Origin of the sequence: Arcobacter sp. CECT 8983 (genome assembly GCF_004118855.1) — a bacterium.
In the GTDB taxonomy this organism is placed as follows: Bacteria; Campylobacterota; Campylobacteria; order Campylobacterales; family Arcobacteraceae; genus Halarcobacter.
Genome location: NZ_PDKF01000005.1, coordinates 115,344 through 173,014 on the forward strand (window position 1 = coordinate 115,344; position 57,671 = coordinate 173,014).

Here is a 57,671-nt window from a genome sequence, read left to right on the forward strand (position 1 = left end):
AACTCTAAAAAACTCACTAGAGCACATTAAAAGTGTAATTGAAAAATATGAATTTGAGACAATAAAAAAATTAACTTGTAGTTTTGGAGCAACAATCTATAAAAAAGATGAAAATATAAAAAATACAATCAAAAGAGCTGATATAAATCTATACACGGCAAAGAAAACCGGGCGAAATAAAATAGTTATATCATAAGGGTTTAAGTAATATATACATACAATATTCCATAAATTATTTTAAGGACTTTTATGGAACCGAACTATGATAAAATCATTGTATTAATCATTGTATTTACAGCTTCGTTTATAACTTGGAAAATAATCAAGGATTTCTATAAACAACGTTTTCACATGATTTTTGCACACCTAATTGCTATCGTAACTTCTTCATTTATGTTACTATCTACAATGTTTTTATTTATGCCTAAAAACTACCAAAGAGGTGCGGGTCCAGAAGTTGAGTTAAGTTTCAACTCTATTGCAATTGTATTTGTAATGGTGTTTGTGATTTATATGCTATTTAGCTATCTTCCAAATAGAAAAAGATAAGGTTTCCCTTACTTTTTCTTATTTAAAAACTTTAATGTAGCATCTATGATATCGTCATCATCTTTGCTTGAACTTTTTATTGTTTCTTTTATATCATCTAGTTTTGTAAATGTTATATTCATCTCATAAGATGAGATAGTTTTAATTCCTTGCCCTAAAGCGAGTATTTTTATAATGATTAATTCTAAGAACTGTTTTGTTGGAATATCTGGCTTACCAAATCTATCTTCCATCTCTTCTTCTATTTCATAAACTTCTTGTTTACTGTGACATTTAGAAAGTCTTCTATATAGTTCAAGTCTTACTCTATCTTCAACTATATAATCACTTGAGATAAATGCAGAAATTGCTAATTTGATATCAACAGTTTTAGCTTCTTCTTTTGTTTCTCCACTTAAACTAGCAAGTGCGTCTTCTAGCATTTTTAAATATAAACCATAACCGATTTGTTTGATATGTCCACTTTGAGCTTCACCAATAATATTTCCACCACCTCTGATTTCTAAATCCTGATGTGCTAATGCTGTACCACTTCCTAAGTAAGAGTTAGATTCTAAGGCAACTAATCTTTTAATGGCATCATTAGTGATTTGTTTTTTATCTTCAACAACGTAGTAACAGAAACCTTCTTTATCACTTCGTCCAACTCTACCACGCAGTTGATGTAAATCAGCAATACCAAATCTATCTGCTCCATCAATAATAATAGAGTTTGCATTTGGTAAGTGAAGTCCTGATTCTACAATTGATGTAGCAAGTAAGATATCAAACTCTTTATTATCAAATTTCTCGATTATCTCTTCTGCTTCTTTTGGTTTGATTTTAGAATGAATTACCTCTATTTTAATATTTGGAACAATCTCTTCTATATCAGCTTTTTTAGCTTCAATTGAAGCAATATTATTATGCACATAGAAAAGTTGACCTCCACGTCTCTTTTCCCTTAAAACAATCTCTTTAATAAGTTTATCACTATACTCTTTTACATAAGTTCTAACCCCTAGTCTCTCGCTTGGGGGAGTAAGAAGTGAACTCATACCTTTTAGTTTACTAAGTGCTAAGTTTAGTGTTCTAGGAATTGGAGTTGCAGACATTGAGAATATATGAACATCTTCTCTAAGCTCTTTTAATTTCTCTTTTTGTTTTACCCCAAACTTATGCTCTTCATCAATAATTACAAGGGCTAAATCATTTGTTTTTACACTAAGTAGTGAGTGAGTTCCAACTACTAAGTCTAGGCTTCCATCTTCAAGACTTTTTTTAACTTGATTTTTCTCTTTTGTTGTTGATTTTCCATCAAGTTTAGCCATTTTTATACCAAATTGTTCAAACCTTTTTTGCATTCCATGAAAATGTTGTGAGGCAAGCAGTGTTGTAGGACACACAAAAATAGCCTGGTGTCCATCTAAAACTGTGGTTAAAATTGCATTCATAGCAACCTCTGTTTTACCAAAACCAACGTCTCCTGAAAGAAGTCTATCCATAACTCTTCCAGAACTTAAGTCTTCAAAAATTTCTCTTACACTTCTAGTTTGGTCTTTTGTGTATTCAAAACCAGCACTATTTTGAAAATCTTGTAATACTTTCTTATCAGTATTTATTTTAATTCCATTTATAAGTTCTCTAGCAGCTGCAATTTTGATAATATCATTTGCAATAGCAAATAGTTTGTCTTTTACTTTCTCTTTTAGTTTTGCAAAACTTCCTTTACCTAACTTATCAACTACTGCGTAAGAACTTCCATCACTAACATATCTATCAATTAAATCAATATTTTCCACAGGAATTAGTAATTTATCATCTCCTGCATAAGTTACAACAACAAAGTCTCTTTTTGCTCCCATAACTACAACTGGATCTATGCCTTTATATTGTCCAATACCATGGGTTTCATGTACTACAAAATCCCCTACTTGAAGCTCATCAAGTACAAGTTTTACTTTCTTTTTTCTTCTTTTTTTAATCTCTTTATTTAATGAAATGATTATTTCATCACTTCCAATTAAATTAATAATATAGTTTTCAAAGACATAATTTATATTTGAGTTTGAAAGTTGTAAATCAAAAGATTTAACTTTTGCTTCTGAAGATGAAATAATAGTTACTTTTTTATCTTCATGGAAAGTTAAAAACTCTTTTATATTTGCAGGAGCTATTTCTTGATAAGTTTTTGAATTAAATATTTGAGGAAGAGTTAAAAATTTATCTTTATTTATTCTTTTATCTTCAAATACATAAACCTCTTCTAATTCATCTAAAGCTTCTAGAGTAACATATGAATTTAGTTTTTTAGGTAAATATTCACCAAGTTCACCTAAATACCAAAAACCTAAAGAGTGAATATCTTTAATAAAAGCATCACTCTGTACTGTTTCTATTTGCTCATTTATCTCTTCCATTGAAGTTTCATCAAGGGCTAAAAAAGCAGGAGTAATTTTAAAACTTTCAATCTCATCTTTTGATGATTTTTGGTCTTCAATATCAAACTCTCTAATACTTTCAACTTCATCATCAAAAAGTGATACTCTATACCCAGTTTCACTTCCTAAAGGACAAATATCTAAAATATCTCCTCTAATGGAAACTTCTGCTTCACTGGTAACTATATCTACAAAATAGTATCCCCAGTTATAAAGTTTTGTTTTTAACTCTTCTAAGTTTAAAGTATCTGCAAAGTTTATCTCAAATGAGTCAAAACACTTATCTTTAGGAAGAGGAAAAGATACTGTTCTAATTGGAGCAATTAATATTTTGTCTTGTTTTTTATATGAGTAATATTCATTTAAAACTTTTGTTATATCTTGAAGTTCAGTTGAAAAAGATAGTAAATCATCCCCATAATTTGCTCTAAAATCAGCCAAAGCAAAAGACTTAAATCCTAAGAAAGAGACAATATCACTTGCTACTTGAGCTTGTTTATCATCATTTACAATTAAAAGTTGACACTCTTTTAATCTTTTTTCATCCTTTAAATTCTTTAAATATTCATATATATTTTTCACTATTTTTCTTCTTTTACTTCTTCAAAGTCATTTGTTTGTTTATCATAATAATATGCTGGGTAAGGTGTCTCGTTAAGTAAGAAAATCAAGTTTGCATCCGTGAAACTGTTTTTTTGAAGCCCTTTTTTAAATACTTCTAAAATATATGCTTTTGTAGAAAATGTTGTCGTTGTAGATTTTGCGGTATAAACAAAATCTTCACCTTCAACAGTAGAAAAACCTTCTCTTTTTACATGTTTTTCAAATTTTTCTTTATTTTCTAGTCCTGATACATCAAGTAATACTAAAACATCTAATTCTTCCATTTTTATCCTATTTAATTTTATAGTGATTTAAAAATGTATTGTATTTAAATTAGCTTTTCTATTACCTTACCTGATATAAGATTTATATTTTTATTTTCTAAACTTTTTAAATCCTCTTCATTATTTATAGAAGTAGCAATTATTTTTATTCCTAGAGAGTTTTTAATCATATTTATAGCATCTAAACTTTCTAAAGAATGTAAGAATCTTTTATTTACTTTTATATATTCAGGTTTTTTTATTTTTAAATAGTCATATTCTTCACTTATTCCCATAAAATTAAAAATTGCAATATCAAAACCATAATCATCAAGCATATTTAAAAAGACTATACAGTTAAATTCATATTTTGTAAAAGATTCTTCTTCTAATTCAAATATTATATTTTTATTAAAACTTTTTTGATCTTCAAAAATCTTTCTTAACTTTTCAAAAGGCATATTCGCAATAAAATCACTAGGTATTTGTATTGCGACTTTTTTATCAAAAATATTTTGCCTTAAAACTTTTTCTATAACTTTTAAATATATTTCTTCTAAAAGATCTAACTCTAATACTGTTCCTATAAACTCTCCATATGAATAAACTTTATCTTTATTTTTTATTTCAAAACTAATAGTTTTGTATTCACTTTGTTTTGTATCTAAATTAACAATATCACGATATAAGATATTAAACTCTTCTTTTTCTTTTGCTAAATTTATTATTTCTCTAAAGCTTCTTTTAGGTTCATGAATTTCACTATTATTTAAATAATAAGAATCATTTCCTTGAAATACTTTTGATTGATTTAATGTATAATCAATTTTAGCTAATAATTCACTATGATTCTTTTCATCTTTATAATGACAAACTCCTAAATATAGTTCTATTTCTTCATCCAGAACATCTTCTAATAAGTTATTTAAATCTATAGATAATTGTCTTGCAATTGTTTTTACCTCTTTCTCATTTACCCTAGGTAAAATTATAATAAACTCGGCGGCATTTGTTCTTGCTATAATATTTGCATCTTGAAATGAAGTTTCATCTGTTATGATATTCGCTGCTTTTAAAAACAATTTATCTACATTGTCATATCCAATTTTTTTATTTAGTAAATCAATTTTTGTAATGATAATAGAGATAATATATCCTTTATTATTCATACTATTCTCTTCTAAATATTCACTTGTTTTTAAAATAAGATACTTACGATTATAAAGTTTTGTTAACTCATCAATATAAAGTAATTCTCTATTTCTTTTAAGTATTTCATTTGCATGATTAAACATATTTTGAATCTTTTCAATCATACTATTTATACTAATTGTTACAGATTTAAACTCTTTAGTAAAAGGTATTTTTTCTTGGTAAATAAACTTATTTTCAAGTGCCATATCACTTTGTTTTTTGATAGTAAGTAAAGGTTTTAGAATAGTTCTAAAAAGTAATGAAATTATGGCTAAAGTAAAGATAAATAAACTTACCAAAGTAATAGATAGATTTATAAATATTTTATAAAGTTGTAAATAAAGAGTTTCTCTATCTGCAAAAACTTCTAAATTTCCCAATACAGACCAACCTTGAGATACAGTTGATGAAGATGAGACTTCATTAATTTGAACGAAATCTAAAAACCAAGAAGGTATAGAGTTTTCAATTTCTTCTTCTTTTTTTATTCTTTCATATACAATACTTTCATCTAAGTTTTTAAATACTATTTTTTCATAATTTCCGTTATCAAAACTCGCATTTAATACTGTTTTGATAGTACTTTCATCCGCATTTGCATTTGTAATAGAAAGGCTAATATTTGATACACTATTTTGAACATTTTCATAAAGTGATTCTTTGGCTGAGTTTTTTATTTCATTAAAACTTATACTTAAAATCAAAATAAAAAGTAATGTGAAAACCACTAAAAGTAAAATTGAAATTTGTCTAAATAGGCTCATATTTTATTCTCCCTAAAATTTTTCATTAATCTATCCCATTTTTTGTGAGCAGATGTTCTTTTTCCATTTTTTAATATATTTGGATTGAAATTATAAATTGGTGTTAAATCAGTTCTTTTTGAAGCTTTAAAAATTCTTTTATTTACACTATCTAAAATCAAAGGTTCTGAACTAGGTGTTTTAAAATATGAAAGTACCATATGTGCTTCTTTTGATCCTTTGAGTCGAACATAAGAAAGAAACATCTTTTTAGAAGATATACCTAAATACTTCAAAACAAGATATTTTGCAATAACATAATCTTCACAATCACCTTTATCCCGTGCTAAAAACTCATAAGGAGTTGCCCAATAATCATTTACACCATAAATATCTTTATCACTTCCATAAGGTACATAATTAAAAAAATCATTGATCATCTCTAATTTTTTTTCTTCACTCTTTTTTGAAGCTCTTTTGATAATTCGTTCTAAAGCTATAAATCTATTTTTTGCAAAGCGTTTATATTTTTTTTCCACTTCTTTTATTAGATTAGAACTAGAAAAATTTGCAGAAGAACTAGAAAAAACCAGAAATAAAATTATAATAAATACTTTCATACATATATTGTATCTAAAAATAAAAGAGATAAAATAAACTTATCTCTTTTACCTTTTTATACTATTTGGTCACTTATATTCTGTTCAATTTTAACTTTAACAGAAGGATCATCTGAGTTTGTGTAAATATCATATCCGCTATCAGCTCCTGTTCCAGCTTTAGTTGTCCAAGTATTACCATCATTTTTAAATGAAACTGTATCAGAACTATCACCTTTAATAACTAACTCATTCTTACTATCTGTCATATCAATTACATCTTGTAAAGATAGATTTGCTAAAGTATTATCACCTGATACACTTAAATCAATTTCATTTAGATTTTTTGCACTTGTTATAGTATCAATTTTGTCAAAGTCTAAATTCATTCCTTCATCAAGTTTGAACGTACCTGAAACATCTGAAAGTTTTAATTCAAATGAACTAGTAACTTCATTAGAAGAAATATCAGGACTAAATGGATTTCCATTTTCATCTACTTCTTGTGTCCATGCTTTTACAGTTACATTATTCACTGATTTGTCATGGGACAACTGAATATTATTAATCTCATCATAAGTAATACCTTCTATTACCCAATTAGAACCATCCCATGTTGCTTTTGAACTTAAATCTGTACCATCTTCTAATTGGAATTGTGCAGATTCATTTAATCCACCAAGCTCTAAACTCATAGTTTCACTTCCATCTACATCTGCCATATTTGCATTCAGATTTAAATCAACCCAAGAAAATGCATCTCCAAATGTCATTGTTGGATCTATTGTCATATCATCGGCAACAGATTCAATTTTTCCAGTTACTTCGACTGTTTGTTGCTCAAAGGTAGATAAGTTTTCTTCTTTTATAATAAACTTAGCATCAAAATCAAACTCACCTGACCAATTTTCTGGAGCATTAATATATATTTCAGGTAAAGTTCCATCACTTACAGGAATTAACCATTTATTTCTATGCACATCAGTATCACCATTAATATTTGGTGTTAAATCAAAATCACTTCCACTTGTTTCACCTACATTAGTAGCCATAACTAAAGAACCATTCTCTACATACCAAACAGTAAAATTATTTGGAACCTCATCTAAAATGATATTTCCAAGACTTTCAGAACCATCATCAAAGGCACTAGAATTTACTTCTAATTTTACAGGATTAGCTAATGTTGTACCACCAATTGTTGTTGGGTCATCTTCAATACCAGTAGCTGTTACAACTGTCGCATCAAGTTGCACATCTACTATAGGAGTAACGTTAATTGTTTTACTTCCTGTTGAGTCAAGAGTCACACTACTTCCAGTTTCTTTATTTTGAACACTTACCTCAAATTTCACACTTCCATCTCTATTAGATGCAGAAGTATATTCTAAACCTGTAATTGGTGAATCAACTTCAAATGCAGGTTGTCCAGCTTTTGGTGTAATTGTATATGTACCATTTCCATTATCTACAATGTCATAATTTCCAGAAGTATCAATTAATGTTCCAGTAGTTCCATTTACTCCATTAGACTCTGTATCATTCCAAGTTTCAGTTATAGTTATAGTAATACTATTTCCTACAAGCTCTGTTTTACTTGCATCATTTGGATTTGATAATGTGATAGTAAGAGGTGTTGTACCATCTTCATCTACATTATTTGCAGAAATATCTATAGTCATTTCATCTGTAAGAGGTGTAATATCTTGTGTAGAATTTACTTGATTACCACTATTAAAACCTCCATTATCTTGTGTCGCTATATCAGCAGTAAAAGTAAAGTCACCTTTTAAAGTTCCATCTTGATCTGAATTTACATCTTTTGTAGTTGTGATTTTTACATTTGCTAATTCTGTATTCATATCAGCAGCATTTCCATTTCCAACTATAACATAGAAAGTTTTTCCACCTTCGACATATGAATAATCATACCCTGAAATTGATGTTCCCTCTGCTAAATCGGTAATTGTAATAACTGCATTTCCACTACCTTGTGAACCACCTGATTCAAGATTTACTTCTAATACATCAGCAAGACTAAATTCAGTATCTTCTTGAATAGCTGCTTGCTTAACTGCTAGTTCTAAATCAGCTGGAGTTCCTGGTCCTGAACCTGAAGCAGTATAATTTTTTTCAATCGTTACAGTTTGAGAAGCACTTTTTACTTCTGCATTGGTATCTTTAGTATAAGTTGTAATTGTAATTGGTCTAGTTGCAAAGTCTGCACCTTGATTTACTATAAACTTAATACTTTCAAGTGCACCATTCATATCTAAAGTACCATCAGCAGGAGCAGTTATTACCCAAATATTATTATGCTCACTACCACTATATCCATAGTATGTAGCACCTTCAATTGATACTCCCATAGGTACACCAGTAATTATAATTTCTTGTACTGTTTCACTGCTATCTTTATCATCACTTGAAGTTGTCACAGAAACTGTAAATTTAGAGTCTTCTTGATTTACTTTTACAGTTGAACCTGAAATCGTTACATCTCCTGAGTCTTCTGAAATACTATTTATTGCTAAACTTGGAGCATCTGTAACTGCTTGTACATTTACTGTATGAGTATGAGTGAAGTCTTTTATATCTGTTTCACTTCCATTTGTATCTTTTACAGTGTAAGTAACTTCTAAATCAAAACTTGTTTTGCCATTTAAGTCATGTTCTGTTGTATTTTTTGCATAAATACTAGCTGCTTGTGCTTTTGTTAACACATAATAACCATTATCTAATGTTGAGCTTATATTTTGAGTCATATCTGAATCTAAATATAATTCATAACCAGCAGGAACACCATCGGCTTTGATTTTAACTACAGTAATTGTTTCTGTTCCATTTCCATCATTATCAGTTAAACTTGGAGAAATATTTATTTTATTTGTTCCACCATCAACATCTTCATAAATAGTTGAAGAACTTGAAACTGATACATCATCTGCAATTGGATTTACAAAGAAGTTTACAGTTTGAGTATTATGTGTTTTACTATCTCCTTCACCTGCTTTTTCAGTTGTTACATATGTTAAATCAAAACTTGCATCTCCACTGAAGTCTTTAGGAATATTTATCTTAATACTTCCTGCTTTTATATCACTTGCTTTTACTACATATTGTCCATCTTCTACATAGTATTGACTTCCATTCTCTATTGTAAGACCAGAAGTTAAATTATCAATTCTAATTGTTAACTCTTCACTATCATCTAAACCATCAAGTGCAGTTGCATCTAAATAAATATCTTTTATATCTAACTGATTAGCTTCATCTACAGTGATACTACTTTTTAATGTTGTTCCTTCTGGTGCATCGGCAATATTTTTTACAATAACATCTATATCTTTTTCAGTCCAAGCTGTTTGATTACTTCCATCTTCTGTTTGAGCTTCAACTTTTAAAGTAAAATCACTATCATCATTATATGGTGGTACAATAACTAATGCAGTGTCATTATCAAAATCATTTATTTGAATTTCACCTTTACCACCTACTATATTAGTTAAATCTATTTTTGTTTCACCATAATAAATCTCTGCATCTTCAGGTATATCCTTAATTCTTACATTAAAGATTTCAGAACCATCTTTATCATCAGAACTTACTTTGATATTTAATGGGATTCCACCTGTTCCATTTGAATTTACTGTATCACTTGGATTACTAGAACTATTTCCATCATCTCTACCTGCGTCTTCAAACCCTACTGATTGTTCCACTTTAATGGTTGCTAAGTTTGCCACTGGTGTTACTGTTACTTCAAAGTTAACACTATCTTCTTCTACACTTCCTTTAGTATCGCTACTATCTACACCTTTATCTTGTGATTTTAATGTTATTGTTCCAGTTACTTTTCCACTCCAGTAATCAGGAAACTTCATACTAAATGCTGGGTCAGGTAATTTATTGTCATTTTTATCAAAATCTACACTATAGTTTCCATTGCCATCATTATAAACTTTCACATCAGTTTTACTTCCAATTGTAATATAGATAAAGTCTGGAAGAGTAGTTCCATTTTCTGGTGTTAAGCTAATAGTATAACTTCTTTCTTCAGAACCGTCTAAATCAAAAGTAGAATCTGTATTACCTACACTTGATGTTCCACTTGTTGCAGTTAATAATGCTTTTAAATCTAAAGAAGTATCTGATGCTACTTCACCTGTTTTTGGATTAGTATTATTTTCTACAATATCATTAAATACTACAGTTTTTGTATTTACATCTACTGTATCAACTTGAGCATTATTTGTTCCATCCCAATTTAATGTAAATTCATCAGTTACAGGATTTATTTTCACTGTCATATCAGCTGTAGTTTCATTTTCTACTTGATTTCCATAAGTAGCTGTATCTAAAGGTTCATTTGAATCATTAACTTCATAAGATGTTACACTTATTTGGATATTTATATCTGTATCATTATCTTCAGCATGTTGAATTTTTAATGCTTCATATTCTGTTTTTGTAAGATATAAAACATTTGCACCACTTGGACTTGATGTAGTAATATCTGCATGATGATAGTCATAGTCAATAGTATTTGAATCACCAGATACAGTTACGATTACTATTTTTAATTCTTGATTTGAATTATTTATAGTTGATTCTTCATTTGCCCCATTAAATACTTTTGCACCACTTACTTTATCACCATTTTTAAATGTTAAAGTAATTTCTCCATTTCTTTCTGGATTATCACCAGTTTTGCCACTAGCATTTTTATCTGTTTGATCTTTGCTAAGTTCTGGAGTATTTAAACCTAAAGGTATTTTATTTCCACCCTCTGCCTCATTTCCAGTACTTGAGTCATTATAAGTTGAAGCATCTTCATATGATGTTACATCTGATACTGGAACTTTAGGAGCATCTGCAACAGGTTTTACATCAATGTTAACTTTTCCAGCTGCTGTATCACCATCAAAATCACTCACTGCATATTCAAACCAAGGTTTAGCGTTATAATTACTATAATCTCCATCTGGTTTAAATGTTACAGTACCATCACCATTATTTGTTAAAGTTCCAATTTCCACAGAAGAATCACTTGGGTCTGTTACTCTTATTGTTTGACCATCACTTAATGTTGTATAAGTTGTACCATCACCATTTACTCTAATTTGAATTTCACCATCTTTAAAGTTTTCAGGAGAGATTACAATATCTAAAGAGTTATCTTCATTTACTTCAACATCTCTATCTACATTGATTGGTAGTGAATCATTTACTTTTACTTTAAACTTAGCCACTTCACTTGTTTGCCCTTGGTCCGTAATTTTAAATCCAAATTCAAAGGTTAAGTCATCATCATTTGTAGCTACGGCAGAATCACCTGCAATAGGATGGTCTATATTTTTATACTGTGTATAAGTATAACTATCTTTTGTAGTTGTACCACTAGCAATGCCACTGTCTTTATTTAATACTATTTCAAATACTTTATTTGATGCGTAATTCGATTCATCACCTGTATAAGCTGTAATTTTATTTCCATCTACTTTATACTTGATGACTTCACCACCTGATTTTAGTGCTGAATTATCTCCATAAATATTTGTTTCAGTAGAATTTTCATCTCCTTTATAAACAGCTATAGTCTCATCAAAAGATAAAGTATAGTTGTTATCTGGATTATTTGGTTTTTGAATACCTAAAGACTCTGTTGTTTCTATTTTTGTATTTGGATCTGTTATAACAAAATTATCTTCATCAACCATTGCATTTTCAGGAGTTCCTAAAGTAATACCATCTTTTATAGTTCCTGTTACAGATTTATTATTTCCAGAAGGATCTCCAATTGCTACATTTTCAAAAGTATCATTTGATTGCGATACATCTGTTATTGTTAAGGTATAAACTTCGTCACCTTCAGCAGTAAAATCATCAATTGTTTTATTAGTAAGTGGAAGCTTATATACCCCATTTGCATCTTTAGGTGTATTTTCATCTAAAGTTACTGTTATAGTAGTACTGTAGTTATTAGAGCCATTTACAAAATCATCACTTGTAATTGTTCCACTTTCTGTGTTATAAGTAAGTATTAAAGTTAATGTTTCTCCAGGAGGAATAATAACAGCATTTCCATTTTTATCTACTAATTGTATATGATGAACTAAATCATTTCCTTCAATAGCAGTATCGTTGTCAATTATTTTCACATAAACTGTATCATCAGAGTCATAAGCAGGAGTAGTTGTATTATCAGTATTAGCTTCATCTGTTGGTTGTTTAGTATCAGCTGGATTATCGTTAATTGTTCCTATAACACTATCTTCATCTGTAGGCATACCATTAGCAGTATTATAAGGTTTTATACTAAATTCATTATTGTTATAAACAACTTTATCAATTGTAATTTGTAATTGCTCTGAACCTTCTGCAAAATAGTCATCTAATGCATCAAGAGTTAAAACTGTTTTTGTAGTACCATTTGATACAACAATTGTATTTTTAGGTGTATAATCATCACTAGCAGTTGCTGGATTATTCCCATACCCTGCATAATCTAAATATACTGTTGCATCACTTGTCACAGTCACGGGATTACCATTTTCATCTACAATTGTAATTGTATATTGTAATTGTTCATCCTCATTGGCTACATTGTCAACACCATCATTTATAACTTCAATCTTTGCAAATAATCTCTCTTTTATTGTCGTGGTTACAGGTGTATTATCTGTATTAACACTTTCATACCCATTGTTATTATTTGAAGAGTAGGTATCATCTACTAAATTTACAGTATATTTTTCACCTCCATCTTCTGTGCTCTCTTTAAATATTTCTGTACTAAATGATTCACCTATTTTTATAGTTTGTGAAGTTTTATTATAATCTTCTGATCCATCAGTTGAAGAAGAAGTTGAAGAATTAACTCCTGTAGCACTTCCATCAGCAAACTCAACCTCAACTTGACCTACTTGAGTATCAAGTCTTGTAGAATCATTAAATGTAGATTCTCCATCTTCAAAAGCATATGCAATATAATTAGCTACACTTCCATCAACTTCATCTACACTATTTACTAATTGGTAGTTACCACTTCCATCTTTAATAACATTGCCATCTTCATCAGCGGCAAAGAGTTTTATCATAACAATCTCTTTATCATTTTCAACAGTATCATCTGTTTGGTCATTTGGTGTATTTAATTTTGAGTTATCCGTTATAGTTGTAGTAACACCTGAACCATCTATTTTTATATCTCCATAATTACCAGTAGGAGTAGTTGGTTCTTTATAATTGTCAATCTTTACTAAGAATTTTTCACCATTGTCTGCAATATAATCATCTAAGGCATCTGCTTTTACAACATTTCCTACACCACCACCTAATGTTATAGTTGTGATATTCCCATCAGTTTTATAATCATTACTTCCCTCTGGTGCATTTGAGTCTGGATCTCTTGTAGCTGTTTTATCGGTAAATATAAAATCAACTGTTCCTTCTTGAACATCTTGTTTTGTTGAATCGTTAAATACATTTGTCCCTGGTTTAAAAGCAAGTGCTATATAATAGGCGCTTTCACCTTCAGGTGCTTCATTTATAACTATATAGTTTCCATCAACATCTTTAAGTGCTTCACCATTAGAATTTGCTGCAATAACTTTTATAATAGTTTTTGGTGTTGATATAGGTGTTGATGGATCTTCTGGTGTTATTGGATCTTCTGGCGTTGTAGGATCTTCTGGTGGTGTTGGATCTTCTGGCGTTGTTGGATCTTCTGGGTTTGGCTCAGTTGTTGGTCTATCTGGGTTAGATGGAGTTGTTGGACTAAATGGATTTGATGGATTACTATTTAAATCAAAACTTAATCTATCTTCTGACTCATTTTGGAATAATTCTCTATCAATAAAACTTTGAGTTCTTGCTCTAAAGCTAGCATCTCTTAAATCACTTGCAACATTAGTAGCATCACCATCCCTTGCTTCAAATTGGGCTTCTCCTGCAGTTTCATCTTCAGCTGCTTCTTCACCTTCTGCTGTTTCTTCTTCTGTTGCATCTTCTTCAGAATTCTCAGTTTGGTTTTCACCCTCTGCATTTTCAACAATTACTTCTTTTGCTTCATCTGTAAACTGTGCATCTCTTAAATCACTAACTACATCTTCTTGCGCATTGTATGCTTCAGGATTTAGATTTAAACCTTCTCTAGTAAAGAATAACTCTTCTGTTCCAAAAACTGTTTCTATTAAAGAAGAATCAATTAGCTGTTTTTGTCCTTCACTTAATACTATTACATCATTTCCTGATAATTCTATTTCAATTTTTGAAGAAGTAGAATTTGAAGTGTCTCCATAAATAGTATCATTTTCAAAGATTGCATCCCCTACTTTTAACAATTTTGTATTACCGTTTTCATCTTTTACATGAAAAATCCCATCTGATAAACTTTTTACAATACCAGCTTTTGTTGCCATAATGTTTCCTTTTCTGAGATTATTAATTATTTTAAGATATTAATGGATTTTATTTCTTTTGTATATCACCCAAAGGGGTGATATTTTTATTTTTTTACTAATTTGTAAATAAAGATGCAAAAGATAATCTATCTTTTACATTTAGTTTTTCATATATCTTTTTAATATGCGTTTTTACTGTATTTATTGAAATATTAAGTTCTTCACTTATTTTTTTATTTGTATATCCTTCTTTTAAAAGCTTTGAAATCTCTTTTTCTTTAGTAGTTAAAACACCAAAGATAGAATCAATTTTTTCTTCTTGACTTGTTTTTTGTGAATTTATCATTTCACTCATAAGCTTTGTAGATATTTCAGGCAATAACCAAATATAGTCTTTTTGTAAAGCATCAATACTTGAATTTATGTATGAAGTAGTCATCAAAGTATTTCCATATGCTTTTATACCTTTATTTAAATAATTTTTTGCAGTTAAAACATTAGGCGTATTATCTAAAAGCATAATATTATTTTGATTTTCTATAAGTTTTCTAAATATATTTTCAGATAGGTCTCTACAGGCTGAAGTATTGATAATAATAATACTATTTATTATACTTTCTAACTCTTCTAAACGGTCAAGTATATTTGCTTTTTGTTTAATTAGTTTTAACCATCTTCCAGCTAATAGCAAATCATCAGTAAATAAATATATTTTTCTCATTTTATCTTTCCGTAAAGGTATACTGTTTTATTTTTAGTATTGGTTTTAAAATATAGTCTAAAATAGATTTTTTACCTGTAATAATATCAACATCAGCTACCATTCCAGGTATAATCTTCATCTTCTTTTCTTCTGTTCCAATAAAGTTTTTATTAGTTTTTATTCTTACTAGATAGTATGTTTTATTATCTTTTTCAGTTATTGTATCTGGTGAAATATTTATAACCTTACCATCTAAACCACCGTAAATAGAAAAATCATATGCAGAAAATTTTACTACTGCTTTTTGTCCTTGATAAATAAAAGCAATATCAGAAGGTAAAATTTTAACTTCCACTATTAAATTATAATCAGTTGGAACTATTTCTATTAAATCCTGTGCAGGTTTTATTGCCCCTCCAATTGTATTTACATGAAGTGTTTGCACAATACCATTAGATGGAGATTTAATAATAGCCCTTGAAACTTGATCCTGTGAAGCTACAGTATTTGCTTCTAAATCTTTAAGTGAAGTTGTTATTTCATTTAATTTTTCTTGTGTTTTTGCTTTATATATTTCACTGACTTCTTCTATTTTCTTTTCTATTTCTACTATTTCTGATTTTATTTTATTTACTGTATGAATAGCACTTTGAAGCTTTTGTTTCGCATCACTAAATTCTCTTTGCAGCTTTAAAAAATCAACTTCTGCACGAATTCCTCTTTTTACCATTGGTTCAGTCATTTTTACTTCTTTATCAATAGCTTGTGCTGAGAACTTAAGATGTTTTATTGTTTGTTTAGCATCATTTAGATCACTTCGTTTTTGTTTAAGTTGTTCTTTTAAGATTTGAACTTTTGAATCTAACTGCTTCATATTACTTAAAAACAACTCTTTTTCATTTGCTAAAAAGTCATTTAAATCTTTATCTTCAGTTTCTTCATATTGGAAATCTATTTGAGCTAACTCTGCTTCTAATCTTTTTATTTGTGCCTTTAGGTATAGTATTTTTATTTCACTTGAAACCAAACTTGAAGAAGATTTTTCATTACTAATTTTTAATAATATTTGGTCTTTTTTTACAAAGTCACCCTCTTTTATTAATATCTCTGAAACAATACCTCCTTCAAGATTTTGAAGAATTTGATTTTGTCCGCTAGGTACTACTTTTCCTTGCCCTCTTGCTATCTCATCAATTTGTGCAAATGCTGCCCAAATTATAAAAAATACAATTGTTACTGCAAAAGATACCAATACCCAATGGAGTTTTTTAGGTCTATTATGAATTACTGCTGAACTTAAACTTTGCATATATTCAAGGTCACGATTATTCAAATCTTTTTTTATTTTTGGAAGATTATCATTAAAAAAAGTCTCTTTAATTTCTTTAAAACTAGCCATTTGTAGTTCCTAAACTTTTTATAACATCTTGTTTATTGCCATCTAAAACTTTTTTTCCTTGATTCATAACTATAATCCTTGAAGTTAAATCAAGCATATTCATTTTTTGTGTTACTAAAATTAAGGTTTTGTTTTTGATATCTTCTTTAAGATTATTTAATACTCTATTTTCAGTTGTTTGATCCATTGCGTTTGTAGGTTCATCAAAAAGATACACATCAGCTTCTGAAATTAATGCCCTTGCAATTCCTACACTTTGTCTTTGTCCTCCTGAAAGACCAAGACCTCTTTCACCTATTTGCATATCATAACCCATTGGATGAAGTTTTACAAAATCATCAGTTGTAGAGATTTTTGAACATTGTAATAACCACTCATCATCAATAAATCTATAAGGACCTAGAATATTGCTTTTTATCGTTCCTCTAAATAAATTTATATCTTGTGGAACATATCCCATGCTTTTTCTAATATCAACAGGATCTATTTGAGAGATATCAATTCCATCTATTAAAATAGACCCACTTTCTGGTTCATATAGCTTTAAAATAAGCTTTGCAATTGTACTTTTACCAGAACCGATTTTCCCTATAAAGGCAACTTTTTCACCCTCTTTTATGTTAAAACTTACATCTTCTAAAGCATAATATTGAGAATCTGGATATTTAAAGCTTACATTCTTAAATTCAATATTTCCTTTTAAGGATGGTCTTTTAACAAACTCTTTTGCCAACGGTCTTTCTAAAGGTTTATTCACTATTTCATCAAGCATTTTATATGAAGTTTTGGCATCTTCATAATTTGAAATTAATCCAGCTATTTGTCCCATTGGAGCAATTGCCCTTCCAGATAAAATCATTGCTGCAATAAGTCCACCCATTGTTAATTCAAAGTTTTGTATTTGATAAACACCAAGTACAATAATAAGAACAGTATTTAAACCTGAAAAAAGTTGTGTAACAGTGGGAATAGAAGAAGATAATATTCTTGATTTTAAACTTTTATTTGCAATCTCTCCCGTTGATTCTTCCCAATCATATTGAATACTACTACTTAAACCATGTACTTTTATTGTTTCAATATTATGCAAAGACTCAACTAAAATTCCATTTTTCTTTGCACTTGCTTCAAAGGTACTTTCAATACTTTTTTGAAGTGGTTTTTTTATTAATAATGCATATATAACTATTAATAAAATAATTAATATAGGAACTAAAACAATTATTCCTGCAATATAAAAGATAACTACTAAAAACAATAAAGAAAAAGGAAAATCAATCAATACACTTAAAGTTGCATTTGTTAAAAAAGATCTAATACTATCAAAACTTTTTAAATTATTAGAAAAAGAACCAACAGAACTTGGATGTTCTTGTAACTTTAAGTCAATTACTTTCTCAAAAATAATAGAAGACATGATAATATCACTTTTTTTCCCTGCTATTTCTAAAAAATATGAACGCAAAAATTTCAAAAAAGCATCTATAAAAAAAACAAAGACAATTCCTATAGTAAATACAAAAAGTGTTTCTTGGGCATTATTTGGAATAACTCTATCATAAACATTCATTGTAAAAAGTGGTGTTGCTAACACAAATAAATTTATTAAAATCGATGCTAAAATACAATCAAAGTATATTTTTCTTGAAAAACCTAAAGTATTCCAAAACCAATGTTTATGATTTTTTAAATCTAAAGTTTTGTTATTATTATTTTCATACTCAAAAACTTTTTTTACCATAAAAGCAAAACCTAAATACTCTTTTTCAAGTTCTTCTACTTTTACAACCTCTTCTAAAGGTTCTTCCCCTGGAAAAATTATTTTTGCTTTTGTTTTATCTTCACCCACAAAGCTTTCTAAAATACACGAGTTGTTATTTGATAAAATAAGTATAATTGGCAGTTGTAATTGTAAGATTTCAGAAATAGACTTTTCTATTAAATTAGTTCTTAATCCTGCTCTTTGAGCAGCCCTTGAAAATAAAGATTTTGAACTATTTGTAGAAAATAGTAATTGTTCAGTCAGGTTTGAATCAATTGGCAAACCTGACATTAATGATTGTGCTGAATAAGGCTTATGAAATAACTTTGTATATAAAACTAATGACTCTAAAAGAGAATCTTTTTTATAAGAATGATGTAACAATTTCTTTTTCTACTTTTTATTTACATTAATTAATTCAGCTTCAATTCTTCTATTTAAAGCTCTTCCTTCTTTTGTACTATTATCAGCAACTGGCTCAGAGAAACCTTTCCCTTGAGCCATTATTCTTGAATTATCAACTCCATTTGAGATAAGAAATGTTTTAATGGCATTTGCTCTTTTTTCTGATAGATCTTTATTATACTTTATTGAACTATTTACACTATCTTTACTTGCATGTCCAGTGATAACTGTATTGAACTCTTTATTATCAACTAAAAATTGAGCAAAAGCTTTTACTTTAGAAACTGTTTGTTCTTTTATTTTTGATGAATCATTTTCAAATAATACTTCAAGATTAATCTTATTTGTACAACCATCTTTATCTACTGTATATCCTGCTTTTGTATTTAGACATTTATCTAATTCATTTCTTACACCATCATTATCATCATCAAGGATTACAATTTTTGGCACATATAATGCAACTGCAACAACATTGTTTAGATTATGTTTATCAGTCTCTAGATATAAATTGTCATGGTAAACTCTTGATTGTGGAACTATTAAATCTTCTTTTACATTATTATCAATTAACAGTTTTGTGATAGTTTTAGCATAAGTTAAAGCTTCATTATAACTTTTCTCATCATTTTCCATATTTTTTGTGTGTCCAATTACAGTTACAGTAATATCATCTCTATCATATGAATTAATTATCTTAGCAATTTCTTTTATATTATTATTCTTTGAATCAAAGTTATTCATATTAATGAAATCAAATCTTTTTATTAATTCAAAATTATCATACATTAGGTGTTTATCTAGTTTTGTTGATTCAACATTTTTATTTGCTGCTACATTAAACTCATAATCATAAAGACCAAATTTTTCATCTTTTTTAGGACTATTAGAAGTGTACTTAGGAACTTCATCTAGATATAAACTTTGCTCAACTTCAAATCTATTTTTTCCATCTTCAAGTGCACACCCTTTTTCATCAACAATTGCACCAAGAGTAGTAGTAGGACAAGTATCTTTTGTATTTGGTACACCGTCAAAATCTGTATCAGGTTCTACTTGAATACAACCTGTAGGTTTTATATTATCGCCTGTTAAAGAATTGTCACAAATATCAATTGCATCAACAACACCATCAGAATCAACATCTAATTTAATTGGTAGTTCATCTTCAACAATTTCAAATGGTTTATTAACTGGCTGAACAATTGCTTGATATGAATTTTCATCTAAAATAGAGTTAACTAATAATCCCATTGCATCTAATATTCTATATTGTGCAAAAAGTTTATCTGTTTGTGCATTGATAATTTGAGTTTTAGAGTTGATTAAGTCATTTTGAGCTGAAAGTAAATCAAGTAATGTTCTTCTTCCCATCTCATATTCACTTTGATAACTAGCTAGTGTTTCTTCACTATATTCATAATATTTATATAACTCTTCTAACTGTTTTGATAACATTTCGTATGCAGACCATGATAGTTCTAAACTTTCAATAGTTTGTCTTTTTAAATCTCTTTGAATTTCTACTTCTTTATTAATAGAACTTCTACTTTTTTGAATATCAGCTTCGTGTGCTCCACCTTTGTAAAGGTTCCATGATAGTTTTACATATGCTCTTGTTCTATCATCTGCGCTGTCAATTGTATAGTCACTTGGACTATCAATATCATTATAAAGTTGCTCAATTTCAAAATCCACTTTTGGATAAAATTTACTTTTTTTCTCTCTATATAAACTTTGAGCACCTTTTATATTATAGTTACTTACTAATATAGAAGGATTATTTTTAATAGCTACCATAGTTGCTCTTTCTAAGCTTTCTGGCATTGCTAAATCAAGTTTAGGTAAAGATAGTTTTGAAATATTTACACTTCTTCCTAATAATCTTTTAAATCTAAAACCTTTATCAATCATATTATTTTGCTGTACTACTAAATTAGACTCAGCAAGAGCTAAAGAAGATCTAATCTTTGTCATCTCTGATTTTGTAGTAAGCCCACTATTAAACAATGATTGTACATCTTCATATATCTTTTCATTTACTTTTACATTGTCTCTTGCATTTTGAAGTAATCTGTAACTTCTAATTGAATCTAAATAAGAACCTACCATTTGAAAAGCTATATCATTAGCATTTTCTACATAATGATGTGCTGCTGCTAAGATTCTTGACTTTTGATAGTCTATTTTATTTGATGTACTAAAACCATTAAAAATATTTTGTGTTAATTTTAATGAATGTGTATAATGATTATAAGTATGATCTGCTACATTATTTTTATACTTACTATTTTCTTCATAATCTTTAATATCACCTGCATTATTTCTTCCAAATGATGCAGTATAATCTAAAGAAGGAAGCCACTCAGCCTCTACTATATTTAAATCTTGTTGTACTTCTCTTATATTTTTTAATCTTTCTTTTACGACAGGATTTGTATTTATTGCTTCTTTTACACTATCTTCAAGTGTAAGTGCGCTTAAATTATTCCCAACTAGTAAAAGACCACTAGTTATTATACTTAGTACTGTTTTTTTCATACTACTTTCCCCAAATTAGTTTCATTTGGAGTAAGTATATAAAAAAGAAGTATCACAGAAGTAACGAAATGAAGTGATTATTTTAAAAATTAATAATTTATTTAATTTTTATTTTTATTATAATTAATACCTTTTATAGGAATATAATCTAAAAAAATATTATTATGAAGAGAATTTTGATTTATTTAATTTTTATTCTATAACCTTCTTTGAAAACATTTTCTAATGTTTCTTCTGGAAGTTTAAGCCTTAGCCTTCTAACTAAGTTTTTAAGAGAGTTTATATTACCTTCATCATCAAAATCATTCCAAACTTGATAAAGTATTTCATCATAAGAAAAAACTTTTTCAACACTACTAAATAAAAGCTCAAGCAATAGTGTCTCTTTCTTTGTAAGTTCTATTAATTCTTCTTTTCTTTTTAAAATTTTATTTCTAATATCCCAAGAATATCCATTTTTTAGTTCTATATTTTGAATTTTTACAAGTTTATAATTTGATATCTCTTCAATTGCTTTATTCAAAGACTCTTTTAATTTCAACCTTGAAATTGGTTTTTGCAAATAATTTATTAATTTTAAAGATGTAGCTTGAAGTAAGAATTTTGTTGTAACATGACCTGTTAAAACAATAAGTTTAACATCTAAATCTTTTTCTCTAATCATTTCTAATAAAGTTAAGCCATTAATTTTTGGAATATGAATATCTGCAATTATTATTTCAGGTTTCTCTTTATTGTATAATTTTAAAGCCTCTTCTCCATCTCTTGCAGTAAGAACATTTGAAAATATCTTTTTTAAATATGTAGTATAGTTATTTAAAATAATTTCTTCATCCTCAATAAATAAAATAGTATAAGGATATTTTTCATTATTTTCTTTAATCAATTTCTGCCCTTTGGTATTTTTAAACAAAAAGATACACCTTTGTCTTTATTTACTACTTTTATTTTACCATTTAATAGCTTTTCAACTATTAGTTTTGAGATATAAAGACCTAATCCTGTACCTTTAGATTTATGTTTTGTTGTAAAATAAGGATCAAAAATTTTATCAATATTTGACTTACCAATCCCTCCTGCATTATCTTCTACAAAAAGGTAAAAGTAATCTGGTGTATTATCTGAATAGATTTTAATTTCTGCAGAACCAATACTCTTTTCAATAGAGGCATCAATTGAATTATTTATAAGTATTAATAATACTTGGTTTAACTCACTAGGAAAACTAAATAAATTTATACTTTTATCTATATTAAGTTTAATATCTACATTATTTACTTTAATTCTTTTATCAAAAATACTTAAAGCTTTTATTGTATTTTGATACACATTAAACTCTTTTGCTTCTTTATTTGTATCAAAAAAGCTTCTAAAATCATTGATTGTATTTGATAAATAATTTGTTATATTTTCAATGCTAGATAACTTTTCTTCTATATATTCAGTCATAAGTTCTTTTTCTGTTAATTCAAAATCTAGCAACAATATTAATGAATTAATCTCTGCAAGTGGTTGTCTCCACTGATGGGCAATATTTTCAAGCATTTCACCCATTTGGGCTTGTTTACTTTGTTCCATAATCTTAAATTGATATTTTGAATTCTTTTCTGTTTCTTCTTTAATTCTTTTCTCTAAATTAGCATTTAAATCTTGAAGTTTATTAGATGTAAGCCTTAATTGATTTGCTTTAGTTTTTAAAGAGTTTTCATATTCTCTTTCTTTTGTAATATTAATCCCAAAATTAACAACTTCGTTATTAAGGATTTCTATATTTGACCACAGTGTTGTAAGTTTTTTACCACTTTTAGTTATAGGAGACCACTCTTTGTATATTCCATCTTTTACCTCAAATGAATTTATAACTTCTTTTTTAATCTCTTTATCTGGATAAAATAAAGATAAAGGGTCTTCTTCATTTTTTATTTCATCAAAGGTATATCCAAATACCTTTTCACACTCTTTATTCCAAAAAACTACTTTTCCATTTTCATCAAATTGATTTAAAAGAATTGGCGCGATATCAAAAAGTATTCTGAACCTTGCTTCACTATCTTTTAATTTTTTTTCTACTTTTAACCTAGACTTTATCTCTTTTTTTAACTTTAAATTCCAATAAAAAAATAGCAAAAGTATCAAGATAAAGCAAAATAAAATCCAAAAAATTAATTCATAATCAATATTCTCATGCTCTTCTAAACTAGTCCACTTATATAGAATTTTATTCTTTTCTTCTTCAGATATAGAGTTTAAGCCTTTTTGTAGAATTGTATTTAAAAGTGGTTCATCTTTTCTAGATGCCATACTTAAGTAAATAGCTTCGTTAAACTGTCCTTTTATAGCTAGATTTTTTGAAGGACTTTTATAAAGCTCATGATTTACTACTAGAAAACTATCTAAAAATCCAAAGACCTCCCCTTCTTCAACTTTTTCTAAACCCTGCAAACTTGTATCAACTTTTTTAAAATCTATATTTGGAAATTTATTTTCAAATAATTCTTGAATTGAGTAATTATTTACTACTGCAATTTTTTTATTTTTTGCTACTTCTAAATTTGCCATAAAAGGTTGATCTTTTTTTGTTGCTAATACCACGGGTGTAATAATATATGGGGTTGTAAAGTTTAAATACTCTTCTCTATTAGGTGTCTTTTCAGCCAAGGGCAAAATATCACATAATTTATTTTTTATTTTTTCAATACTTTGGGACCATGTACTAGTTTCTTCTAGTTTAATAGGAAGACCTAAAGCTTTCGAAATAGATTTTATATAATCTGATGATATTCCTTGATGTTTTCCATTTAAAAGCATTTCTAAAGGTTGCCAATTAGGATCGATGCATATCTTTAACTCTTTTTTATTTTTTAAATACTCTTTTTCTTCTTTATTTAGTTTTACTTTTAACTCATTTGTTTTGTCATAAATAAACTCTTTAATATCACTTTTATGCTTTTTATTTAGCAATTGTGATTGTGCATAATCATCTACAATCATATTTAAATGATTTAAGTTAATACTTCCAATTTGATATATATTTGTTAACATTAAATGCTCTATTTGTCTAGCTTCAAAATAGAGTTCTTCTTTTGTTTTAGCTTGAGGATTATATTTATCTAAGATAATATTTATCGTTTCTTCTTTATTTTCTAAAGCATACTTCCAACCTTTGATTGATGCTTCTTTAAACTTTTTTACTCTTTGAGGATTATTTTGAACCTCGGCTATTGTTGTGAATAAATTTGAGTCATAAAATTTTGTAGTGTACACTGCTGGGTCAAAAACATTGTATTTTATTCCTAACTTATCTAATAAATATATTTCATTTGTTGTAAACACACTTATTGCATCTACTTTTTTATTTATAAAATCATTTAATGAAAACTCTCTTTGTATATTTATAAAATCATCTTTTTTAATATTAAATTTATCAAGCATTGAGGTAATTGTTCTTTTATGGGTACTATCAAGAAGTCCCATCACCTTTTTACCTTTTAAATCATTTAAGGTTTTAATATCATCTTGAGTCACTAATACCAAAGGAGACTGCTTAAAAAAGTTTGCTATTAAAACAATTGGTTTATTATTAAAATAATCTACAATAATAGATGAAAAAGATAAACCATAGTCTGCCCTTGAAGACAAAACTTCATTGGTTATGTCCATACCCTTTTTAAACTCTAAAAAATTAACATCTAAACCTGCATCTTTATAATAACTTTTTTCTTTTGCCATATAAAAACCAGCAGATTCAAATTGATGTTTCCATTGCAACTGAAGATTTATCTTTTCTAACTCTTTAGAAAATAAAGATAGTGGAATTAAGATGATTAATATATAATATTTAAGTAGTTTAAAAAACAATGATTTCCTTCAAATAAGCATTTATCACTTTTATTATTATATTGTAATTAAATAAGGTTTAATTTGGAATTTATAAAAGAATAGAGAAAGTAATACTCTCTACCTAAAAGTATTATATTACGATAGAGAGTATATGCTACATAAGCCTTTCATTTGAAATAATAATTCCATCTTCATCACAATATATATAATCATCTTCTTTGAAAGAGACATTTCCAAAGTATAAATCAATACCTATTTCAGATGGTGTTTTATCAAAATTTCTTAAAGGGCAAGTACCAAGGGCAAAAAGTCCAATATTAAATTTTTCTGTTTCCATTGTATCTCTAACATATCCATTTACAATTATTGCTTCATATTGATTTTTTTCTGCAAGATTAGATAATTTGTCTCCCACAATACCATAATTTACCTCATTGGCATCAATAACTAAAATTTTATTTTTACCTAATTCATTTTTTAATATATCAATTACTGCCCAATTACTTTTTTCAATTTTAACAGTTTTTATTTTTCCTTTAAATCTTTTTTTCCCTCCATAGTTTTTAAAACTTGAAGATAATACTTGAATCTTTTTATCTTGATTTTCATCACAAAGATCAGCTGTTCTATATTTTCTCATATTCTTCCTTTTTAATTTTTTTGAAATGTTACTTTATTTCGCTGGCATAAAACTAGCAATTGTTGATTAAGAGTAAAAAAGGAGTTTTACCTCCTTTTTTTGTTCGCGCGTATTTAGTTTCTGATTTTAGAAGATAAGTATTAGAATTTATAAATTAATTTTGCTCTTAATTCATCTTTTTCTTTTGCTTCATTACCCTGTCCATAATCATAGATAGTGTATTCTGTTGATAAAGAAAGGTTTTTAAGTTCACCAGAGAATTTATATTTTAATCCTAAATATATTTGGTCTAAGTCGTTCTTTTCTGCTACTGCATCACTACTTGTATATTTTGCTTTTGCTAATAAATTACCAAATTTTTTAGAAACTCCCACTTGCCATGTATCAGTTCCTGCTGTATAGTTTCCTGTAGTTGATGTTGCAGATGTAAATGATGCAGTTGCACCCTCACCTATACCTCTAGTTACATTTCCATCATTATCAGTTGAAGTATATGAAAGGTGTAAATTATATCCACCAAATGTTGCACCTACTTTATATCCTGTCATATGGCTATCTTCAATTGCATTATCATCATAATTTGAGTTATAGTATTGAGCTGCAATATATGGTTTAAAATCACCTCCAAAATCATATTTAGCATCTACATAAAGGTCAACTACCTCATCTATAAAATCAACATAATGAGTTTGTATAGTTAAATTTTCAATTGATTTATTCTTCACATATAAAGAAATTGCCCCATCAGTTCCAATTTTATTAAACTCACCTACATCACCAATATTTGAATCTGAATTTGTAAATGATGCAGCGTTAGTTGTTGATGTAACAGCATCTGTTCTTGTTTGATATTTAGTGATTTTTCCTAAAGAAACAAGCGTGTCAGGAATATCTGTGTTAGATAAGAAGTACCCTTCAAATGACTCTTTTACAAGTCTAGAACCAGAACCCTTTATTAAAGGTAAAGAGATAAATTGTCTACCACCTTTGAATTCTGTATTACTATATTTATAACTTACAAAAGCTTCTGATAAAACTGATCCTGAAGCATGCATAGTTTTTTTCTGTTTATCTTTATTATCATCAATAGATGTAGTAGATGCTCCTTGGAATGTCGCTCCTAATTTAAAACCTAAATATCTGTCAGTTTCATATCCTAATTGAATTCCATTTGCCCAAACATGATTGTCTGATGATTTTGCAGAATCATAAGATTCATCAAAATAGTATGACTTTAATTGACCTTTAGTTTTTCCATTTGCAAAAGCTTCTACTATTGAATCAGATGCTAAAACTTGTGAACCTGTTGATACTATTAAAAATGCAGCAATAAGGCTTCTTTTTTGTACTTTTCCCATTTTTATTCCTTTTTGTGTAAATATTCTATATAGTGCTAACTACATAAAATTGATTTGTGATATTAACATTGGATTCTGTCAATAATCTTGCAAAAAAGCCCCTAAACATAGCAATAAAGTAGCATTTTAAATATCATAATAAAACTTGCAATTCTGCAAGGTTCATGCCAGAATCCAATGTTAATCTTCCAGCATAAAATCAAAAAAAGGATTTAACATGATGACTAAAAAAGGAATCCTGTTTACAGGTAAAATGACAAAGACAATTTTAACTTCAACTTTAGCACTAGGGATGCTTGTAAATGTTGTAACTGCAAAAGAGGTTAGTTTTAAAGGAAAAACTATTGAGTGGATTATGCCCTTTAAAGCTGGAGGGGGAACAGATAAATGGGGAAGATTTTATGCACCCTTATTATCTGAAGCATTACCAGGAAAACCAACTGTAGTTATCAAAAATATGCCAGGTGGTGGTTCAACTAAAGGAGCAAACTTTTTTGCTAAAAGAGCTTCTAAAGATGGTTTAACTATTTTAGGAACTTCAGGTTCTACTCAATTTCCTTATCTTTTAGATGATAAAAGAGTTAGATATGATTATGATAAATGGGAAGTTGTTTTAGCTTCACCAACTGGTGGTGTTGTTTATGTATCATCTAAATTAGGAGTTAATAGTATTAATGATTTGAATAAGCTTAAATCTCAAGAATTAAAGTTTGGTTCACAAGGTGCAACTTCTCTTGATTTAATACCACTTTTAGCATTTGATATTTTAGGTTTGGATGTTCAACCAATATTTGGTATGAAAGGTAGAAAGTCAGGAAGATTAGCGTTTTTAAGAGGTGAAACAAATATTGACTATCAAACAAGTACTTCATATATAAAAAATGTATTGCCAGCACAAAAAGAAGGTAGAGCTGTTCCTTTATTTGCATGGGGAACATTAGATGATAATGGTAATTTACAAAGAGATCCAACTTTCCCTAATTTACCACATTTTGGTGAAGTTTATGAAACCCTTTATGGGAAAAAGCCAGACGGTAAAGCTTTTAAAGCTTGGAAAACTTTCTTTACTGCTGGATTCTCTTCTCAAAAAATGATTTTCCTTCCAAAAGGAGTATCATCTGATGTTATAGAAACTTATGAAAATGCTGCGAAGAAAATTCTTGAAAATGATGATTTTAAGAAATTAAAAACACAAAATCTTGGTTTATATGAACAAGTTGTAGGTAAAAAAGCAGACAACTTAAAACAATTAGGAACAAAAGTTAGTAAAGATGATAAAGAATGGGTTAAACAGTGGTTAACTAAAAAGTATAATGTTAGATTTTAATTAATAAGACAAGGTCAAAAGACTTTGTCCTATTAAGCAAATTTTTTTATTTTTGCTTTTAACAATTCACAAAAAGCTTTGCTAGCAGGAGAAAGAGATCTTCCTTTGTATGTAACTATACCTAACATTCTACTCACTGTCGGATTATTTATTGGACGAGTTATTAAATCACTTTCTGGTCTTTTGAATTTTGCTAAAGATGGTATTGCAGATACTCCCAAGTTTTTTTCAACTAAACCAATAAGTGCACTAAAATGATCAACTTCAATATCTCCTTTTATATAGCCAATTTGTTCTAAAAGTTCATTTTCTAAAATACTCATTGTTCTACTTTTTGAACCAAGTTTGATAAAATTATAAGATTCAAAATCTTTCCAAGATATATTTTCTGCTTTTGCTAAAGGGTGTTTTTTATGGCAAACCATCTCAAAACAATCATTTATTAAAGGTTCAAATTCTAATTCAGGATCATCTTTATTATATTGTGCAATTGCAAATTCACACTCCCTTCTTAAGACTTTTATTACTGCTTCAGGACTGGAATCTTGACTAATTCTCAAACGAATATTTGGATTTTTTTTCTTAAAGTTATACACTATATCTGGTAAAATTGAATTTGCTATAGTCATATTTGTTGTAAGGGAAATAGATCCTGTTCTTGTTTTAATTAATTCCTGAACGTCATCTATTGATTTATTAAATTCGTCTAACATTCGTCTAGCTTCTAAAATAAACTCTTCCCCAACAATACTTACACTTATTTTTCTTGTGGTTCTATCTAATAGCCTAGCACCTAAGGTTTCTTCAAGCTTCTTTATTCTTCTTGATAAAGCAGGTTGTGTTATACCTAATTCATTTGCTGCTCTATTAAAACTTTCAAAATCTGCAACTGCTATAAAAGCTTCTAAATCATCAATTGTTATCTTCATATCAAACCTTATTTATGCAAAATTATTATTAATCTATAATATATATGAATTTGACTTATATATAGCTTTAAGCTAAAATTCTAAAATAAAAAATTTTAAGGAGACTCTATGAAAAAAATCATAGTAATAGGTGGTGGAAATGCAGCTTTATGTGCAGCTATTACAGCAGCCCAAGAGGGTGCGGAAGTAACACTACTTGAATCTTCACCAAAACTTTGGAGAGGTGGAAACTCACAACACACAAGAAATATGAGGGTTTATCATCCTAAACCAACTACTACTTTAGTAGAAAGTTATCCTTTTGAAGAATATTATGAAGATTTATTAAAAGTTACAAAGGGTGAAACCAATGAAGAATTAGCTACTTTGGCAATAAAAAGTTCAATTGATTTATATTATTGGATGGAAAAAAATGGAATAAATTTTCAACCTAGTTTAAAAGGGACATTAAGCTTATCAAGAACTAATGCTTTTTTCCTAGGTGGAGGGAAAACCTTAATAAATAGGGAATATCAAATAGCAGAAGACTTAGGTATAAAAGTTTTATATGAACATGAAGTTTTAAATGTGAATTTGAAAGATAATAGTGTAGAGTCTTTAGATGTTGTTTCTCCTTCAGGAAAATTAAAACTTACAGCAGATGCTTATGTTGCAGCTAGTGGAGGTTTTGAATCAAATAGAGATTGGTTAAGAGAAGCTTGGGGAGAACAATCAAAGAACTATTTAATTAGAGGTACAAAATTTAATCAAGGAAAAGTTTTAAAATCTTTACTTAGTCAAGGGGTGCAAAAAGTTGGAAAAGAGGAACAAGGTCATGCTGTTGCAGTTGATGGAAGAGCCCCTTTATATGATGGAGGAATTGTAACAAGACTTGATTGTGTTCCTTTTGGAATTGTTTTAAATGACGAGGGCAATAGATTTTATGATGAAGGTGAAGATTTTTGGCCAAAAAGATATGCTATTTGGGGAAGATTAGTAGCTTCTCAACCAAACCAAGTTGGACATGTAATTATTGATAGTAAAAGTTTTGACCTTTTTATGCCTTCAGTTTTTGAACCTACAAAAGCAAACTCTATTGAAGAATTAGCACAAAAACTTTCTCTTCCTGTGGAAGAAGTTATCAAAACAATAGATGAATTTAATGCTGCCGTTGTTGAGGGAGACTTTGATTTAACAAAGCTTGATAATTGTAAAACAGAAGGTTTAGAAGTAAATAAAACTCACTGGGCTAGAAGAATTGATACTCCTCCTTATTATGGTTATACATTAAGACCTGGAGTTACTTTTACTTATCTTGGTGTAAAAATTGATAAAGATGCAAGAGTGTATATGGAAGATGGAAAACCAATGACTAACCTATTTGCAACAGGAGAAATGGTTGCAGGAAATATTTTAAGCCAAGGTTATTTAGCAGGAATAGGAATGACTATTGGGGGAGTTTTTGGAAGAATTGCAGGTAAAGGAGCAGCAAATGTTTAGTAATGAAGATAGTATATTAAGATTAAAAGATGCAAGTAGAGCTATGGAAATATGTAATGCCTGTAGGTATTGTGAAACTTTATGTCCTGTATTTCCTCAAATAACACAGTTTAGAACTTTTGACAAACCAACATTAAATTATTTATCAAATTTATGTCATAACTGTAAAGGTTGTTTTCATGGGTGTCAATATGCACCACCACATGAATTTGATTTAAATATACCAAAAACATTTTCAGAACTTAGAGTTGATTCATATATTCAATATGCATTTCCAAATATTTTAGGTAAATTATTTGCAAAAAATGGAACAGTTGTAAGTATATTAATTGCAGTTTGTATAGGGCTATTGTTTATTGCAGGAGCATATTTTAACAGTGCAGATTCACTGTTTACAGCTTATGATGGGAAAGGATCTTTTTTTAAAGTAATTCCATATGAAATTATGACTTTAGTTTCAGGACTTATTTGTTTGCATGTTGTAATTGCCTTTATTGTAGGATTTAGAAGATTTTGGACTGAAAATGGTGATAAGATGTCTGAATTAGCCGATTTATCACTTTGGAAATATGCAATGGGTGCAGCAGCAACTTTAAAACATCTTGATGGTGGAGATAATGGTCATGGGTGTAATCATATTGATGATAGATTTGGACACTCAAGAAAATGGTTTCATCATGGAGTTATGTATGGATTTATCTTAACATTGATTTCTACAACACTTGCTGCTATTTATCATCACTTTTTAGGGCTTCATGCTCCTTATGATTTTGATTCATTAGTAGTTATAACAGGAACTTTAGGTGGTATATTAATGGTAATAGGATGTATTGGTTTAACATACATTAAAATTAAAGCTGATCCAGTACCAATATCACAAAAACTTCTTGGAATGGATTACTCTTTTATTGCAATGTTAGCTTTAGTTAATATTACTGGTTTACTATTATTGATATTTAGAGATGGAGTATGGATGCCTTCATTATTATGTATCCACTTAGGTTTTGTTTTAGCATTCTTTTTAATGATGCCATATTGTAAATTTGTACACTTATTATATAGATTAGGTGCCTTACTTAAATATGCAAAATATGTAAAGAATAATTCTTAAATACAAAAATAACTACACTTTGAAGCTAGGTTTTAGATTTTAAAGCCTAGCTTTTTTATTATAAAAAGCCTTCTACTTGCAAGTTTCATGCCAGAATACAATGCTAATCTTTAATAAAATTCTTAGGAGGAAATTAAGATGATAAAGATGATATTTTTAACTTTTTTATTAGTTTTTTTTAATATTCAATTACTTGGAAAAGAAAAACAAAGTTCATATTTAGAATATAAAAGTGAAGTCTTTTATGTTGGTGGAAAGTATGTGAAACAAGATAATAGTAAAACATTAATGACGGGTCAAATGTATGTTGAAAAATGGACACCTAAAGAAATAAAACATAAATATCCACTCGTTTTAATACATGGAGCTGCCCAAACAGCTGTAAATTGGATTACAACTCCAGATGGCAGACCAGGATGGGCAAATTATTTTGTGAAAAATGGTTATATTGTATATATGGTTGACCAACCTTCAAGAGGAAGATCAGCTTGGCATCCTAATATAGACAAAGAGTTTAGAATGTTTAATGCAGAAATTTTAGAAAAGAAGTTTACAGCAGCTGAACAATTTAAAAATCAATGGCCACAAGCTTATAAACATACACAATGGCCAGGGACAGGAAGACAAGGTGACGAAATATTTGATCAATTTTATGCAAGTCAAGTTGAATCACTAAAATCACATGTTGAAAGTAGCAATCTAGTTAAAAATGCAGGAGCTGCATTACTAGATAAAATAGGACCAGCTATTTTAATTACCCACTCTCAATCAGGACCTTTTGGATGGCTTATAACTGATGCAAGACCAGATCTTGTAAAAGGTATAGTAACTATAGAACCAAGTGGACCACCAATTAAGAATAAAAAAGGAAAAGATAGTATGACATGGGGAGTTACAGTAGTACCTATGACATATGAACCTACTATTTCTAATCCAAAACATCTAGAAGTAGTACAAGAAACAAAAGCACAAGGAAAAAATTTAGTTAAATGTTGGAAACAAAAAGAACCAGCAAAACAACTTGTAAATCTTAAAGATAAAAACATATTGTTTTTAATTAGTGAATCATCATACCATGCACCATATGATCATTGTACTTCAAATTGGCTTACTCAAGCAGGAGTGAAAAATGATTTAGTAAGACTTGAAGATGTAAATATAAAAGGTAATGGACATATGCTTATGCTTGAAAAAAACAATATTGAAATTGCTAAGTTTATTGACAATTGGATGAAAAAAAGTATCAAATAATTTCACTACACTCTTCAATTAAAAAGTTACCTTATTCTAAAAGGTAGCTTTTTTTATTTCCACAAATTTTAATATTACTTTTTACAAAAAATGCAAGTTTCATGCCAGCGTAGAATGTTAATCTTCTTTCATAAAATGAGAAGTAATAGTACTTCGAGAAAGGATTTAAGATGGCTTTTGAAACACTTATGAGTGCATTTACTGAACTAATGCAAGTTCAGCATATGATCTATCTACTTGGTGGAGTGTTTTTAGGAATTTTAGTTGGTATTTTACCAGGATTAGGAGGTATTGTAGGTTTTTCTATAATGTTACCTTTTCTTTATGGTATGGATCAAACTTCAGCACTAGCAATGTTAATTGGTATGGTTGCGGTTATTCCAACTTCAGATACTTTTACTTCAGTTCTTATGGGAATTCCAGGTTCTTCTGCCTCTCAAGCAACAGTTCTTGATGGATACCCAATGTCAAAAAGAGGTGAGGCAGCAAGGGCACTTGGAGCTGCATTTTCTGCTTCATTAATAGGAGGTCTTTTAGGTGCTTTAATTTTATCAGCATTCATAATTTTTGCAAGAGATTTAATTTTAAAACTTGGTTCTGCTGAACTATTTATTTTAGGTATTTTTGGACTTAGCATGGTTGGAGTTTTAAGTGGTAAGTCTTTATATAAAGGTTTTATTGCTGCTGCAGTAGGGCTTCTTTTAGGTTCTATTGGTTCAGCACCAGCTACTGGTGAATTTAGAATGACACTAGATAGTTACTATTTATACGATGGAATTAAACTTGTAATCTTAGGACTTGGGATTTATGCAGTTCCTGAAATCATCTCTTTATTAGTTGAGAATAAAAAGATTTCAAAAGCTGAAAAACTTGGAGGAAGTTTTATTCAAGGTATTAAAGATATGTGGGTTTCAAGATGGATAGTAGCACGTTGTGCTCCAATTGGTGCCATGATTGGTGCTATTCCTGGTCTTGGAGGAAGTGTTGTTGACTGGATTGCTTATGGGCATGTTGTACAAACTTCAAAAGATAAGTCACAGTTTGGTAAAGGTGATGTAAGAGGAGTTATTGCTCCAGAATCTGCAAATAATGCAAAAGAAGGTGGTGGTTTAGTTCCAACACTTTTATTTGGTATCCCTGGAAGTGGTTCTATGGCTGTATTCTTAGGTGGTCTTGTAATTCTTGGAATTGAACCAGGACCTGGAATGATTAATGAAAATTTAGAGGTTTCATATATTATTATTTGGTCTTTAGCACTTGCAAATGTTGTTGGTACTGGAACTTGTATGTTGTTATCAAATAAAATTTCAAAAATAACAACTATTCCTTATGGATATGTTGCTCCATTTATGTTAATGATTATTTTCTTTGCAGCACTTCAAGCAACAAGATCTTTAGAAGATTTAATGCTTTTAATAGCAATTGGTGCATTAGGAACACTATTCAAATATTTTGATTGGCCAAGACCTGCACTACTTATTGGTTTTGTATTAGCAGGAACGATTGAAACATATTACTATCAAGCAGTTCAATTTTACTCTTGGGAAATGATGGAAAGACCAGGTGTGATTATTTTATTAATATTCTTAGTTTCTTCTGTTTTAATTAGTGTTTATTTTAAAAACAAAGACTCAAAAAAAGAGAAAGAATTAAATATACAAAAGGAAGAAGAAAGTACACATCATTACTATTCATTTATTACAGGAGAATTGCTTTTTATTTGGCTTCTTATGGCATTTGGTTTATTTGCATTGATTGATTCTTTTGACCTTCGATTTTTAGGTGGAATTTTCCCTATGGTTATAAGTTCATTACTTTTATTTTTTGGAATAATTTTATCAATTCAAATTACATCTAAAAAGAGACAAAAAGATATTTTATCTGTTGCTATTACTGAAAATGGACAACTTTCATCTACATGGACTAATATTTGGAAAAACTTTTTAATTCTTCCTATTTTCTTAGTAGGAACTTGGATTTTAGGTTTTATTCCTTCATTAGCAATTCTTTTTGTGATAATAATCAGAACAAAAATGAAAAGTTCTTGGTTGAAGATATTTGTTATTACTGCTATTGCAATAGGTTTTCTACTATTCATAAGCCACATTATGACACTTCATCTTCCAACAGGTTTAATTTATGATACATTAATAGGAGCATAAAATGATGAATGATTTAAAAAGAATTAGTTGTATTTTATACAGATCAGGAACATCTAAAGGTGCATATTTTTTAGATAATGACTTACCTAAAGATAAAGAAGAAAGACATGCATTAATTTTAAAGATTATGGGAAGCCCTGATATTAGGCAAATTGATGGAATAGGTGGAGCAACTTCTGTAACAACCAAAGTTGCAATAATTTCTGTATCAAAAAGAGAAGGAATAGATTTAGATTATAAATTCATTCAACCAAGTATTGAAGAAGCAGTAGCTGATGATAAACCAACTTGTGGAAATATTCTCACAGCTGTTGGAGCATTTGGAATTGAAAGAGGATTAGTAGGTGTTGAAGATAGTCAAACAACAGTCAATGTATATGATGTAAATACAGGTGCTACTATCACTCAAGTAATCCAAACACCAAATAGAACAGTTCAATACCACGGAGATTTTGAAATTCCAGGAGTTCCAGGAAAAGCTTCTCCTATAGAAATGTTTTTTAAAAATATAACTGGTGGTAAAACAGGGCATTATCTTCCTACTGGAAATAAATATGATATTTTTGATGGTGTTAAAGCAACTTGTTTAGATATATCAATGCCAGTTATTTTTGTAAAAGCTGAAGATATGGGTTTAACAGGGTATGAAAGTCCAAATGAACTTGATTCAAAAGTAGAACTTTTTGAAAGAATAGAATCAATTAGAGAAGAGGCTTCAAAAAAAATGGGATTAGGAAGTGCAAAAGGAAATGTCATTCCAAAATTTGCAATTATATCAAAACCAAAAAATGAAGCAGATATAAATATTCGATATTTCACTCCAGCAACTGCTCACCCAGCTCTTGCAGTTAGTGCAGGATTTTGTGTAGCAACTGGTTCTTTTATAAAAGGAACTATTTTATATGAACTAAATCCTAAAGAATTAAAAGTAGGTGAACATCTTATCAAAATAGAAACACCATCAGGAACAATAGATGTTGGAGTAAACTTTCCTACAACAAATATCAAAGATGTAGAAGGGAAAACAACAAGAACAGCACGCTTACTTATGGCAGGGGAAGTCTTTGTTTGATTTAGCTTTTTTAGAACTACCTTTAGAACTTAATGATTTTATCATTTTATTAATTAGCTGTTTTATAGGTGCAGCTATTACAACTTCAGTTGGTGCTGGAGGTGGTTTGGTAGTTATAGGAGGGATGAGTATGGCTCTTCCTCCTTTAACTTTACTTCCTATTCATGCTTTATCTCAATCTGGGGCTGGTTTATTAAGAGCTTTTCTTTTTAGAAAGACTTTTATTAAATATATTTTTGTATATTTTATGATTGGAAGTTTAATAGGGTATATTTTTGCTTCATATTTTTTAGTTACTTTACCTGAGTATATGTTAAAACTATTTTTAGGTATAGGAATTATTACTTTAAACCTTATCCCAAACTTTGAAATAAAAAAAATTTCAAACTTTTATATTATTGTATTTGGAGCTGTAACTGGATTTTTAACTATGTTTATAGGAGCAATGGGTCCTTTAGTTATAATATTCTTGTCAGCTTATTTAAAAGATAGATATCTAATAATTGGAACTTTGGCTTGGTGTATATCTTTTCAAAATCTAGGAAAAACAATTGTTTTTTATAATTTTGGTTTTGATTATATTCCTTGGCTTTTTACTATTTTTTTATTAATTGTTTTCTCTTTTTTAGGAACTTATCTTGGAAAAAATCTTTTGGATAAAAGTAATAATAGATTATTCAAAATTATTTTGAAAACTGTTATACTTATATTAGGAAGTAAACTAATATATGATGGAATTGTTTTAATGTAAGGTTTAGTATGAGATGTATCTTTTTATTTTTTATTTTTTTCAAGAGTTTACTTTTTTCACTTGAATACCCAAATAAACCAATTGAATTTGTAGTTGGTCTTGGAGAAGGTGGTAGTTCTGATAGAATGACTAGAAATATGGCTGTTCTTTTAGAAGAAGAATTGGGAGTAACTATTAATGTTATAAATATAAAAGGTAATTCTTCATTAGATGCTGCTAAATATGTTTTAAATCAAAAACCTAACGGTTACACAGTTTTTTCTTCTGCTTTCTCTCCTCATTTCTTAAATGAAATTATAAGTAAAAATGCAAAATTTTATTTAGATCAATTTGAAATTATAAACCTTCAATGGTTTGATTTTGAATCAATTATTGTAGATAAATCTTCTTCTTTTAATTCAATTATGCAAGTTATTGAACATATTAAGAATTCACCAGAAAAACTCAATATAGGAGTTATAAATAAATCAAGTGGTCATTTAATCATTAAACTTTTACTTGAAAAGTTTAATATAAATTTTGAAAAGATAAACCTTAAATTGTATAAAGGAGGAGAGAAAGCTAGAAAAGCTCTATTTGATTCAAAGGTAGATCTTCTTATTATTGCTGCACAAGGTAATGAAAAATATAGAGAAAGGATTAAACCTCTAACTATAATGTCACCACACAGATCAAAAAGATGGGATGCTCCAACTTTAAATGAAGCAATAAAAAGAAGTGGTATAGTTATGCCTCTAATTAGTGGTTCTATAAGAGGAATGGCTGTACCAAAAGAGTTTAAACAAAAATATCCTAATAGGTTTAAAATTCTAAAAAAAGCAATTCAAAAGACTCTTGCAAAAAAATCTGTACATAGATATTTAAAAAGAAAAAATATTGGCTATACTTGGATAGGCTCACAAACTTCAACAGAAATTTTAAAAAACTCTTTAGAAGATTTTGAAAAATACAACTATCTAATAAAAGATTAGTTTTAATGTTTAGGTATATCAAAAATTAAAGATATTTTTAATCCATTTTCATTTATTGCTTCAACTTTTGCATTATGAAGTGTAGCTATTTGTTTTACAATACTAAGACCTAAGCCTGAACCACTTTTTTTAGAGTCAACTCTATAGTATCTATCAAAAATAGTTTTTAAAAGCTTTTTATCCACTCCTTTACCTTCATCTTTTACATTTAACCAAATAGTATTATTATGTCTTTCTAAAGATATTGTTATTGTTCCCGTAGGATTACCGTTTTCATCCACAGCATAATGTATTGCATTGTTTATTATGTTATCTAGCATACTCTCAAGAAGAATTTGGTCACATTGAATAAAAATCTCTTCATCAATATTTTCATAGGCAAACTCAAAACCTTTTTTATATACTCTTGGAGCTGTTTTTAAACTATACTCTTTGCAAATATTATTTAGATTTTGTTTTTTAAATCTTTTTAGATTTATAGTATTTGGATTTGTTTTTGCATATAAAAGAAGTTGTTCAGTTATATGTGACATATTATTTAAAAGTGAGTTCAAAGCAATATAATTTTTATCATTTTTATCATATAAAAACTCTAATTTAACTTTCATCTCTGCAAGAGGAGTTCTTAATTGATGAGATACATCAGAATTAAATTGCTCAATATAATCAATAGTTTCTCTACTTCTTTCTAATAAAATATTGATGCTTTTTACAATATCTTCAATCTCCTTAGGTGCATTGAAAATAAGAGGGTCTAAATCCCTTTCATCTCTTTTTTTTATTATTCTTTTTAGTCTATTTAAAGGTTTTAATCCTTCAGATACTGCAATAAGAGTTATTATTACAGTGGAAACAATTACAATCACCATTATAATTAGAAGTAAACTTAACACATAATTTATATTTTCATCTCTTTCTTCTTTTGTTTCTCCTAAAGTAATATAAGCACTATAAGTTTTACCTGCACTGTAAAGAGAAGTTTTATAAGACACTACTCTTAAGTTTGAATCATTGTATTCTGTATTATAAAATACAACATCATCATCCACTAATCTTCTTTTATTTAATAAAGACTCATATCCCACAAGGAGTCTATTATCTTCATCAACCACAGAATAATAAATTAACCCTTGATCATTTGAAGAGAGTAACTCAATTGAAAAACTAGGAATATCAACAAAAAGTTTTGAGTTTTTTATTCCTATACTATATTCGATACTTTTAGCACTAGCTTTTAATCTATTATCAAAAAAATTTGTAACATTTTTTTCTAAAACAAAATATATATAAACAAAAAGAATCATGGTAAAAATAATAAGAGGGAAAGTTAGCCAAGCTATTAGACTTGATTTAATAGATTTAGTATTTCTTTCCATATTAACTCATCATGTAACCTAAACCTCTAACTGTTTTTAAGTTTATGGAATGCCCCAGTTTTTTTCTGAGTCTTGAGACATAAGTTTCAACGGCAGTTGGGTTAAATTCATCATCTATAGAAGTTATATGTTCTACTATGTTCTCTTTACTTACTATTGCATTTAGGTTTCGCAGAAAAAATTTAAATATAGTTAATTCTCTTTTACTTAATTCAATCTTTTTTTCATCTCTTGTTAAAGCTAAAGTTTTAGAGTTAAATTCTAAGTCATTATATTTTATAATATTTGAAGTTTGATTATTACTTCGTCTAAGAAGAGCTTGTACCCTTGCTACTACTTCATCTAATTCAAAAGGTTTACATATATAATCATCAGCACCAGTTTCTAAACCTAAAATCCTTTGATCTAATCTATCTCTTGCAGATATAACTAAAATAGGAAGATTTTTCTGAGAACTACGTAGTTTTTTTATAATATCAATCCCATCAATTTCTGGAAGACCTAAATCTAAAATAAGTAAGTCATAAGTAGATGTTTCTAAAGCATAAAGACCTTCATCCCCTTCATAAAAAACATCTGCAATATATCCTATTTCTTTTAGCTTTTTATAAATACCATCTGCTAAGGTCTCATTATCTTCAAGGATTAATAATTTCATAAATAAATTTTACCATAAATTAATGAGACATAAAAATAGGAAGCGTTGATTTTTCTAATAAATATCTTGTTGCTCCACCAAACATAAGCTCTTTTAAGCCTCTATGTCCATAAGAACCAGCAACAATTAAATCAAAATTCCCATCAAGTGCTGCATTTAAAAGGGCTTGTCCTGGGATTTTTGTTGTTTTAACAATCTCATAACTTGTATCAATTCCATGGTATGAAAGATATTCTCTTAATTTATCCATTTTTTCTAACTCATCTGTATACTCTTCTGAAGAGACTATATGCACTCTTTGAGCTTGTTTCAAAATTTCTATTGATGAAGTAACTGCACGTGATGCTTCAGGAGAATTGTTCCATCCAATAATGATTGAGTCCACTTTAAAATTTCTCATTACTCTAGGGAACATAAGTACTGATTTACCACTTTTCAATACTGTAGTTTCAAAAGTTGCTGTTGTAACACCAGAAGGAGGGGCTGCTGCTATAACCAAATCACAAAATTTTGACTCTTGTTCAACTAGGGAGCTTCGCAGACCTTCTTTTATATTTAAAAAAGTATTTGCTTCATTTTCAAGAGTTTTTTGTGAAACTTTTATACCAACTTCACCTGCTATTTTCTCAAATAGTTCTTGCATTTGATGATTTTCATCATCTAGTTTTGTATCAACTACTTCATCAATCTTTTTCATAATATCTTTAGGTATTGATAATGCTTTGTATAGACTCATATTTGTTTTTATTCCACATTTTAAGACTTCAAGACTGACATTAAAATGCTTCGCAATCAAGAAAGCTCCATAAAGTCTCTCTTCTAATTCGTCTCCACCACCAATAGGGAAAAATAGTTTTTTATATTTCATAAGTAATCCTTTTTAAAGATATTATGAAATTATAAAAGATAAGTCTGTCATGAAACTTGCAGAAGCTAAAAATGATAAATATTTAAATATTTCAAAAAATATATTTAATTAGTTTTTTATAAAAAAGTTGAAACCAATCCTATTAGTCCACCAAATACTGCACCCCAAATTACAAGCCATCCCAAGTGCTCTTTTATCATATTTTGAACTAACTCTTTTACCATTTTAGGAGTTAACTCATCTAGTCTTGCATTAACAATTTTGCTTAACTTTTCATATACATCTTCACTTAAATCTTCTGAAGTTAAAGCTTCATTTAATACAGCTTGAAAAGATTCAGTTTGAGAAATTTTTATAATAGAAGCTTTAAGTTTTTCTACAAAAGGCTCTTTTAGTGGTTCTAATGCTGCTTCTCCACCAAACATTCCAAGCATCCCACCAAATGGTGACTCAACAACTGATTCTTTTAAAGAATCATAAGCAGGTGTAAAATCTGTTTTATTTAGTAGCTTTTCAAAGTCTATTGTACTTTTTGCACTTGAAACCTCATCTTTAAAAAAGTTTGTTAAGTTATCTTTTGTAAAAAATTCATTCATAAGTAAATTATGAATTGCACTTTTAAAAGCTTCAAATTTTTTTTCTATAACACCACTTCCATATAAAAATGGTACCCTCTCAAAAAGCATATGAATAGCTAATGTATTTGTAATAGCTCCACTTAAAGCAAATAGCCCAACCATAAAAATAGTATGATTATCATTTGAATATCCAAATGCCATAATAAGTAAAGTCACTAAATTTGTAATATCTGTTCTACTCATAAACTCTCCTTTATTTATTTTGGATTTTATCATAATTTATGTAATTTATTTATTACCCTATTACTCTTAAAAAAAGTAACCACATAAATAAACTTATGTAACTCATTTGTAATGCATTTATTTTAAAATTCCTAAACTAAGGAGTAAAAATGATAGATGTTCAAAAAGAGATAGCAAAGAAATTTCCAAGTATAAATAAAAACCCAAATTTCTTGAAAAAATCTTTAATTAACATTGCTAAAAAAGTTGTACATGAAAACTCAATAAATGAATTTTTAGAAAAACACTCACACCTAAAAGGTTTTGAGTTTGTTGATGCTGTATTAGACTATTTTAACTTTGACTATACAGTTTCAAGTAATGATTTACAAAACATTCCAAGTACTGGAAAAGTAGTAATTATTGCAAACCATCCATTAGGTGGGCTTGATGCTTTATCTTTATTAAAACTTGTTGGAACAATTAGAACTGATGTAAAGATTGTAGCAAATGATTTTTTAGTTGGAATTGATGCTTTAAAATCACTTTTCATTCCAATAGATAACTATAAAATGAGGCAATCTAAAAAAGATATTCAAGCAGTTTATAGTGCTTTAAACAATGATGAAGCTGTAATTATTTTCCCAGCAGGTGAAGTTAGTCGTGCTAGTGCTAAAGGAGTAAAAGACCCCTCTTGGAATAAAGGTTTTTTAAACTTTGCAATAAATACAAATGCTCCAATTTTACCTATATTTATTGGTGGCAAAAACTCAAAAACTTTTTATACTATGTCAGTTTTAAATAAAACATTCTCAACACTTCTACTTTCACATGAAATGTTTAAAAAGAAATCAACAAATATAAATATAAAGATAGGACAGATTATTCCAAATGAGAATATCAAACCAAAAGGTTTAGATAAGAAGTATCTTGTAAATCTTTATAAAAAGCATCTTTATGCCCTAAAAAAAGGCAAAAAGTCTTTCTTTGAAACACAAAAAGCTATCGCTCACCCTCAAAAAAAAGAGGACATTATAAAAGAGTTAAAAAAATCAAAGCTCATTGGTGAAACAAAAGATGGAAAAAAAATCTATCTTTATGATTATGAAGATGATTCTGTAGTTTTAAAAGAGTTAGGAAGATTAAGGGAATTATCTTTTAGAAAAGTTGGGGAAGGTATAAATAAAAAAAGAGATACAGATAAATATGATATTTACTACCAGCACATCATTCTTTGGGATGAAAATGATTTAGAAATAGTTGGTTCTTATAGAATCGGAAATGGTAAATTTATTAATGAAAACCTAGGAGTAAAAGGTTTTTATTCTAATACTTTATTTAAATATAATAATAGATTTATTCCATATTTAAATGACTCAATTGAGCTTGGAAGAAGTTTCGTACAGCCTAAATATTGGGGAACAAGAGCTTTAGATTATCTTTGGTATGGAATAGGTGCATATTTAAAGAACCATCCAGAAATAAAGTATATGTTTGGTCCAGTATCTATTTCAGCAAACTTCCCAAGTGCAGCAAAAGATTTACTTGTGTTTCATTATTCATACTACTATTCAAGCAAAGAAGAAATGGTTGAAGCAAAAATACCATATCAGTACTCTTCACATAGTTTAGATTTAAGATCAATTTTTGAATACAAAACAAGAAAAGAGGACTTTAAAATTTTAAAATCTAGTTTAAATGGTATTGGAGTCGCAATTCCTACACTTTTTAAACAATACTCAGATATTTGTGAAGAAGGTGGAGTTAAGTTCTTAGGCTTTAATGTTGACCCTGATTTTTCAGATTGTGTTGATGGTTTTATTTTAGTTGATGTAAAAAAAATCAAAGATAGTGCAAGACAAAGATATATAGGTTAATTTCTATATATCTTTTATTTATTAATCTTCTTTTTGCTCTTTGATAAAGTCAATTCTACACTCTTTTGTTTCTTCAACAAGTGCACGGGCAACCACATCATCTTCTACAATTATATGTTCTAAGTGTAAAGACTCTAACTCTTGTTTTTCAGTAAATCTAGTTACTTTAACAATAGTTTTTGTATTGTGTGTTAAGTCATTAATAACTTCACAAATAAGATGTAATTTTTCTGGGTTATCAATAGCTACAATAACAGCACAAGCATCTTTGATATTTACTGACTCTAAGATATGTTTATGGGCTGCATTTCCAAAGATAATAGGTTCATTATCCCTATAACCCATCTCAAAATATTTTAAATTATGCTCAATAATTACATAAGTATGTCCATCTTCTCTTAGGTTATGGGCAATTTCTTGTCCTAAGTGTCCAAAACCTAATACTACAATATGACCTCTTGTATCTTTATCTATATTGTATGTTTCTGGAAGTTTTAATGTATCCTCTGGTAAAAGTTTTGTTGCAATTGATGAAAGGTTTTTTAAGACAATTGGAGTTAAAATCATTGAAATAACGATAGTAACTATAAGTATCTGAGAATATGTTGGGTCAATTAAACTTCTACTTCTAGCTAGTTCCAAAATTGCTAACGAGAACTCTCCAATTTGAACTAAAGATAAAGCAGTTTTAAATGCAATTCTTTTTGTATCATCAATTCTTACAAGTAAATAGATAATTAGGTATTTTAATGAAACTAAAACAGGTAATAAAACTAAGATAATTACAATATTGTCTGCAATTAGTTGGAAATTGATTTGCATACCAACAGTGATAAAGAATACACCTAATAATAAGTTTCTAAAAGGTGTAAGGTCAGCTTCAACCTGATGTTTAAACTTTGTTTCACTAATCATCATCCCGGCAACAAATGCTCCAAGTGAGTATGTAAAGCCAAAATAGTGAGCTAAATAAGAAGCTCCAATTGCTACAAGTAAAACTGAACCTACAAACAGTTCATCAGATTTTGATTTTGAAACATGTTCAAAAAATGGTTCTAATAAATACTTACCAGAAATATAAAGTAAAGCAAGTAAAATTCCAGCTGCAACTGTTGTTTCAAAAATTAAAGAAGCAACACTTTTACTGTCATCACTTGCAAATAGTGAAATCATAAGTAAAATAGGAATTACTGCAATATCTTGCATAATTAAAATTCCAAGAACTCTTTGCCCATGTCTTTTTTTAATTTCATTATTTTCATTATATGTTTTTAGAACAATTGCAGTTGATGATAAAGACATAGCAGCACCTATAATAAGTGATGTTTTAAAGTCAAAATTGAAAACAAGCATACAAATAGTTATTACAAATATCGTTGTAACTATAATTTGTAAAGAACCAGTAAAGAATACCTCTTTTCTCATTCTTTTTAAGTGTTCTAATGAAAACTCCAACCCAATTGTAAACATTAAGAACACAACACCAAACTCTGCAATCTCTTTTAAATCATGATTATTTACAGCTGCATGTAAATCAAATACGTATGCAATAATTGTACCTGTTAAAATATAACCAATAATTGTTGGTAAATGGAACTTTCTTAAAACAAGATTTACTACTATTGCGATGAATAGTGTCCAAACGATAATTCCTAACATATTTTCCTTCTTCTATAAATAGTGCATTTGCTTGTAACCTTCAAGCCTTTTTTTATAAGCTGAATTAAGCATTGCATTTTTGTTATCTAAAAAATCAATAGCTAAACACTCTTGATTTCCTCTTCCTATTCTTCCTAAATATTGAATCAATCTTCCATAATAAGAAATTGGCGTTGCAAATATAATCGTATTTAAATGAGGGAAATCTATACCTTCACCAAAATAAGACGTTGTTGCTAAAATTAGACTTTTAGACTCTACAAGTTTAATCTTTTCACTTTGCTCTTTTTTACTCATACTTCCATGGATTGAAACATAATCCATTTCTTCATTTATTAATAATTTTTCTAAAGCATTAATATGTTCAATTCTATCTGTTAAGATTAAAATTTTTCTATCTTGATGAAGCTTTATTTGCTCAATAATTAAAGCATTTCTCTTTTCATCTACACATAATTCGTTAATTAATGTAGCATAATTATCAGCTTCACTTATAAAGTCTGTTGTTATTATCTCTAATTTATTATTAAAAGTTTTTTTCTTTTTAAATTCATAGGAAATATCACCAAGCTGTTGAAATAAGATTGGGTCTAAACCATCTTTTCTTTTTGGTGTTGCACTAAGACCTAAAATATACTTTCCATAGAACTGTTTAACTATCTGCTCGAAGGTAACAGCTGGTATATGGTGGCACTCATCTACTATCACAAAAGAGTAGTTGTTTATTATTTCAGGAGAGTTTTTTAAGCTTTGCATAGTTGCAACATCAATTTTTCCATTTAGTTTATTTTTACTCTTTCCTAAAAAACCAATATCAGCTTTTTTATAATCAAAATACTCTACAAATCTATCTCTCCATTGATCAAGTAACATATTTTTGTTTACTATAATCAAAGTTGAACAAGCTCTTTGTTCAAACATCTTTGCACCTAATAATGTTTTACCAAAACCAGGAGGAGCAACACAAATAGAAAATCTTTTTTTAAGTATTTTAGCTATAGCTTCTTCTTGTTTAGGTCTTAATGTATATAAAACCTTTTTTGTTTCAAGCTCTTCAAAATATGTTTTATCATCAATTTTGAAATCAACTTTATTTGTATCTAAATACTTTGAGATTTGATAAATAAGTCCCCTTGGAAGCTTTAAATAATTTTCATCTTCTTCAAAATTTTTAATTACTCTTGGAGTGTTATAAAGTGGTTTTCTAAGGTTAAGCAATACTTTTACTTGTGGATTATCAAAAGAAGCAAAGGCTTTTAATTTATTTATAAAACCCCTTGATAAATTTTGTGTTGGAACATATAAATAATCATATAATTTTATTTCTAATTTAAATAAAGGAAACTCTATATCATCAAACATTAAATCAGTTTTATCAATCTTTTCAAAATCATTATATTTTAAAACTGTTTGTTCATCTACTTTAGAGACATTTTGAAGAAATCTCCATTGATCTTTATAAACTTCTTTTGTATTTGGTTCAAAAAATACTGTTTTATTTGAATTTCTAAATTTTAAGTGAAGTGGCAGCTCAATAGGCTCATCAAAATTTGCATTTGATACAAACTCTTTTGTGGGAAAGATTTTTGCACTAATATTCGATTTTTTTAAAATATATTGTGCAAAAGTCTTTGCAAGTTTACTCTCAATCTCTTTTTCAAAAACTACCCATACTAAAACTGAATTATAAGAACTATATTCAAAGAGTCCTTCAATACGGATACTTGCAAAGGTTTTTAAAAGCTTAGAAATATCTTTTTCTAAAATCTCTAAAACTATATATTTACTTTTATTTGTTTGATTTATTAAATAAGAAGCCAGTTGAACTTTTCCTCGCAAGTGAAGTTCAACATCATTATTTGTTAAAGGTAAGTAATCACTTCCTCTAAAGGTTTGAGTTAAGGGATAAAAGGCTTGTTTTGAGCCATCTTTACTAATCCACTTTTTAGCATATATGTCTGTTCTAGCAAAAAATAGAGATTTAAAAAGTTCTACTTTTTCATCTTTTGATAGATTTTTATTTTCTTTTTGATTAACTATAGCTTCAAGAGTTTCAATCTCTTTTTCTATAGTATTTTTTTGTTCATAAAGTTCTTTTAATCTTTCTTCTATTTTTTTATGCTTCATGCTCAATCTGGTGAGATGGTGTGATAATGATATTGTTTAGTTTGTTTTCTATTTCATCATATCTACTTTTTAGTTTAGAACCTTTTCTAACACCTTGACCTTCAAATTTTCCATCTTCTTCAATGCTTAATTCGTTATATTTCATATTTCCTATAACTTTTCCTGTTGAAAGAATTTGTACTTCATTGCAATCAATTTTACCATCTAAAAGCCCACTAACTATTAAGTTATTAGCTTTTATATCACCTATTACTTCTCCTGTTTTACCAATCGAAATAACATCAGCTTCTAATATAACACCTTCAAATTTTCCATCAATATGAACTGTACCCTCAGTTGTAATTCCACCAATTATACAAGTTCCGTGGGCAATTACTGTAGCACCATTTTGTGTTGTTCGCTTATTAGCCTTACCAAAGATTCCCACTTAACTCTCCTTTGTTTAGTAAAGATTTTATCATAATTTTTAAAATTCCATGTTATAAAGTCTTTTGGATTTAATATTTTTCCACCATATCTTACTTCATAGTGTAAATGTGCAGCACTACTTCGTCCACTATTTCCACTTAATCCAACAACTTGACCTTTTCTAATAACATCACCAAGCTTCACTTCTGTCTTACTTAAATGTGCATAAATAGTCATAAATCCAAAGCTATGTTGTAGTTTTACTACCCTACCAAAGTCACCATTGTCCCTTGATCTTACATATACAACAACACCATTTGCAGTTGCTTTTACTGGTGTTCTCATCCTTGCTCTTAAATCTATACCTCTATGAAACTTCTTTCTTTTCGTAATTGGATGGATTCTATAACCATAAGGAGATGTAACTCTTGTACTTTTTAAGGGACTGCCATTAGGAATCGTTAAAAGTGTAAAATATTTTGTATTATCACTAATTGAGTCTAAAGTCTCTTTTGTAAGTTTTTCTATTTTTTCATCTTTAAGACCAATCATTGATTCTATTTCATCAAGTTTTGAACTTAAAGCATCAATATCTTCTACTTTACTTTTAATTTGTAATGAATAAAATTTATTTTGAGCTTGAAGCTTTTGTTCTTTTTCATTTAAAGCTGTAATCTCTTTTTCTTTTTTATTTATCTCTATTTCTTTTTGTGCAAGTTCTCTTTGTTTTTGTTCTTTTAAAAACTCCATTTTATCACTTAAACTATTGATAAACCAAGTTCCTCCACCAATAATAAGTAAAACAAATAGAAAAATAAAGACAATAAGTTTTTTTGCAATTTGGTGTACATTAAAGGCTTTTGTTCCATGTACATCAGAAACAGTAATAATTAATCTATTCTTCATCTAATCTCATATTTTCTAAAAATTTTTCCACAACTAAAAATGAACCAAAAACTAAATACTCTTCGTCTGGTTCTATATTTTCTAAAGAAGTTACCATTATATTTAAATTATGGCAAATTTCTAATAAATTATTTTTATCTACGATTCTTTTGTCCTTTAGGTCAAGTATTGTTATCTTTGTAATAATGGGTTTTAAAGTCTTAAGAACCTCTTTATAATCTTTGTCTGCATAAGAATTATATATTAAATGTACTTTTTTATTATTGAATTCTTCAACTAAAAATCTTGCTGCTAAAGGATTATGTCCTACATCTATTGTTATATTTTCTGCAATTTTTTCACATCTGCCTGTTAATTTAACTTCATTAAAAATATCAAGATTAATATCAATATTTAACTCTTTTAAAGCTTCAATAACTAAATGTAGGTTTAGTTTTAAGAAAGAAGCAAACTTTTTATCTAAGCTATATTTATCAAACTCTTTAAAAGTTTGTATAACTATATCTTTATTAAACTCATCTTTTAGTTCGTCTTTCACTTTCAAAGCTGTTTCATAAACTTTGTCAGAAGTTTGGTAACCAATTATCATTTTAGTATCCACTGAACGCATTTTTGTACGTGCTATTTCTTCAATTGTATTACCTAAAAAACTTTGATGATCAAGATCTATTGTAGTAATAAGGGATAAGTCATTTTTAACAACATTCGTTGCATCAAACTCTCCACCAAGTCCTGCTTCTAAAACTAGATAATCAAAACTTGAACTTAAAACAAAAGCTAAAAGGGTTGTATATTCAAAATAAGTTAATTTTTCTAAAAGATTTAAAGGCAAGATTTCTTGAAGTTTTGAACTTGCCAGTTGAAGTTCTATATCACTACTATCTCTTCCATTTATCCAGATTCTTTCATTGAACTTTCTAATATGAGGAGAAGAGTAATGAACTGTTCTAAAACCTTTTTTATACAAATAGTGTGATAAAAATCTTCCAGTACTTCCTTTTCCATTTGTTCCAACAATATGAATAATAAAAGGAAGAGTAAGATGTTTTGAGAGTATTTCCCATGAGTTTTGTACTATTGAGAAGTCTATCTTCTCATAGTACATTGTTTTGTGCTTTAATACTTCTTCTAAAGAAGCTTTCTTAAAATCAATAAGCATTTACTTCTTTTTTTCAAAAGACTGTACTGCTAATTTAGAAATAACTTCTTCTAAAGCTTTATTCGCTGCATTTCTAATAGCTTCAAATCTTTTTGAATCTGTAATGGTTGCACCACTATTAATAGAGAACTCATAATCTCCACTAACTGAAAAAGATTTTTTTATTCCATCTTTTTCATATCCAATATGAATACTTACAACTGCTCTATAAAGATTGTTATAACCATCTTCATCATCTTGTAATTCTTGCATTCCTACTGAGTTTAGTTTAACATCTAAAATTGTATCTGCTAAGCTTTTATCAAATACAAGCTTTGAATCTAGTCTATGTACTATTAGTTCATGCATTGCATCTTTGATAATTACTGCATTTCTTGGGTCTTCTAAGTTAATAATTAAATTAACATAAATAGAACCTTTTAATTCCCTTTTTGCATAATGACTTGAAGGTTTATAACCACAAGCAGTGAATACAAAAACTATTAATAATACTAATAGACTATTTTTCATGTTATCCCTTAATAACTAAGTTAACTAATTTATTTGGTACAACAATCTCTTTGATTAACTCTTTACCATCAATCCATTTAGCTGCAACTTCTTTAGCAGTAGATAAAATCTCATCTTTTGATGCATTAGGAGCTACTTCTACTTCAGCTCTTTTTTTACCATTAATTGTAACTGCTAAAACAATAGAATCTAAAGTAAACACTTCTTCTTTGATTTCAATCTTTGAAGAGAAGTTTTCTTTATCAAATAGTTTATGGGCTAAATCCCAACAAGCATGAGGAATGATTGGCTCTAAAATATTTGTTAATATATAATAACCTTCAGCCCACACAAGTTCATTGTTTTGTGCTTGAAGTGCATTCATAGCTTCCATAGATGCAGCAATTAAAGTATTAAATGTATATGTTTTATTAAATACATCATCAGCTTTTTGTACAGCTTCATATAGTTTTTTTCTTGCTTCTTTTTCTTCTTTTGTTAAAGAAGAGTGGTCTATATTTTTAAAATTTGCAATTGCATTTTCAGTAACATTTACTGATCTTTCATAGAATTTTTTAATAAATTTAAATGAACCTTCAACTGCTGAATCATTCCACTCTAACTCTTTTGTCGGAGGTGCAGCAAATAATATAAACATTCTAGCTGTATCTGCTCCATATTTTTCTACAATAGAATCAGGGTCAACTACATTTCCTTTTGATTTAGACATTTTAGCACCATCTTTAAGTACCATACCTTGAGTAAGTAGGTTTTTAAATGGTTCCCTTGAATTTGTATATCCTAAATCATTTAATACTTTTGTAAAGAATCTTGCATAAAGTAAGTGTAAAATAGCATGCTCAATACCACCAATATATTGGTCAACATCCATCCAGTAATCACTATCTTTTTTAGAGATTCCTTCTTTTTCCCATTTTGTATTGTTTGTTGCATATCTTAAAAAATACCAAGAAGATTGAACAAAAGTATCTAAAGTATCTGTTTCTCTAATTGCAGGGTTACCACAACAAGGACAAGATGTATGCTTCCAAGTAGGATGTGTATCAAGTGGGTTACCCTCACCTGTAATCTCAACATCTTCTGGAAGTGCCACAGGAAGGTTTTCTAATTTTTCAGGAACTAATCCACAATCATCACAATGAATAAATGGAACAGGCGCTCCCCAATATCTTTGTCTTGAAACTCCCCAATCTCTTAATTTAAAATTGATTTGTTTTTTACCAAGAGAGTTTTGCTCAAAATGATAAATAATCGCTTTTTTTGCTTTATTGTTTTTAAGTCCTGTAAAGCTTTCAGAATTGATTAATTCACCTTCATCAGTGTATGCTTCACTTTGATTAGATAAAATTCCATCTTTTCCAACAATTACTTGTTTGATTGGTAAATCATATTGTCTTGCAAATTCAAAGTCTCTTTGGTCATGTGCTGGAACTGCCATAACTGCCCCACCACCATAAGAAGCAAGTACAAAGTTAGCAACCCATACAGGAATAGACTCACCAGTAAGAGGATGAATAACATCAATCTCTAATGAAACACCTTCTTTAGGCATAGTTGCTCTATCTCTTTCACTAACTTTTTGCATAGCTTTAATAGCGTTGATTTTTCCTTGAGGAAGTAATTCATTTTCAACGATATATTTTACAATTGGATGCTCTGGTGCTAAAGCAGAATAAGAAATCCCATAAATTGTATCTGGTCTTGTTGTAAATACTTGATAAGAAGAGAAGTGATTGTCTAATTTATATTTTGCTTGTTTTGATAAGAAAAGACTAAACTCTAACCCTTCACTTCTTCCTATCCAATTTTCTTGCATAGTTAAAACTTGTGATGGCCATTGACCTTCAAGTGTTTTTAAATCATCAAGTAACTCTTGAGCGTATTTAGTAATCCCAACATAATATCCTGGCATCTCTTTTTGTTGAACAGGAGTATCACATCTCCAACAACAACCCTCTTCTACTTGTTCATTTGCTAATACAGTATGACATGGTTCACACCAGTTTACAGTTGTTGATTTTCTATAAAGAAGTCCTTCTTCATACATCTTGATAATAAACTCTTGTTCCCATTTTGTATAAAGTTCGTCAGAAGTTGCGAATTCTCTTTGTTCAGAGAAAGAAAGACCTAAAGCTTTTAATTCATCTCTCATATAGTCAATATTTTCATAAGTCCATTTTTTAGGATGAAGCTTATGTTTGATAGCTGCATTTTCTGCTGGCATACCAAAACTATCCCATCCAATTGGATGTAAAACATTAAAATTTGCTTTTCTAAAAAATCTTGCGATTGCATCACCTAAACAATAATTTCTAACGTGTCCCATATGAATTCTACCACTTGGGTATGGAAACATACTTAAAATATATTTTTTATCTTTTTTATAGTCATCACTTGGTTCAAAAGACTTATTTTCAACCCAGTAATTTTGCCACTTTGTTTCAATACTCTTTGGACTATATTCCATTAATAATCTTCCTTATCTTGACTTTTTGCACTCTCAATTAAAGCTAAGGCTATTGAGAAAATATTTGCAACAATAGCTCCAATTGCTAAGGCTATTGCCATTGATTCATCACCCATAAAAGTTAATACCATGAATGCTGGAATAAGGTGTAAATCAGCAACTAAAGAACTTGCTAATAACTCCGCTGCTAAAAGGTTTTTAACACCTATTTTTAAAATTGTTGAGATAACATTAACACCTGCTGCTAAAAAGAGGGCTACGGCATTTGGCTCATAAATAAAGCCTGCTGTTGTTGTTAATGACATTAGTGAAAAGAATATATAGGTTACTTTACCCCAATCCATGAATTATCCTTTTATAGATTTTTACTTTTTAAAATTTAAGCAAATATAATATCGAAAAAAGGATAAAAAATGGCTTTCTAGCTATTTTTTAACTTGCTATATTTAAAACCTTGAAACATTTTAAAAATCAAATATAAAATGGTAAGTTTTAAAATAATTTGCACAATTGTATAAAAGCCAAAACCGTTGAATTCAAATTCAAAGGGATTTATGATGTTATGAAATAAAAAATTAAAAGTCATATCTTTTGTGATATAAAAATATAAACCTAAAAGTCCATACATAATAAGAAAATAAAACTGATTTCTATGCATATTTACAATACTATAAACAAAGTGCCAAATAAAAAATGTCACTAATATTGCTATTAAAAACTCTTTGAATATTCCCTCTGGGATATGAACCACATAACTTCTTGCTTGGGTTAAAAAAAAGTATTCAATAATTGAAGAAATGATTTCAAAAACAAAAATCCATGTTAAGGCTAAAAACCAATCTTTTCCATCATTTGATGTGATTTTGTCAAAGTAATATAACAAACCCTTTTGAGGTGCACTTACTGTGTTGTCCATATTTTTCTCCATAAGGTTTAAATAATAATTTTATATTAAAAAGAATTAAACATATATTATTAGTAAACCTTTTTTTGTAGGAGTTTATTTTCGTCTTGTGTTTTGGCGGATTGAAATGATTAGTTGGTAGATTAAGTAGGCGATTGTTACTTTATAAACTAGTGTTAATAATGTGAGTTCTGAAAACTCTGTCATAATAGAAAAGGGGTTTATATTATTTACTATATTGTAGAGTGTAAAATCTTTTGTTGTAAACCCATAGATTAAATAAAACAATCCTATCAAATAGAAATTGTTTATTTTTTCTTTTTGAACTATGAAAATAGACAAAATAATTATAAGAAAGTAAACTAAAGTATCAATTATCATATATTCTAATTTTGTGTCTAAATATTCATTTACACAATTTACAAATGCCAACCCAAAACTTAGAGATAGAATCCAAAATAGTGCTAATAACCAATCTTGTGAATGGTTTGAAGTTAGTCCATGAATTTTAAATATAAGCCATTCTGAAATTTTTACTTTATCTGCTTTTTTTAACTCTTCTTCCATTTTTTGCATTTCGATGGCATAAAATTTATTTGCTTCAATGATATTATTTTGTTGTTCAAAAGAGTTTTTTATAGTTCTTGCAGTTTCCCGGTTAGCTACATTATTAGATTTTAATTTAATAGAATCTAAATTTGCTATATTATTAAAATTCAGGTTAAAAGCAAAACTATTATTTATAAAATTTATAGAGTTTATTTTCAATGCAATTAATGATATATTAGAATTAAAAAAATTATTTATTAATTCCAAAGAATTAATTTTATTCCCAATAAAAGTAACTCTTTCATCAAAAGTACAAAATCTTAGATTAAAATTATTTATTACTTTTCTATCATTTATATCAAAATAAAATTTTTTATAAAAAATACAATCTAAAAACCCAACACTTTTGATTTTACAATCATAAAAAGAAATCTTTTTTTCAAATTCTACTTCTTTAAAAAATAGACCATTTTCAAATTCTGTTTTTTTAAAAATTATTTCAAAATTAATTTTTTCTTTTTCAAAACTTTGTTCACTTTTAAACTTACAATATTTATCAAAAATTAAAGAACCAGAAGATTCAATAAAGTTAAATTCAAATTTATCTAAAAATGTACAATGATTAAAAAAAATGAACTTATTTGCAGTATCTATTAACTTATCTTTAGAATTAGTTTCTTTACACAGAATATTTAATTTAATATCATCTTCAAATTTTGGGAAAACAATATGATTAAATTCAATTTTAGTATCATTTACTATGAAATGTTTCAGATTCTTTTGTAAAATAATCCAAAAGTTTTTTATTAATTCATCATTCCATCTATTTTTTTCACAATGAAAAATACATTTACTTTGTTCTTTATCAAAATAACCATCTTCAAATTTTTCATAACAAATACTACAAATATTTTCTGACATTTTATTCCTAAATAAATTATTAGATTTATTATATTGTAATTGCCCTTTGGAGTCTTTTATTACTTTTTTTATAAAAAGTAAAACAAAAAAGCATGAGCAGAGATGAAAATTACGCTATAAAAATTTCAAAAATATTAAAATCAAAAAACTCGACTTCGTCTCAAACAGTTTTGATTTATTAAAATATTTTTTTATTTTTACTTAACGCTATTTTCAAATGCTCATATTTTGATGATTTCAACTTTTTTCTTTTTCTCAAAACTTTGAGGAATAGCTTATAAATTGGAATTTTTGAAATTAGTCAATGAAGAATGAAAAAATTATGAAGGAGTTTACTGAAGTAAATGACTGAGTGATTTTTTTGTTATGAAGTAGAATAATTTATGAAAAGGACTGTTTAGAAGCTATCGCTCCTAAACAGTTCCCTTTTCATACATAGCTCTCATCTTCTCTTTTTCTTTTTGCCTCTTAACTTTCTCAGCCTCTTTAGCTCTAAAACTCTCAATAGAGAATCTAAGCTGTACTAAGAACGAAGCAGCAATAAAGATAGATGAATAAGTACCAACAATCACACCTACAAGTAATGTAAATGCAAATCCATTAATAATCTCTCCACCAAAGAAATATAAAGTCGCAACAACAAAGAATGTTGTAAGTGAAGTAAGAGTTGTTCTTGATAATGTTCTTGAAACTGAAGTATTTACTACTTTGTCAAGAACTGCTTCTTTAGATGTTTGAACACCTTCTCTAATCCTATCAAATACAATAATTGTATCGTTTAGCGAATAACCAAGAATAGTAAGAATTGCAGCTAAGATATCAAGATTAACTTCAACACCCACAAGTGAAATAGCTCCAAGAGCAATAATAACATCATGTGCTAAGGCTAAAATAGAAGCAATGGCAAATCTCCACTCAAATCTATATGATACATAAATAAGTATCACAATAAGTGATAAAGATAAGGCCATAATACCTTTTTCTCTAAGCTCTCCACCAACTTTTGGTCCAACCATATCAACTCTTCTGATTTGAAACTCACCAGTTGAATCAAGTAGTTTATGCATTTCATCACCAATATCATTTGCTAGATTTGATGATACTCCTGAAACTCTAATAACTACTTCATCTTCACTACCAAATTTAGTGATAGAAGAACCTTTATAATCTGTTGCATTTAATACAGTTCTGATTTTATCAATTGGTGCTTTATGATCATATTGAACTTGAACTAAAGTACCACCAGCAAAATCAATACCAAGGTTTAATCCTCTTGTAAAAAGTAGTACAAGTGAAACAACAACTAAAACAGCCGATAAACTTAAAAATGGGATTCTTTTACCCATAAAGTCATGAACTTTTGTACCTTTAAAAATTTCCATTATTTAATCCCAAACCATTTATTTAAGTTTTTGTCTTTTGCAATTTTTGGTAATAACGCTTCATAAATACCATGAGTTCCTAAAATTGCCGTTAACATTGAAGCTAAAATACCAATAGAGATTGTTACTGCGAAACCTTTAATTGGTCCTGTTCCATATGCATATAAAATTACAGCAACAAGTAGTGTTGTAATATTTGCATCTAGAATTGCTCTCATAGCGTTTGAATAACCATCTTCGACAGCTTTTGGTATAGATAAACCTTGTCTTAGAAGTTCTCTAATTCTTTCAGTAATAATAACGTTTGCATCAACTGCCATACCAACTGTTAATACAATACCTGCCATACCTGGAAGTGTTAATGTTGCTCCAAACATTGCCATAACAGAGATTATAATAAAAATATTTGTAACAAGAGCAACATTTGCAATAACTCCTGCTCGTCTATAGTAAATAATCATAAACATAAATACAATTAAGAAACCAGAAACAAGTGCTATAGTTGAAGCTTTAATAGAATCAGCACCTAAACTTGGTCCTACACTTCTTTTTTCTAACAATTTAACAGAAGCTGGTAAGGCACCTGATCTTAATGCAATTGCAACATTTCCTGCTTCTACAAC

41 protein-coding genes (2 of these 41 cut by a window edge) are annotated in these 57,671 nt (G+C 28.4%); 11 read left to right on the top strand and 30 right to left on the bottom strand.

The genetic code is table 11. The features are described 5' to 3' along the window. Both CRV01_RS07825 and CRV01_RS07830 read left to right on the top strand, forming a co-directional pair. On the top strand, nt 1–196 hold the 3' portion of the coding sequence (locus CRV01_RS07825) for a diguanylate cyclase domain-containing protein (protein WP_258238356.1). 2,465 nt of this gene lie to the left of the window's left edge; the window shows 196 of its 2,661 coding nt (coding positions 2,466–2,661); its start codon lies beyond the left edge, outside the window; its stop codon occupies nt 194–196. Between the two features lie 53 nt (nt 197–249). Continuing rightward, nucleotides 250–549, top strand: coding sequence for a hypothetical protein (locus tag CRV01_RS07830; protein ID WP_129007655.1), 300 nt, complete (start codon nt 250–252; stop codon nt 547–549). 8 nt (nt 550–557) lie between these two features. Here the strand turns inward: CRV01_RS07830 and mfd are convergent, their stop codons facing one another. From mfd to CRV01_RS07895, 13 genes are all read right to left on the bottom strand, one after another. Then, the gene (gene mfd, locus CRV01_RS07835; RefSeq protein ID WP_129007656.1) at nt 558–3,551 is read right to left on the bottom strand and encodes a transcription-repair coupling factor; all 2,994 of its coding nucleotides are present in this window, start codon (nt 3,549–3,551) and stop codon (nt 558–560) included. Beyond that, entirely contained in the window at nt 3,551–3,856 is a 306-nt protein-coding gene (locus CRV01_RS07840; RefSeq protein ID WP_129007657.1) for a hypothetical protein, read from the bottom strand. Before CRV01_RS07840 ends, mfd begins: the two co-directional genes overlap by 1 nt. Nucleotides 3,857–3,900: 44 nt before the next feature. After that, nucleotides 3,901–5,793, bottom strand: coding sequence for a LapD/MoxY N-terminal periplasmic domain-containing protein (locus CRV01_RS07845; protein WP_129007658.1), 1,893 nt, complete (start codon nt 5,791–5,793; stop codon nt 3,901–3,903). Continuing rightward, nucleotides 5,790–6,311 carry a transglutaminase-like cysteine peptidase gene (locus CRV01_RS07850; RefSeq protein WP_258238357.1) on the bottom strand — a complete coding sequence of 174 codons (522 nt, stop codon included), beginning with the start codon at nt 6,309–6,311 and terminating at the stop codon, nt 5,790–5,792. The genes CRV01_RS07845 and CRV01_RS07850 overlap by 4 nt, the downstream gene beginning before the upstream one ends. A gap of 137 nt (nt 6,312–6,448) precedes the next feature. After that, complete coding sequence (locus CRV01_RS07855; protein WP_129007660.1) at nt 6,449–14,794, bottom strand: cadherin-like domain-containing protein; 8,346 nt, start codon at nt 14,792–14,794, stop codon at nt 6,449–6,451. Nucleotides 14,795–14,891: 97 nt separating this feature from the next. Continuing rightward, nucleotides 14,892–15,497 carry a response regulator transcription factor gene (locus tag CRV01_RS07860; protein ID WP_129007661.1) on the bottom strand — a complete coding sequence of 202 codons (606 nt, stop codon included), beginning with the start codon at nt 15,495–15,497 and terminating at the stop codon, nt 14,892–14,894. Between the two features lies 1 nt (nt 15,498). Continuing rightward, nucleotides 15,499–16,878 carry an HlyD family type I secretion periplasmic adaptor subunit gene (locus CRV01_RS07865; RefSeq protein WP_129007662.1) on the bottom strand — a complete coding sequence of 460 codons (1,380 nt, stop codon included), beginning with the start codon at nt 16,876–16,878 and terminating at the stop codon, nt 15,499–15,501. Beyond that, nucleotides 16,871–19,024: a type I secretion system permease/ATPase gene (locus tag CRV01_RS07870; protein WP_129007663.1), complete on the bottom strand. Its 2,154-nt coding sequence runs from the start codon at nt 19,022–19,024 to the stop codon at nt 16,871–16,873. Before CRV01_RS07870 ends, CRV01_RS07865 begins: the two co-directional genes overlap by 8 nt. Before the next feature lie 9 nt (nt 19,025–19,033). Then, nucleotides 19,034–21,586, bottom strand: a complete 2,553-nt coding sequence (locus tag CRV01_RS07875) for a TolC family outer membrane protein (protein WP_129007664.1) — start codon at nt 21,584–21,586, stop codon at nt 19,034–19,036. Between the two features lie 181 nt (nt 21,587–21,767). Further along, nucleotides 21,768–22,472: a response regulator transcription factor gene (locus CRV01_RS07880; protein ID WP_258238358.1), complete on the bottom strand. Its 705-nt coding sequence runs from the start codon at nt 22,470–22,472 to the stop codon at nt 21,768–21,770. Next, nucleotides 22,469–25,444, bottom strand: a complete 2,976-nt coding sequence (locus CRV01_RS07885; RefSeq protein ID WP_129007665.1) for an ABC transporter substrate-binding protein — start codon at nt 25,442–25,444, stop codon at nt 22,469–22,471. Before CRV01_RS07885 ends, CRV01_RS07880 begins: the two co-directional genes overlap by 4 nt. Nucleotides 25,445–25,580: 136 nt before the next feature. Next, on the bottom strand, nt 25,581–26,066 hold the full coding sequence (rraA, locus tag CRV01_RS07890) for a ribonuclease E activity regulator RraA (protein ID WP_129007666.1): 486 nt from the start codon (nt 26,064–26,066) through the stop codon (nt 25,581–25,583). A gap of 140 nt (nt 26,067–26,206) precedes the next feature. Beyond that, nucleotides 26,207–27,424, bottom strand: coding sequence for an OprD family outer membrane porin (locus tag CRV01_RS07895; protein WP_129007667.1), 1,218 nt, complete (start codon nt 27,422–27,424; stop codon nt 26,207–26,209). A 217-nt stretch (nt 27,425–27,641) separates the two neighbouring features. Between CRV01_RS07895 and CRV01_RS07900 the strand changes: the two genes are divergently transcribed. Beyond that, complete coding sequence (locus tag CRV01_RS07900; RefSeq protein WP_258238359.1) at nt 27,642–28,751, top strand: tripartite tricarboxylate transporter substrate binding protein; 1,110 nt, start codon at nt 27,642–27,644, stop codon at nt 28,749–28,751. Between the two features lie 32 nt (nt 28,752–28,783). Here the strand turns inward: CRV01_RS07900 and CRV01_RS07905 are convergent, their stop codons facing one another. Continuing rightward, nucleotides 28,784–29,680 (bottom strand): LysR family transcriptional regulator, encoded by an 897-nt coding sequence (locus tag CRV01_RS07905; protein ID WP_129007668.1) that lies wholly within the window; start codon nt 29,678–29,680, stop codon nt 28,784–28,786. A gap of 108 nt (nt 29,681–29,788) precedes the next feature. Between CRV01_RS07905 and tcuA the strand changes: the two genes are divergently transcribed. The 7 genes from tcuA (at nt 29,789) to CRV01_RS07940 (ending at nt 38,477) form a co-directional block, all read left to right on the top strand. Next, complete coding sequence (gene tcuA / locus CRV01_RS07910; protein ID WP_129007669.1) at nt 29,789–31,159, top strand: FAD-dependent tricarballylate dehydrogenase TcuA; 1,371 nt, start codon at nt 29,789–29,791, stop codon at nt 31,157–31,159. Beyond that, a complete protein-coding gene (gene tcuB, locus CRV01_RS07915) occupies nt 31,152–32,270 on the top strand; it encodes a tricarballylate utilization 4Fe-4S protein TcuB (protein ID WP_129007670.1) in 1,119 nt (372 codons plus the stop codon). Before tcuA ends, tcuB begins: the two co-directional genes overlap by 8 nt. A 138-nt stretch (nt 32,271–32,408) precedes the next feature. Then, on the top strand, nt 32,409–33,521 hold the full coding sequence (locus CRV01_RS07920) for an alpha/beta hydrolase (protein ID WP_258238360.1): 1,113 nt from the start codon (nt 32,409–32,411) through the stop codon (nt 33,519–33,521). Nucleotides 33,522–33,691: 170 nt separating this feature from the next. Beyond that, a complete protein-coding gene (locus CRV01_RS07925) occupies nt 33,692–35,683 on the top strand; it encodes a tripartite tricarboxylate transporter permease (RefSeq protein ID WP_129007671.1) in 1,992 nt (663 codons plus the stop codon). A gap of 1 nt (nt 35,684) precedes the next feature. Further along, nucleotides 35,685–36,755, top strand: coding sequence for a 2-methylaconitate cis-trans isomerase PrpF family protein (locus CRV01_RS07930; protein ID WP_129007672.1), 1,071 nt, complete (start codon nt 35,685–35,687; stop codon nt 36,753–36,755). Beyond that, the gene (locus CRV01_RS07935; protein ID WP_129007673.1) at nt 36,748–37,506 is read left to right on the top strand and encodes a sulfite exporter TauE/SafE family protein; all 759 of its coding nucleotides are present in this window, start codon (nt 36,748–36,750) and stop codon (nt 37,504–37,506) included. The genes CRV01_RS07930 and CRV01_RS07935 overlap by 8 nt, the downstream gene beginning before the upstream one ends. Before the next feature lie 8 nt (nt 37,507–37,514). After that, nucleotides 37,515–38,477 (top strand): tripartite tricarboxylate transporter substrate-binding protein, encoded by a 963-nt coding sequence (locus tag CRV01_RS07940; protein ID WP_129007674.1) that lies wholly within the window; start codon nt 37,515–37,517, stop codon nt 38,475–38,477. A gap of 2 nt (nt 38,478–38,479) precedes the next feature. On the opposite strand, the gene CRV01_RS07945 is transcribed toward CRV01_RS07940, so the two are convergent. The 4 genes from CRV01_RS07945 to CRV01_RS07960 all read right to left on the bottom strand — a co-directional run bounded on the left by CRV01_RS07945 (nt 38,480) and on the right by CRV01_RS07960 (nt 42,200). After that, complete coding sequence (locus CRV01_RS07945; protein WP_129007675.1) at nt 38,480–39,853, bottom strand: sensor histidine kinase; 1,374 nt, start codon at nt 39,851–39,853, stop codon at nt 38,480–38,482. Nucleotide 39,854: 1 nt separating this feature from the next. Beyond that, a complete protein-coding gene (locus CRV01_RS07950) occupies nt 39,855–40,511 on the bottom strand; it encodes a response regulator transcription factor (protein ID WP_129007676.1) in 657 nt (218 codons plus the stop codon). A 19-nt stretch (nt 40,512–40,530) separates the two neighbouring features. Continuing rightward, on the bottom strand, nt 40,531–41,379 hold the full coding sequence (locus CRV01_RS07955; RefSeq protein ID WP_129007677.1) for a universal stress protein: 849 nt from the start codon (nt 41,377–41,379) through the stop codon (nt 40,531–40,533). Nucleotides 41,380–41,495: 116 nt separating this feature from the next. Beyond that, on the bottom strand, nt 41,496–42,200 hold the full coding sequence (locus tag CRV01_RS07960) for a DUF445 domain-containing protein (protein ID WP_129007678.1): 705 nt from the start codon (nt 42,198–42,200) through the stop codon (nt 41,496–41,498). Between the two features lie 149 nt (nt 42,201–42,349). On the opposite strand from CRV01_RS07960, the gene CRV01_RS07965 reads away from it, so the two are divergent. Continuing rightward, entirely contained in the window at nt 42,350–44,056 is a 1,707-nt protein-coding gene (locus CRV01_RS07965) for a lysophospholipid acyltransferase family protein (protein ID WP_129007679.1), read from the top strand. Nucleotides 44,057–44,077: 21 nt separating this feature from the next. Here the strand turns inward: CRV01_RS07965 and CRV01_RS07970 are convergent, their stop codons facing one another. From CRV01_RS07970 to secD, 12 genes are all read right to left on the bottom strand, one after another. Next, on the bottom strand, nt 44,078–45,715 hold the full coding sequence (locus CRV01_RS07970; RefSeq protein WP_129007680.1) for a cation:proton antiporter: 1,638 nt from the start codon (nt 45,713–45,715) through the stop codon (nt 44,078–44,080). Nucleotides 45,716–45,727: 12 nt separating this feature from the next. Next, complete coding sequence (locus CRV01_RS07975; RefSeq protein ID WP_129007681.1) at nt 45,728–47,842, bottom strand: DEAD/DEAH box helicase; 2,115 nt, start codon at nt 47,840–47,842, stop codon at nt 45,728–45,730. After that, a complete protein-coding gene (locus tag CRV01_RS07980) occupies nt 47,832–48,269 on the bottom strand; it encodes a polymer-forming cytoskeletal protein (protein ID WP_129007682.1) in 438 nt (145 codons plus the stop codon). The genes CRV01_RS07975 and CRV01_RS07980 overlap by 11 nt, the downstream gene beginning before the upstream one ends. After that, entirely contained in the window at nt 48,215–49,156 is a 942-nt protein-coding gene (locus CRV01_RS07985) for a M23 family metallopeptidase (protein ID WP_129007683.1), read from the bottom strand. Before CRV01_RS07985 ends, CRV01_RS07980 begins: the two co-directional genes overlap by 55 nt. Continuing rightward, on the bottom strand, nt 49,146–50,315 hold the full coding sequence (locus CRV01_RS07990; RefSeq protein ID WP_129007684.1) for a folylpolyglutamate synthase/dihydrofolate synthase family protein: 1,170 nt from the start codon (nt 50,313–50,315) through the stop codon (nt 49,146–49,148). The genes CRV01_RS07985 and CRV01_RS07990 overlap by 11 nt, the downstream gene beginning before the upstream one ends. Further along, a complete protein-coding gene (lptE, locus tag CRV01_RS07995) occupies nt 50,316–50,825 on the bottom strand; it encodes an LPS assembly lipoprotein LptE (protein WP_129007685.1) in 510 nt (169 codons plus the stop codon). A gap of 1 nt (nt 50,826) precedes the next feature. Next, the gene (leuS, locus tag CRV01_RS08000) at nt 50,827–53,292 is read right to left on the bottom strand and encodes a leucine--tRNA ligase (RefSeq protein ID WP_129007686.1); all 2,466 of its coding nucleotides are present in this window, start codon (nt 53,290–53,292) and stop codon (nt 50,827–50,829) included. Beyond that, nucleotides 53,292–53,636, bottom strand: coding sequence for a DUF6394 family protein (locus tag CRV01_RS08005; protein WP_129007687.1), 345 nt, complete (start codon nt 53,634–53,636; stop codon nt 53,292–53,294). The genes leuS and CRV01_RS08005 overlap by 1 nt, the downstream gene beginning before the upstream one ends. 77 nt (nt 53,637–53,713) lie before the next feature. After that, complete coding sequence (locus CRV01_RS08010) at nt 53,714–54,208, bottom strand: hypothetical protein (RefSeq protein WP_129007688.1); 495 nt, start codon at nt 54,206–54,208, stop codon at nt 53,714–53,716. A gap of 84 nt (nt 54,209–54,292) precedes the next feature. Continuing rightward, nucleotides 54,293–55,666 (bottom strand): hypothetical protein, encoded by a 1,374-nt coding sequence (locus tag CRV01_RS08015; RefSeq protein WP_129007689.1) that lies wholly within the window; start codon nt 55,664–55,666, stop codon nt 54,293–54,295. Between the two features lie 413 nt (nt 55,667–56,079). Continuing rightward, nucleotides 56,080–57,048 carry a protein translocase subunit SecF gene (secF, locus tag CRV01_RS08020; protein WP_129007690.1) on the bottom strand — a complete coding sequence of 323 codons (969 nt, stop codon included), beginning with the start codon at nt 57,046–57,048 and terminating at the stop codon, nt 56,080–56,082. Further along, nucleotides 57,048–57,671, bottom strand: partial view of a protein translocase subunit SecD gene (gene secD / locus CRV01_RS08025; protein ID WP_129007691.1) — the 3' end only. It continues 945 nt past the right edge of the window; the window shows 624 of its 1,569 coding nt (coding positions 946–1,569); its start codon lies off the right edge, out of view; it ends in the stop codon at nt 57,048–57,050. Before secD ends, secF begins: the two co-directional genes overlap by 1 nt.

Coding starts and splice junctions, on each gene's coding strand:
- CRV01_RS08010 (WP_129007688.1), bottom strand. CDS start 54,208: ATGGACAACACAGTAAGTGCACCTCAAAAGGGTTTGTTATATTACTTT.
- CRV01_RS07875 (WP_129007664.1), bottom strand. CDS start 21,586: ATGAAAAAAACAGTACTAAGTATAATAACTAGTGGTCTTTTACTAGTT.
- tcuA (WP_129007669.1), top strand. CDS start 29,789: ATGAAAAAAATCATAGTAATAGGTGGTGGAAATGCAGCTTTATGTGCA.
- CRV01_RS07830 (WP_129007655.1), top strand. CDS start 250: ATGGAACCGAACTATGATAAAATCATTGTATTAATCATTGTATTTACA.
- leuS (WP_129007686.1), bottom strand. CDS start 53,292: ATGGAATATAGTCCAAAGAGTATTGAAACAAAGTGGCAAAATTACTGG.
- CRV01_RS07950 (WP_129007676.1), bottom strand. CDS start 40,511: ATGAAATTATTAATCCTTGAAGATAATGAGACCTTAGCAGATGGTATT.
- CRV01_RS07920 (WP_258238360.1), top strand. CDS start 32,409: ATGATAAAGATGATATTTTTAACTTTTTTATTAGTTTTTTTTAATATT.
- CRV01_RS07865 (WP_129007662.1), bottom strand. CDS start 16,878: ATGGCTAGTTTTAAAGAAATTAAAGAGACTTTTTTTAATGATAATCTT.
- CRV01_RS07955 (WP_129007677.1), bottom strand. CDS start 41,379: ATGAAATATAAAAAACTATTTTTCCCTATTGGTGGTGGAGACGAATTA.
- CRV01_RS07965 (WP_129007679.1), top strand. CDS start 42,350: ATGATAGATGTTCAAAAAGAGATAGCAAAGAAATTTCCAAGTATAAAT.
- CRV01_RS07940 (WP_129007674.1), top strand. CDS start 37,515: ATGAGATGTATCTTTTTATTTTTTATTTTTTTCAAGAGTTTACTTTTT.
- CRV01_RS07900 (WP_258238359.1), top strand. CDS start 27,642: ATGATGACTAAAAAAGGAATCCTGTTTACAGGTAAAATGACAAAGACA.
- tcuB (WP_129007670.1), top strand. CDS start 31,152: ATGTTTAGTAATGAAGATAGTATATTAAGATTAAAAGATGCAAGTAGA.
- CRV01_RS07975 (WP_129007681.1), bottom strand. CDS start 47,842: ATGAAGCATAAAAAAATAGAAGAAAGATTAAAAGAACTTTATGAACAA.
- CRV01_RS07925 (WP_129007671.1), top strand. CDS start 33,692: ATGGCTTTTGAAACACTTATGAGTGCATTTACTGAACTAATGCAAGTT.
- CRV01_RS07960 (WP_129007678.1), bottom strand. CDS start 42,200: ATGAGTAGAACAGATATTACAAATTTAGTGACTTTACTTATTATGGCA.
- CRV01_RS07895 (WP_129007667.1), bottom strand. CDS start 27,424: ATGGGAAAAGTACAAAAAAGAAGCCTTATTGCTGCATTTTTAATAGTA.
- CRV01_RS07905 (WP_129007668.1), bottom strand. CDS start 29,680: ATGAAGATAACAATTGATGATTTAGAAGCTTTTATAGCAGTTGCAGAT.
- CRV01_RS07860 (WP_129007661.1), bottom strand. CDS start 15,497: ATGAGAAAAATATATTTATTTACTGATGATTTGCTATTAGCTGGAAGA.
- CRV01_RS07855 (WP_129007660.1), bottom strand. CDS start 14,794: ATGGCAACAAAAGCTGGTATTGTAAAAAGTTTATCAGATGGGATTTTT.
- CRV01_RS07930 (WP_129007672.1), top strand. CDS start 35,685: ATGATGAATGATTTAAAAAGAATTAGTTGTATTTTATACAGATCAGGA.
- lptE (WP_129007685.1), bottom strand. CDS start 50,825: ATGAAAAATAGTCTATTAGTATTATTAATAGTTTTTGTATTCACTGCT.
- CRV01_RS07990 (WP_129007684.1), bottom strand. CDS start 50,315: ATGCTTATTGATTTTAAGAAAGCTTCTTTAGAAGAAGTATTAAAGCAC.
- CRV01_RS07945 (WP_129007675.1), bottom strand. CDS start 39,853: ATGGAAAGAAATACTAAATCTATTAAATCAAGTCTAATAGCTTGGCTA.
- secF (WP_129007690.1), bottom strand. CDS start 57,048: ATGGAAATTTTTAAAGGTACAAAAGTTCATGACTTTATGGGTAAAAGA.
- CRV01_RS08015 (WP_129007689.1), bottom strand. CDS start 55,666: ATGTCAGAAAATATTTGTAGTATTTGTTATGAAAAATTTGAAGATGGT.
- CRV01_RS07970 (WP_129007680.1), bottom strand. CDS start 45,715: ATGTTAGGAATTATCGTTTGGACACTATTCATCGCAATAGTAGTAAAT.
- rraA (WP_129007666.1), bottom strand. CDS start 26,066: ATGAGAAAATATAGAACAGCTGATCTTTGTGATGAAAATCAAGATAAA.
- CRV01_RS07840 (WP_129007657.1), bottom strand. CDS start 3,856: ATGGAAGAATTAGATGTTTTAGTATTACTTGATGTATCAGGACTAGAA.
- CRV01_RS08005 (WP_129007687.1), bottom strand. CDS start 53,636: ATGGATTGGGGTAAAGTAACCTATATATTCTTTTCACTAATGTCATTA.
- CRV01_RS07845 (WP_129007658.1), bottom strand. CDS start 5,793: ATGAGCCTATTTAGACAAATTTCAATTTTACTTTTAGTGGTTTTCACA.
- CRV01_RS07985 (WP_129007683.1), bottom strand. CDS start 49,156: ATGAAGAATAGATTAATTATTACTGTTTCTGATGTACATGGAACAAAA.